52 protein-coding genes and 1 pseudogene (1 of these 53 running past the window's edge) are annotated in these 48,927 nt (G+C 69.2%); 51 read left to right on the plus strand and 2 right to left on the minus strand.

All coding sequences use genetic code 11. From position 1 onward, the window contains the following. From nusG to truA, 48 genes and pseudogenes are all read left to right on the plus strand, one after another. On the plus strand, positions 1–517 hold the 3' portion of the coding sequence (nusG, locus tag V5O40_RS09990; protein ID WP_332905208.1) for a transcription termination/antitermination protein NusG. It extends 206 nt beyond the left edge of the window; the window shows 517 of its 723 coding nt (coding positions 207–723); the start codon falls outside the window, past its left edge; it ends in the stop codon at positions 515–517. A 197-nt stretch (positions 518–714) separates the two neighbouring features. After that, positions 715–1,146, plus strand: coding sequence for a 50S ribosomal protein L11 (gene rplK, locus V5O40_RS09995; protein ID WP_093403591.1), 432 nt, complete (start codon positions 715–717; stop codon positions 1,144–1,146). A gap of 83 nt (positions 1,147–1,229) precedes the next feature. After that, positions 1,230–1,946, plus strand: coding sequence for a 50S ribosomal protein L1 (rplA, locus tag V5O40_RS10000; RefSeq protein WP_164448403.1), 717 nt, complete (start codon positions 1,230–1,232; stop codon positions 1,944–1,946). Between the two features lie 74 nt (positions 1,947–2,020). Next, a complete protein-coding gene (locus tag V5O40_RS10005) occupies positions 2,021–2,809 on the plus strand; it encodes an ABC transporter ATP-binding protein (protein WP_332905209.1) in 789 nt (262 codons plus the stop codon). After that, a complete protein-coding gene (locus V5O40_RS10010) occupies positions 2,806–3,495 on the plus strand; it encodes a hypothetical protein (RefSeq protein ID WP_332905210.1) in 690 nt (229 codons plus the stop codon). Before V5O40_RS10005 ends, V5O40_RS10010 begins: the two co-directional genes overlap by 4 nt. A gap of 420 nt (positions 3,496–3,915) precedes the next feature. Then, positions 3,916–4,461 (plus strand): 50S ribosomal protein L10, encoded by a 546-nt coding sequence (rplJ, locus tag V5O40_RS10015; RefSeq protein WP_013735964.1) that lies wholly within the window; start codon positions 3,916–3,918, stop codon positions 4,459–4,461. Between the two features lie 55 nt (positions 4,462–4,516). Further along, positions 4,517–4,906, plus strand: coding sequence for a 50S ribosomal protein L7/L12 (gene rplL, locus V5O40_RS10020; RefSeq protein WP_210829560.1), 390 nt, complete (start codon positions 4,517–4,519; stop codon positions 4,904–4,906). Between the two features lie 569 nt (positions 4,907–5,475). Then, entirely contained in the window at positions 5,476–8,907 is a 3,432-nt protein-coding gene (gene rpoB, locus V5O40_RS10025; RefSeq protein ID WP_204000258.1) for a DNA-directed RNA polymerase subunit beta, read from the plus strand. A gap of 130 nt (positions 8,908–9,037) precedes the next feature. Continuing rightward, a complete protein-coding gene (locus V5O40_RS10030; protein WP_332905211.1) occupies positions 9,038–12,925 on the plus strand; it encodes a DNA-directed RNA polymerase subunit beta' in 3,888 nt (1,295 codons plus the stop codon). 159 nt (positions 12,926–13,084) lie between these two features. After that, positions 13,085–13,450, plus strand: a complete 366-nt coding sequence (locus tag V5O40_RS10035; protein ID WP_332905212.1) for a hypothetical protein — start codon at positions 13,085–13,087, stop codon at positions 13,448–13,450. Positions 13,451–13,915: 465 nt separating this feature from the next. Next, a complete protein-coding gene (locus V5O40_RS10040) occupies positions 13,916–14,287 on the plus strand; it encodes a hypothetical protein (protein WP_332905213.1) in 372 nt (123 codons plus the stop codon). 475 nt (positions 14,288–14,762) lie between these two features. Further along, positions 14,763–15,137 (plus strand): 30S ribosomal protein S12, encoded by a 375-nt coding sequence (gene rpsL, locus V5O40_RS10045; protein ID WP_013735958.1) that lies wholly within the window; start codon positions 14,763–14,765, stop codon positions 15,135–15,137. Between the two features lies 1 nt (position 15,138). Next, positions 15,139–15,609, plus strand: a complete 471-nt coding sequence (gene rpsG, locus V5O40_RS10050) for a 30S ribosomal protein S7 (protein WP_093403604.1) — start codon at positions 15,139–15,141, stop codon at positions 15,607–15,609. A gap of 74 nt (positions 15,610–15,683) precedes the next feature. Further along, complete coding sequence (gene fusA / locus V5O40_RS10055; RefSeq protein WP_332905214.1) at positions 15,684–17,780, plus strand: elongation factor G; 2,097 nt, start codon at positions 15,684–15,686, stop codon at positions 17,778–17,780. Between the two features lie 223 nt (positions 17,781–18,003). Next, positions 18,004–19,197 (plus strand): elongation factor Tu, encoded by a 1,194-nt coding sequence (gene tuf, locus V5O40_RS10060; RefSeq protein WP_169595907.1) that lies wholly within the window; start codon positions 18,004–18,006, stop codon positions 19,195–19,197. A 349-nt stretch (positions 19,198–19,546) separates the two neighbouring features. Then, on the plus strand, positions 19,547–19,855 hold the full coding sequence (rpsJ, locus tag V5O40_RS10065) for a 30S ribosomal protein S10 (protein WP_007073037.1): 309 nt from the start codon (positions 19,547–19,549) through the stop codon (positions 19,853–19,855). A gap of 11 nt (positions 19,856–19,866) precedes the next feature. Then, entirely contained in the window at positions 19,867–20,532 is a 666-nt protein-coding gene (rplC, locus tag V5O40_RS10070) for a 50S ribosomal protein L3 (protein ID WP_093403607.1), read from the plus strand. Next, positions 20,529–21,179 carry a 50S ribosomal protein L4 gene (rplD, locus tag V5O40_RS10075; RefSeq protein WP_269738310.1) on the plus strand — a complete coding sequence of 217 codons (651 nt, stop codon included), beginning with the start codon at positions 20,529–20,531 and terminating at the stop codon, positions 21,177–21,179. The genes rplC and rplD overlap by 4 nt, the downstream gene beginning before the upstream one ends. Beyond that, the gene (rplW, locus tag V5O40_RS10080; protein ID WP_093403611.1) at positions 21,176–21,478 is read left to right on the plus strand and encodes a 50S ribosomal protein L23; all 303 of its coding nucleotides are present in this window, start codon (positions 21,176–21,178) and stop codon (positions 21,476–21,478) included. The genes rplD and rplW overlap by 4 nt, the downstream gene beginning before the upstream one ends. Positions 21,479–21,490: 12 nt before the next feature. Continuing rightward, entirely contained in the window at positions 21,491–22,330 is an 840-nt protein-coding gene (rplB, locus tag V5O40_RS10085) for a 50S ribosomal protein L2 (RefSeq protein WP_093403613.1), read from the plus strand. Between the two features lie 12 nt (positions 22,331–22,342). Then, entirely contained in the window at positions 22,343–22,624 is a 282-nt protein-coding gene (gene rpsS / locus V5O40_RS10090; RefSeq protein ID WP_013735950.1) for a 30S ribosomal protein S19, read from the plus strand. 40 nt (positions 22,625–22,664) lie between these two features. Further along, positions 22,665–23,120, plus strand: coding sequence for a 50S ribosomal protein L22 (gene rplV / locus V5O40_RS10095; protein WP_164447883.1), 456 nt, complete (start codon positions 22,665–22,667; stop codon positions 23,118–23,120). Continuing rightward, positions 23,120–23,986: a 30S ribosomal protein S3 gene (gene rpsC, locus V5O40_RS10100; protein WP_164447882.1), complete on the plus strand. Its 867-nt coding sequence runs from the start codon at positions 23,120–23,122 to the stop codon at positions 23,984–23,986. The genes rplV and rpsC overlap by 1 nt, the downstream gene beginning before the upstream one ends. A 3-nt stretch (positions 23,987–23,989) precedes the next feature. Next, positions 23,990–24,415 (plus strand): 50S ribosomal protein L16, encoded by a 426-nt coding sequence (gene rplP / locus V5O40_RS10105; RefSeq protein WP_007465292.1) that lies wholly within the window; start codon positions 23,990–23,992, stop codon positions 24,413–24,415. Then, positions 24,415–24,651, plus strand: a complete 237-nt coding sequence (gene rpmC / locus V5O40_RS10110; RefSeq protein ID WP_007073028.1) for a 50S ribosomal protein L29 — start codon at positions 24,415–24,417, stop codon at positions 24,649–24,651. The genes rplP and rpmC overlap by 1 nt, the downstream gene beginning before the upstream one ends. Beyond that, a complete protein-coding gene (gene rpsQ, locus V5O40_RS10115; protein ID WP_093403616.1) occupies positions 24,648–24,926 on the plus strand; it encodes a 30S ribosomal protein S17 in 279 nt (92 codons plus the stop codon). Before rpmC ends, rpsQ begins: the two co-directional genes overlap by 4 nt. Positions 24,927–25,021: 95 nt before the next feature. Continuing rightward, positions 25,022–25,390 (plus strand): 50S ribosomal protein L14, encoded by a 369-nt coding sequence (gene rplN, locus V5O40_RS10120; protein ID WP_007073026.1) that lies wholly within the window; start codon positions 25,022–25,024, stop codon positions 25,388–25,390. Next, positions 25,387–25,707 (plus strand): 50S ribosomal protein L24, encoded by a 321-nt coding sequence (gene rplX / locus V5O40_RS10125; RefSeq protein WP_170863408.1) that lies wholly within the window; start codon positions 25,387–25,389, stop codon positions 25,705–25,707. Before rplN ends, rplX begins: the two co-directional genes overlap by 4 nt. Next, positions 25,707–26,276 (plus strand): 50S ribosomal protein L5, encoded by a 570-nt coding sequence (rplE, locus tag V5O40_RS10130; RefSeq protein WP_093403618.1) that lies wholly within the window; start codon positions 25,707–25,709, stop codon positions 26,274–26,276. The genes rplX and rplE overlap by 1 nt, the downstream gene beginning before the upstream one ends. Position 26,277: 1 nt before the next feature. Beyond that, positions 26,278–26,463 carry a type Z 30S ribosomal protein S14 gene (locus V5O40_RS10135; RefSeq protein ID WP_007073023.1) on the plus strand — a complete coding sequence of 62 codons (186 nt, stop codon included), beginning with the start codon at positions 26,278–26,280 and terminating at the stop codon, positions 26,461–26,463. A 97-nt stretch (positions 26,464–26,560) separates the two neighbouring features. Continuing rightward, positions 26,561–26,968 carry a 30S ribosomal protein S8 gene (gene rpsH / locus V5O40_RS10140; protein WP_093403619.1) on the plus strand — a complete coding sequence of 136 codons (408 nt, stop codon included), beginning with the start codon at positions 26,561–26,563 and terminating at the stop codon, positions 26,966–26,968. A gap of 16 nt (positions 26,969–26,984) precedes the next feature. Continuing rightward, a complete protein-coding gene (gene rplF, locus V5O40_RS10145; RefSeq protein ID WP_093403620.1) occupies positions 26,985–27,527 on the plus strand; it encodes a 50S ribosomal protein L6 in 543 nt (180 codons plus the stop codon). Then, the gene (gene rplR / locus V5O40_RS10150) at positions 27,524–27,913 is read left to right on the plus strand and encodes a 50S ribosomal protein L18 (protein ID WP_093403621.1); all 390 of its coding nucleotides are present in this window, start codon (positions 27,524–27,526) and stop codon (positions 27,911–27,913) included. The genes rplF and rplR overlap by 4 nt, the downstream gene beginning before the upstream one ends. A 34-nt stretch (positions 27,914–27,947) precedes the next feature. Further along, the gene (rpsE, locus tag V5O40_RS10155; RefSeq protein WP_137776512.1) at positions 27,948–28,562 is read left to right on the plus strand and encodes a 30S ribosomal protein S5; all 615 of its coding nucleotides are present in this window, start codon (positions 27,948–27,950) and stop codon (positions 28,560–28,562) included. Then, on the plus strand, positions 28,562–28,744 hold the full coding sequence (rpmD, locus tag V5O40_RS10160) for a 50S ribosomal protein L30 (protein ID WP_018784560.1): 183 nt from the start codon (positions 28,562–28,564) through the stop codon (positions 28,742–28,744). Before rpsE ends, rpmD begins: the two co-directional genes overlap by 1 nt. Further along, positions 28,744–29,187 (plus strand): 50S ribosomal protein L15, encoded by a 444-nt coding sequence (gene rplO / locus V5O40_RS10165; protein ID WP_164447881.1) that lies wholly within the window; start codon positions 28,744–28,746, stop codon positions 29,185–29,187. The genes rpmD and rplO overlap by 1 nt, the downstream gene beginning before the upstream one ends. 233 nt (positions 29,188–29,420) lie before the next feature. Then, positions 29,421–30,743: a preprotein translocase subunit SecY gene (gene secY, locus V5O40_RS10170; protein WP_269738308.1), complete on the plus strand. Its 1,323-nt coding sequence runs from the start codon at positions 29,421–29,423 to the stop codon at positions 30,741–30,743. After that, positions 30,744–31,397, plus strand: a complete 654-nt coding sequence (locus tag V5O40_RS10175) for an adenylate kinase (protein WP_164447879.1) — start codon at positions 30,744–30,746, stop codon at positions 31,395–31,397. It begins immediately after the preceding gene. Between the two features lie 88 nt (positions 31,398–31,485). Continuing rightward, positions 31,486–32,337, plus strand: a complete 852-nt coding sequence (map, locus tag V5O40_RS10180) for a type I methionyl aminopeptidase (RefSeq protein ID WP_332905215.1) — start codon at positions 31,486–31,488, stop codon at positions 32,335–32,337. A gap of 102 nt (positions 32,338–32,439) precedes the next feature. Then, a pseudogene (locus tag V5O40_RS10185) lies at positions 32,440–32,958 on the plus strand (DUF1707 SHOCT-like domain-containing protein); the annotation flags it as partial. Between the two features lie 325 nt (positions 32,959–33,283). Continuing rightward, positions 33,284–33,505 carry a translation initiation factor IF-1 gene (gene infA / locus V5O40_RS10190; RefSeq protein WP_007073013.1) on the plus strand — a complete coding sequence of 74 codons (222 nt, stop codon included), beginning with the start codon at positions 33,284–33,286 and terminating at the stop codon, positions 33,503–33,505. Positions 33,506–33,596: 91 nt separating this feature from the next. Further along, positions 33,597–33,710: a 50S ribosomal protein L36 gene (rpmJ, locus tag V5O40_RS10195; protein ID WP_012184307.1), complete on the plus strand. Its 114-nt coding sequence runs from the start codon at positions 33,597–33,599 to the stop codon at positions 33,708–33,710. Positions 33,711–33,924: 214 nt separating this feature from the next. Then, on the plus strand, positions 33,925–34,305 hold the full coding sequence (gene rpsM, locus V5O40_RS10200) for a 30S ribosomal protein S13 (RefSeq protein ID WP_093403631.1): 381 nt from the start codon (positions 33,925–33,927) through the stop codon (positions 34,303–34,305). 132 nt (positions 34,306–34,437) lie between these two features. After that, positions 34,438–34,845, plus strand: coding sequence for a 30S ribosomal protein S11 (rpsK, locus tag V5O40_RS10205; RefSeq protein ID WP_013288613.1), 408 nt, complete (start codon positions 34,438–34,440; stop codon positions 34,843–34,845). A 13-nt stretch (positions 34,846–34,858) separates the two neighbouring features. Continuing rightward, the gene (gene rpsD / locus V5O40_RS10210) at positions 34,859–35,485 is read left to right on the plus strand and encodes a 30S ribosomal protein S4 (protein WP_093403633.1); all 627 of its coding nucleotides are present in this window, start codon (positions 34,859–34,861) and stop codon (positions 35,483–35,485) included. A gap of 96 nt (positions 35,486–35,581) precedes the next feature. Then, positions 35,582–36,604 carry a DNA-directed RNA polymerase subunit alpha gene (locus V5O40_RS10215; protein WP_013735931.1) on the plus strand — a complete coding sequence of 341 codons (1,023 nt, stop codon included), beginning with the start codon at positions 35,582–35,584 and terminating at the stop codon, positions 36,602–36,604. A gap of 34 nt (positions 36,605–36,638) precedes the next feature. Next, on the plus strand, positions 36,639–37,199 hold the full coding sequence (rplQ, locus tag V5O40_RS10220; protein WP_332905217.1) for a 50S ribosomal protein L17: 561 nt from the start codon (positions 36,639–36,641) through the stop codon (positions 37,197–37,199). 88 nt (positions 37,200–37,287) lie between these two features. Further along, positions 37,288–38,118: a tRNA pseudouridine(38-40) synthase TruA gene (truA, locus tag V5O40_RS10225; RefSeq protein WP_332905218.1), complete on the plus strand. Its 831-nt coding sequence runs from the start codon at positions 37,288–37,290 to the stop codon at positions 38,116–38,118. 35 nt (positions 38,119–38,153) lie between these two features. Here truA and V5O40_RS10230 read toward each other — a convergent pair whose 3' ends face one another. Then, positions 38,154–39,251 carry a hypothetical protein gene (locus tag V5O40_RS10230; protein WP_332905219.1) on the minus strand — a complete coding sequence of 366 codons (1,098 nt, stop codon included), beginning with the start codon at positions 39,249–39,251 and terminating at the stop codon, positions 38,154–38,156. A gap of 122 nt (positions 39,252–39,373) precedes the next feature. Between V5O40_RS10230 and V5O40_RS10235 the strand changes: the two genes are divergently transcribed. From V5O40_RS10235 to V5O40_RS10245, 3 genes are all read left to right on the plus strand, one after another. After that, a complete protein-coding gene (locus tag V5O40_RS10235) occupies positions 39,374–39,979 on the plus strand; it encodes a class I SAM-dependent methyltransferase (RefSeq protein ID WP_332905220.1) in 606 nt (201 codons plus the stop codon). 47 nt (positions 39,980–40,026) lie between these two features. Next, entirely contained in the window at positions 40,027–41,706 is a 1,680-nt protein-coding gene (locus V5O40_RS10240; protein WP_332905221.1) for an ABC-F family ATP-binding cassette domain-containing protein, read from the plus strand. Positions 41,707–41,773: 67 nt separating this feature from the next. After that, complete coding sequence (locus V5O40_RS10245; RefSeq protein ID WP_332905225.1) at positions 41,774–42,724, plus strand: aldo/keto reductase; 951 nt, start codon at positions 41,774–41,776, stop codon at positions 42,722–42,724. A 69-nt stretch (positions 42,725–42,793) separates the two neighbouring features. On the opposite strand, the gene V5O40_RS10250 is transcribed toward V5O40_RS10245, so the two are convergent. Next, complete coding sequence (locus V5O40_RS10250; protein ID WP_332905222.1) at positions 42,794–48,598, minus strand: ThuA domain-containing protein; 5,805 nt, start codon at positions 48,596–48,598, stop codon at positions 42,794–42,796. Between the last annotated feature and the right edge of the window lie 329 nt (positions 48,599–48,927).

Genomic DNA, 48,927 nt, shown 5'->3' on the forward strand with positions numbered 1-48,927 from the left:
CGGTTACGAGAACAAGGTCAAGACCAACCTCGAGACCCGGATCACGTCCCTCGACATGGAGGACTACATCTACCAGGTCGAGGTGCCGACCCGGGAAGAGGTCGAGGTCAAGAACGGCAAGCGCTCCCAGGTGCAGGCCAAGGTCTTCCCCGGCTACATCCTCGTGCGGATGGAGTTGACCGCCGAGTCGTACTCCTGCGTGCGGAACACCCCCGGCGTCACCGGTTTCGTCGGCGCCACGGACCGGGCCGACCGGCCGGCACCGCTCAGCCTCGACGAGGTGCTCAAGTGGCTGGCACCGGCCGTCGAGACCGAGCAGAAGAAGGCCAAGCCGGAGGTCAAGGTCCTCGACTTCGAGGTCGGTGACTCGGTCACGGTCACCGACGGCGCCTTCGCCTCCCTACCGGCCACGATCAGCGAGATCAACGCCGACCAGCAGAAGCTCAAGGTGCTGGTGTCGATCTTCGGCCGGGAGACGCCGGTGGAGCTGAACTTCAACCAGGTCGCCAAGATCTGATTCGTCGACCGCCGGCGGCGGGCGACCGCCGCCGGCAGTCGTTCGTCCGGTTCACCCGGCTGGCGCACCTCCGTGGCTGCCGGGATCCAGGTCTGCGCTACCCTAGAACGTCGCCGCCGTCGCATGCGCGCTGACCGTGCGCGCACCGACGGCGGTGTCGTGTGAACCTTTCCCAGTTCCAAGCCCCAGGAAGAGACATGCCTCCGAAGAAGAAGCTCGTCAAGACGTTCACGCTTCAGCTGCCGGCGGGCCAGGCCACTCCGGCGCCGCCGGTCGGTCCCGCGCTCGGCCAGCACGGTGTGAACATCATGGAGTTCTGCAAGTCGTACAACGCGCAGACCGAGTCGCAGCGGGGCGACATCGTCCCCGCCGAGATCAGCGTGTACGAGGACCGGTCCTTCACCTTCGTGCTGAAGACCCCGCCCGCCGCCCGGCTGCTGATCAAGGCCGCCGGTGTGCAGAAGGGCTCGGGCGTCCCGCACACGCAGAAGGTCGGTTCGGTGACCCGTGCCCAGCTGCGGGAGATCGCCGAGAAGAAGATGGCCGACCTCAACGCCAACGACCTCGACCAGGCTGAGAAGATCATCGCCGGCACCGCCCGGTCGATGGGCCTGAACGTCACCGACTGACGTCGGCCACCACCGAACCGTACGGATCGTGGGAGGGCACGCGAGCATCGCGGCCCGCCAGAGACCACAGGAGTAGACAGCAGATGCAGCGCAGCAAGAGCTACCGCAAGGCCGCCGAGGTCATCGACCGGTCCAAGCTCTACACCCCCGTCGAGGCCGTCAAGCTGGCCAAGGAAACCACCGCCGTCAAGTTCGACGCCACGGTCGAGGTCGCGATGCGCCTCGGCGTCGATCCCCGCAAGGCGGACCAGATGGTCCGGGGCACGGTCAACCTGCCGCACGGCACCGGTAAGACCGCCCGCGTGATCGTCTTCGCGGCCGGCGCGAAGGCCGAGGAGGCCGTCGCCGCCGGAGCCGACGAGGTGGGCACCGACGAGCTGGTCGCCCGGATCCAGGGCGGCTGGCTGGACTTCGACGCGGCGATCGCCACGCCCGACCAGATGGCCAAGATCGGCCGGATCGCGCGGATCCTGGGCCCGCGCGGTCTGATGCCGAACCCGAAGACCGGCACGGTGACCATGGACGTCACCAAGGCCGTCTCGGACATCAAGGGCGGGAAGATCACCTTCCGGGTGGACAAGCACTCGAACCTGCACCTGATCATCGGTAAGGCCTCGTTCTCCGAGGCCCAGCTGGTCGACAACTACGCGGCCGTCCTCGACGAGGTGCTGCGGGCCAAGCCGTCGGCCGCGAAGGGCAAGTACCTCAAGAAGGTCACCCTCACCACCACCATGGGACCGGGCGTACCGGTCGACCCGAACGTGGTGAAGAACCTGCAGGAGGGCTCGGCCGACAGCTGAGCACGACGCATCGACACGGCCCCGCCACTCCTGGCGGGGCCGCGTTCGTCTGTCCGGTGTGGCAGGCTCGCGGCATGTGGCTGGAGGACGTCGGGCTGCGGTATCACCGGCGCGGTCCGTGGGTGCTGCGGCAGGTGACGGTGCGCGTGGCGGCGGGCGAGGCGGTGGTGGTGGGGGGCCGCAACGGGGCTGGCAAGTCGACGCTGCTCCAGCTCGCCGCCGGAGTCCTGCGGCCGTCCCGGGGGCGGGTGCTCGACCGGCCGGCGGTCGTGGGCTGGGTACCGGAGCGCTTCCCGGCCGAGCAGCCGTTCACGGTCGACGGCTATCTCGCCGCGATGGCCCGGATCGCCGGCCTGTCCCCGGCCGCGACGGAGCGTACGGTGCGACGCTGGGTCGACCGACTCGGCCTCGGCCCGTTCCGCACGGTCCGGCTGGCTCAGCTGTCGAAGGGCACCGCCCAGAAGGTCGGCCTGGCCCAGGCCGTGCTGCGTCCGCCCGGCCTGCTCGTCCTCGACGAGCCCTGGGAGGGCCTGGACGCCGCAGCGCGTGAGCTGGTTCCGCAACTGGTCGACGAGGTGCTGGCCGACGGCGGGTCGGTGCTGGTCAGCGATCACCGAGGGGAGACGGTTCGGCTGCCCGGCGCCCGGGAGTGGTTGGTGGTCGACGGTGCGGTGGTCGAGCGGCCACCGTCGGGCGAGGCGGCGGTCGCGGTGGTCGAGCTGGAGGTTCCGGTGGGACAGCTACCGGCCACCGTCGCCCGCCTGCGCGCCGAGGGCCACCACGTCCTGCGGGTACGCGGCCAGAGCGCACCGCCCGAGGCCACCGGACCGGCAACGGGACCATCGTCCGAGGTGGCCCGGTGACCGCGTTGGTGCGCTTCCGGCTCGCCGGCTTCCTGCGTACCGGACGGGCGTTGGCGCCGGTCCTCGCCGGCCTGCTCACCCTCGGCATCCTGTACGGCGGCGGTCGGGCCCAGCCGGCGGAGGCGTACGGCGTGTCGGCCGTGGTGCTCTTCCCGGTGCTGGCCTGGCAGACCAAGATCCTGCTGGACGTGGAGCCGGACGTGCAGCGTCGGCTGGCTCTGGTGGCGGTCGGTCCGGCCCGGGAGCAGGTGGCCGGGCTAGTCGCCGCGGTGGTGGCTGGCCTTGGTCTGGTGGCGGTCGCCCTGGTCTTTCCCTGGCTGGTCGGCGGGGTCGCCGCGCCCAGCCTGCCCGGTGACCGGTCGGTTTCCACAGGCGTGACGCTCGGTCTCTGGGCACACCTGCTCGCCCTGCCGGCGGCTGTGGCGCTCGGCGCGCTGGCCAGTCGGGTGGTCACCCGAAGCGCCGGCTACGGTGTGACGGTGCTCACTGTCGGTACGGTCGGCGTACTGGTGCTCGGTCTCTCGGGGTCGGTCGCGCCGTGGCTGGCGCCACCGCTGCTACCCACCGCCAGGGCGTTGGTCGGCCCGTTGCCCGGGTCGACGGCGTTGCTGCTGACCGTGTGGGCGCTGGCCTGGGCGGCGGTGGCGTTGACCGGCTACGCCCGGGCCCGCACCCGGCGCGCCTAGCACGTGCTCGTGCTCGCCGCTCGAGAGGGACGAGGGTGGCGCGACCGCAGCCAGCCAGCGACCTGGACCCACGGGCCGATCGGACCGTCGGCCGGGTGACGGCCGTTGCCGCCGCCGGGCCGGTCCTGGGGGCGATTTGGTGGTCAGCGCGGGTGTCGCGTAGCCTTGGTCGCGAAGTTCCACCCAGAGACCGCTGGTCACCGTGCCCCGGGCACGGTCGAAGGTCCCGCGACGACGGGCGACCCGCGTAGGGCGGCAAGCGACATCGGCAGCGTCATGTGGTCCGCCGACCAGGTGATTCCGGCCGTCTTCGCCCCGTGCGCCCTGCGCCGGGGCTTTTCTGTTGCCGCGACACCTCCGCTCCGTCACAGGCGCTCGCCTGCGACGGTGACCAGCCTCGAGCAACGAGAGAGGAGGGACATGGCGGACAAGCCGATCCGGGCCGACAAGGCCACGGCCGTCGCAGAGCTGACCGAGAGCTTCCGCAGCGCGGGTGCCACCGTGCTGACCGAGTACCGCGGTCTGACGGTTTCCCAGCTCACCCAGCTGCGGCGCTCACTCGGCAAGGAGACCAGCTACACGGTCGCCAAGAACACGCTGGCGAAGCGTGCCGCGGCGGACGCGGGCATCTCCGGCCTTGACGAGCTGTTCACCGGTCCTACCGCGCTGACTTTCGTTTCGGGCGACGTCGTCGAGGCGGCGAAGGGCCTTCGCGACTTCGCGAAGGCCAACCCGAAGCTCGTCATCAAGGGCGGTGTCTTCGAGGGCAAGGCCATTTCCGCGGCCGAGGTCACGAAGCTCGCCGACCTGGAGTCCCGCGAGGTGCTGCTGGCCAAGCTGGCCGGCGCGATGAAGGGCAACCTGAGCAAGGCCGCGGCCCTGTTCCAGGCCCCGCTGTCGAAGACCGCCCGCCTGGCGGCCGCCCTGCAGGACAAGCGCGAGAAGGAAGGCGCCGAGGCGGCCTGAGGCCGCGCCGACGCACCACGTTCTTAGTTTGAACCATTAGGAAAGGACGCCAGACATGGCGAAGCTCAGCACCGACGAGCTGCTCGACGCGTTCAAGGAGATGACGCTGATCGAGCTCTCCGAGTTCGTGAAGCAGTTCGAGGAGACCTTCGAGGTCACCGCCGCCGCCCCGGCCGCGATGATGATGGCGGGTCCGGCCACCGGTGGCGCCGCTGCCGAGGCCGAGCCGGAGAAGGACGAGTTCGACGTCATCCTCGACGCCGACGGCGGCAAGAAGATCCAGGTCATCAAGGTCGTGCGTGAGCTGACCGGCCTGGGCCTCAAGGAGGCCAAGGACCTGGTCGAGGCCGCTCCGAAGCCGGTCCTGGAGAAGGTCAACAAGGAGACCGCGGACAAGGCCAAGGCCAAGCTCGAGGGTGAGGGCGCCAAGGTCACCCTCAAGTGACCTGAGTCCCAACCTGGCCGTCCCGGCTCGCGTGAACCGGGCACCGCACGTCGCGGCGGGCGGCGATCCGACAGTGGATCGCCGCCCGCCGTGTTCGTGGGCCGGCGCACCCGGCATGAGCAGGGTCTCGAGCCAGGTTCGCGGCGCGTCGACCGGAGCCGGCGGGCTCTCCCGTGGGTGGGAAAGAGGGCCGATGCCGACCGGGGCCCTTGACGCGGCCCTGGACTGCCAGGCACGCTGACATCTGCAAGACCTTCCGCGCTTGCGACGGCCACCGCGCGGGTAATGCAGCGGCAGCTCCACTCGCCACGCACATCCGAGCGGCCCGGCAGGGACGTTGCGTTCCGAGCGGCCCGGTTCGACCCGTTCGAGGGGTCCCGAGGCACGTTCCGCGACAACCTGCGGGGTGGGCTGGACAGCGGTTAGCCTCTCGGCTACACTGCTAGTTTGCGCTGCCTTCCGACTTGACCCCTGCTCGGAAATGTCCGTTTGTGGATATTTTCTGGTGGGGTCATTGGAGTGCACGCGTACCAGCCGTTCTGCAGCACCGGTCCTCGGAAGGACGCATCTTGGCAGCTTCCCGCCCTGCGAAGACCAGTCGTACGTCGAGCGCATTCGCTCCCCGCCGAGTTTCCTTCGGTCGGATCACCGAACACCTCGAGGTCCCCAACCTCCTCGCCATTCAGAACGAGTCCTTCGACTGGCTCGTCGGCAACGAGGCTTGGCAGGGCCGGTCGGCGGACGACCCGCACGCACGCTCGGGTCTCGCGGAGATCCTCGACGAGATCAGTCCCATTGAGGACTTTTCCGGCACTATGTCGCTTTCCTTCTCGGCGCCGCGCTTCGACGAGGTCAAGGCCTCGATCGAGGAGTGCAAGGAGAAGGACCTGACCTACTGCGCGCCACTGTTCGTGACCGCGGAGTTCACCAACAACACCACCGGCGAGATCAAGAGCCAGACGGTGTTCATGGGTGACTTCCCGATGATGACGCCGAAGGGCACCTTCATCATCAACGGCACCGAGCGTGTGGTGGTCAGCCAGCTCGTCCGCTCGCCGGGCGTGTACTTCGACAAGCAGCCGGACAAGACCTCCGACCGCGACCTCTCCAGCGTCAAGGTCATCCCGAGCCGGGGTGCCTGGCTGGAGTTCGACATCGACAAGCGCGACACGGTCGGCGTTCGCATCGACCGTAAGCGTCGGCAGGCCGTCACGGTGCTGCTCAAGGCCATCGGATGGTCGGCCGAGCAGATCCGTGAGAAGTTCGGCTGGTCCGAGCTGATGATGACCACGCTCGAGAAGGACCACATCGCCGGCCAGGACGAGGCGCTACTCGACATCTACCGCAAGCTGCGCCCTGGCGAGCCGCCGACCCGCGAGAACGCCCAGACCCTGCTCGACAACCTCTTCTTCAACCCGAAGCGGTACGACGTAGCCAAGGTCGGTCGGTACAAGTTCAACAAGAAGCTCGAGCTGGATGTGCCGATCACCACCGGCACGCTGACCGAGGACGACATCGTCGCCACCGTGGAGTACCTCTGCCGGCTGCACGCCGGTGAGGAGGGCTACGAGGCCGACGACATCGACCACTTCGGCAACCGGCGGCTGCGTACCGTGGGCGAGCTGATCCAGAACCAGGTTCGGGTCGGCCTGTCCCGGATGGAGCGGGTCGTCCGGGAGCGGATGACCACCCAGGACGTCGAGGCGATCACGCCGCAGACCCTGATCAACATCCGGCCGGTCGTCGCCGCGATCCGGGAGTTCTTCGGCACCTCGCAGCTGTCCCAGTTCATGGACCAGACCAACCCGCTGGCGGGCCTGACCCACCGGCGACGGCTGAGCGCGCTCGGCCCCGGTGGTCTGTCCCGGGAGCGGGCCGGCTTCGAGGTCCGCGACGTGCACCCGTCCCACTACGGCCGGATGTGCCCGATCGAGACGCCGGAAGGCCCGAACATCGGCCTGATCGGCGCGCTGTCCACCTTCGCCCGGGTCAACCCGTTCGGCTTCATCGAGACGCCGTACCGGAAGGTCATCGACGGTCGGGTCACCGACCAGATCGACTACCTGACCGCGGACGAGGAGGACCGGTTCGTCAAGGCGCAGGCCAACGCCCCGCTGCGGGCCGACGGCTCGTTCGCCGAGGACCGCGTCCTGGTCCGGCGTAAGGGCGGCGAGACCGAGGACGTCCCGCCGGCCGCCGTGGACTACATGGACGTGTCGCCGCGGCAGATGACCTCGGTCGCGACCGCGATGATTCCGTTCCTGGAGCACGACGACGCGAACCGGGCCCTGATGGGCGCGAACATGCAGCGTCAGGCGGTGCCGCTGGTCAAGGCCGAGTCCCCGCTGGTCGGCACCGGCATGGAGTACCGTGCCGCCGTCGACGCCGGTGACGTGGTCGTGGCCGAGGTCGGTGGCGTGGTCGAGGACCTCTGCGCCGACTACATCACCGTCCACCAGGACGACGGTCACCGCCGGACGTACCTGCTGCACAAGTTCCGCCGCTCCAACGCCGGCTCCTGCGTCAACCAGAAGCCCGTCGTCTTCGAGGGCGACCGGGTCGAGGCCGGCCAGGTCATCGCCGACGGTCCGTGCACCGACGAGGGCGAGATGGCGCTCGGGCGAAACCTGCTCGTGGCGTTCATGACCTGGGAGGGGCACAACTACGAGGACGCGATCATCCTGTCGCAGCGCCTCGTCCAGCAGGACGTGCTCACCTCGATCCACATCGAGGAGCACGAGGTCGACGCGCGGGACACCAAGCTCGGCCCGGAGGAGATCACCCGCGACATTCCGAACGTCAGCGAGGAGATGCTCGCCGACCTGGACGAGCGCGGGATCATCCGGATCGGCGCCGAGGTCGTCCCCGGCGACATCCTGGTCGGCAAGGTCACGCCCAAGGGCGAGACCGAGCTGACCCCGGAGGAGCGGCTGCTTCGGGCGATCTTCGGCGAGAAGGCCCGTGAGGTCCGGGACACCTCCCTGAAGGTGCCGCACGGCGAGACCGGCACGGTCATCGGCGTGCGTACCTTCTCCCGGGAGGACGGCGACGAGTTGCCGCCGGGCGTCAACGAGCTGGTCCGGGTCTACGTCGCCCAGAAGCGGAAGATCCAGGACGGTGACAAGCTCGCCGGCCGGCACGGCAACAAGGGCGTCATCTCCAAGATCCTTCCGGTCGAGGACATGCCGTTCCTGGAGGACGGCACCCCGGTCGACATCGTGCTCAACCCGCTGGGTGTGCCGAGCCGGATGAACATCGGCCAGGTGCTGGAGACTCACCTGGGCTGGGTGGCCAAGACGGGCTGGCAGGTCGAGGGGGACGATGCCGAGTGGAAGCGACAGCTCCAGGGCATCGGCGCCGACTCCTCGGAGCCGGACACCAACGTGGCCACCCCGGTCTTCGACGGTGCCCGCGAGGAGGAGATCTCCGGTCTGCTCGCCTCGACCCTGCCCAACCGGGACGGTCGGCAGCTGATCGGTTCCTCCGGCAAGGCGCAGCTGTTCGACGGTCGCTCCGGTGAGCCGCTGCCCGACCCGATCGCCGTCGGCTACATCTACATCCTGAAGCTCAACCACCTGGTCGACGACAAGATTCACGCTCGGTCGACCGGCCCGTACTCGATGATCACGCAGCAGCCGCTGGGTGGTAAGGCGCAGTTCGGTGGTCAGCGCTTCGGTGAGATGGAGTGCTGGGCGATGCAGGCCTACGGTGCCGCGTACGCCCTGCAGGAGCTGTTGACGATCAAGTCCGACGATGTCCTCGGCCGGGTGAAGGTCTACGAGGCCATCGTCAAGGGCGAGAACATCCCGGAGCCGGGCATCCCGGAGTCGTTCAAGGTGCTGCTCAAGGAGCTGCAGTCGCTGTGCCTCAACGTCGAGGTGCTGTCCAGCGACGGTGTGGCCCTGGAGATGCGCGAGACCGACGACGAGGTGTTCCGGGCCGCGGAGGAACTGGGTATCGACCTGTCCCGGCGCGAGCCGAGCTCGGTCGAGGAAGTGTGAGGTAGGTGGTGGGTCTGGGGCGGCGCAACCCGCTCCGGGCGGTCAGGCTTGATCCCTCCGCGGGTTACGCCGCCCCAGACCCACGCCACGAGAGCTAGCTAGAACCAAGACACGACACGAGGGATATAACGTGCTCGACGTCAACTTCTTCGACGAGCTGCGCATCGGCCTCGCGACCGCGGACGACATTCGTCAGTGGTCGCACGGCGAGGTCAAGAAGCCCGAGACGATCAACTACCGCACCCTCAAGCCGGAGAAGGACGGGCTCTTCTGCGAGAAGATCTTCGGTCCGCAGCGGGACTGGGAGTGCTACTGCGGTAAGTACAAGCGGGTCCGGTTCAAGGGCATCATCTGCGAGCGCTGCGGCGTCGAGGTGACCCGCTCGAAGGTCCGCCGTGAGCGGATGGGCCACATCGAGCTGGCCGCCCCGGTGACCCACATCTGGTACTTCAAGGGCGTGCCGAGCCGGCTGGGCTACCTGCTGGACCTCGCCCCGAAGGACCTCGAAAAGATCATCTACTTCGCCTCGTACGTCGTGACGAGCGTTGACGCCGAAGCGCGTCACCGTGACCTCTCGACCATCGAGAACGAGATCCTGGCCGAGAAGCGGCAGTCGGAGAACAGCCGCGACTCGGAGATCGAGAAGCGGGCGGCCAAGCTCGAGGCCGACCTGGCCGAGTTGGAGGCCGAGGGCGCGAAGGCGGACGTCCGGCGCAAGGTCAAGGAGGGCGGAGAGCGCGAGATGCGCCAGATCCGCGACCGGGCCCAGCGCGAGATCGACCGCCTGGACGAGGTGCTGGACACCTTCCGCAAGCTGGAGCCGAAGCAGCTGGTCACCGACGAGCTGCTCTACCGTGAGCTGCGCGACCGGTTCGGTGAGTACTTCACCGGTGGCATGGGTGCCGAGGCGATCAAGGCCCTGGTGCAGAACATGGACCTGGAGGCCGAGGCCGAGAACCTGCGGGAAACCATCCGCACCGGTAAGGGGCAGCGGAAGATCCGGGCGCTCAAGCGGCTCAAGGTCGTCGCGGCGTTCCAGAACACCCGCAACTCGCCGCTCGGCATGGTGCTGGACTGCGTACCGGTCATCCCGCCGGACCTGCGCCCGATGGTGCAGCTCGACGGTGGCCGGTTCGCCACCAGCGACCTGAACGACCTCTACCGTCGGGTCATCAACCGGAACAACCGGCTCAAGCGGCTGATCGACCTCGGCGCGCCCGAGATCATCGTCAACAACGAGAAGCGGATGCTGCAGGAGGCCGTCGACGCGCTGTTCGACAACGGCCGCCGCGGCCGGCCGGTCACCGGCCCGGGTAACCGTCCGCTCAAGTCGCTGTCCGACATGCTCAAGGGCAAGCAGGGCCGGTTCCGCCAGAACCTGCTGGGCAAGCGCGTCGACTACTCCGGCCGTTCGGTCATCGTGGTCGGCCCGAAGCTCAAGCTGCACCAGTGCGGCCTGCCCAAGCAGATGGCGCTGGAGCTGTTCAAGCCGTTCGTGATGAAGCGGCTGGTCGACCTCAACCACGCGCAGAACATCAAGTCCGCCAAGCGGATGGTCGAGCGGCAGCGGCCGGTCGTGTGGGACGTGCTGGAAGAGGTCATCGGCGAGCACCCGGTGCTGCTCAACCGGGCACCGACCCTGCACCGACTCGGCATCCAGGCCTTCGAGCCGCAGCTGGTCGAGGGCAAGGCCATCCAGATCCACCCGCTGGTCTGCACCGCGTTCAACGCCGACTTCGACGGTGACCAGATGGCGGTGCACGTGCCGCTGTCCGCCGAGGCCCAGGCCGAGGCGCGGATCCTGATGCTGTCGTCGAACAACATCCTCAAGCCGGCCGACGGCAAGCCGGTCACCATGCCCACCCAGGACATGGTCATCGGGCTCTACCACCTGACCCACCTCACCGCCGGTGAGCGGGGCGAGGGCCGGGCGTTCAGCTCGGACGCCGAGGCGCGGATGGCGTACGACAACGGCGAGCTGCACCTGCAGGCGCCGGTGAAGATCCGGCTGCGGGATGTCGTCGAGGTGGACAACGGCGCCGGTGGTCAGCCGTGGACCGCGCCCGAGGGCTGGGTGCCGGGCGAGCCGCTGACCGTGGAGACCACCCTCGGTCGGGTGCTGTTCAACGAGACCCTGCCGCAGGGCTACCGGTTCGTGAACTACGAGATCCGCAAGGGTCAGCTCTCCGCGATCGTCAACGACCTCGCCGAGCGGTTCCCGAAGGTGGCCCTGGCGGCCACCCTCGACGGGCTCAAGGAGGCCGGTTTCCACTGGGCCACCTGGTCCGGCGTGACCATCGGCATGGAGGACGTCATCGCTCCGCCGCGCAAGCGGGAGATCCTGGAGCGGTACGAGAAGGAAGCCGACCGGATCGACAAGCAGTACCAGCGTGGTCTGATGACCGCCGAGGAGCGTCGCGGCGAGCTCATCGAGATCTGGACCAAGGCGACGAACGAGGTCGCCAAGGAGATGGACACCGCACTGCCGCAGGAGAACCCGCTGTGGAAGATGATCAACTCGGGTGCTCGCGGTAACCTGCTCCAGCTCCGGCAGATCGCGGCGATCCGTGGTCTGGTGGCCAACCCGAAGGGCGAGATCATCCCCCGGCCGATCAAGGCCAGCTACCGGGAGGGTCTGTCCGTGCTGGAGTACTTCATCTCCACGCACGGTGCCCGTAAGGGTCTCGCGGACACCGCTCTGCGTACCGCCGACTCGGGTTACCTGACCCGGCGTCTGGTGGACGTCTCGCAGGACGTCATCATCCGCGAGGAGGACTGCGGCACCGATCGGGCCATCCCGATGCAGGTCGGTCAGCACCTCGACGGCCGACTGGTCGTGCACGAGCACGCCGAGACGAGCGTGCACGCCCGTACTCTCGCCGACGACATCAAGGGGCCGGACGGCACCGTCGTCGCCGAGCGGGGCGCGGACATCAACTCGATCCTGGTCGACCGGATCGTCGCCGCCGGAGTCGAGACCGTCCGGGTGCGCAGCGTGCTCACCTGCGAGTCGAAGCTGGGCGTCTGCGGTGCGTGCTACGGCCGCTCGCTGCCGACCGGCAAGATCGTCGATGTCGGTGAGGCGGTCGGCATCATCGCCGCCCAGTCCATCGGTGAGCCGGGTACGCAGCTGACGATGCGTACCTTCCACACCGGTGGTGTCGCGGGTGAGGACATCACCCAGGGTCTGCCGCGTGTCCAGGAGATCTTCGAGGCCCGGATCCCGAAGGGTAAGGCGCCCATCGCCGACACCCCCGGCCGGATCCGGATCGAGGACGGCGAGCGGTCGCGCAAGATCGTGGTCATCCCGGACGACGGCAGCGACGAGATCGTCTACGACAAGATCTCGAAGCGGGTCCGGCTGCGGGCCCACGACGGCGATCACGTCGAGGTCGGCGAGAAGCTCACCGAGGGCACCATCGACCCGCACGAGCTGCTGCGCATCCTCGGCCCCCGGGCGGTCCAGGTCCACCTGACCCAGGAGGTCCAGGAGGTCTACCGCTCGCAGGGTGTGCTCATCCACGACAAGCACATCGAGATCATCATCCGCCAGATGCTCAAGCGGGTGACGGTCATCGACTCCGGCTCGACCGAGTTCCTGCCGGGTGTGCTTGTCGACCGGGCGCTGTTCGAGTCGGAGAACCGCCGGCTCGTCGGCGAGGGTGGCGAGCCCGCCGCCGGTCGTCCGGTGCTGATGGGTATCACGAAGGCCTCGCTGGCCACCGACTCCTGGCTCTCGGCGGCCTCCTTCCAGGAGACCACCCGGGTGCTGACCGACGCGGCGATCCACGCCCGCAGCGACTCGCTCATCGGTCTCAAGGAGAACGTGATCATCGGTAAGCTCATCCCGGCCGGTACCGGCATCAGCAAGTACCGCAACGTCCGGGTCGAGCCGACCGAGGAGGCGAAGGCCAAGGTCTACTCGATGACCGGCTACCCGGAGACCGACTACGGTTTCGGGCCGGCCAGTGGCCAGGCGGTCCCGCTGGACGACTTCGACTTCGGGTCGTACCGCTAGACCGTGCGGTGACATGGGAGGCCCCGGCGCAGGCGCGCCGGGGCCTCCTCGCGTTTCCGGAGTGTCCGTGGGCGCGGTGGGGGACCTTTCCCGCGCCGCGGGTCCGGTTCGTGCCGCGGGTACGGCGCGGACACCCGTCGGCGGAGGCATCATGTGGTCATGACGATCGCACCCGGATCGGCGCCCCTCGCGTCGGCACCGCGTCACCCGCTGGACCCGGATCCGGTCCGGGCGACCAAGGCCCGGGCGGTCTTCGCCCTCGGTCTGATGGCGGCTCTGACGGGGCTGCTGATCGGTGGCGTGGTGCCGGCCACGGTAGCCCTGTACCTGGCTCGACAGGCGCGCCGCGAGGCGTACGCCTCGGCGGGTTTCCTGACCGGTGCGGCCTGGCTGCGTCGCGGCGAGCGGCTGGCCTGGACGGGCCTGGTGCTGGTCGCGGTCAGCCTGGTGGTGGCGCTGGTGATCGGGATCATCCGGCTCGCCGAGGCGCCGTACGGGCAGGACTTCGCGCCCAACGTCGACTGACCCGGCGCGACCGCGGGTCGTCGCGCCCCGCACCGACGGGCTGACGGCCGACGGTAGCCTGACCGGTGTCCGTCGCGCGGTGCGGGGACGCTGCCCGACAAGGAGGATCCCGTGACGGAACCGGCGCGTCCCGAGGGCGGCGAAGCCGCTCAGCCCGCTGCCGGGCGCCCGGAGGCCGAACAGGCGGGATGGGCCCGGCCCGAACCGGAGCAGACCGTCCCGCCGACCTCCCCATCAGCCATCGGTTCGCCTTTCGGGCCGCCGCCTGGCTCGCCGCCTTTCGGGCCGCCGCGTGGTTCGGCACCGCCGGCCTCCGCGTCCTTCGGGCCCCCGGCCACCGGCCCGTCAGCCTTCGGACCGACGCCCGGACCGTCGGCGCCGGCCTGGCCCGCCGGCGGTCCGGGCTGGATGCCGCCACCACCACCCGCCCAGGAGCGTCCCCGACCGCCGAAGCGGGTCGAACCGGTGCCGGGGACCCCGTTCGCGGTGGTGCATCTCGACGTGCCCCCGGTCGCCTCGGGCCTGGCGGTCGGCTCGTTGGTGGCGGGCATCACCTCGATCCTGGTCTCGGTCCTGGTCATCTGCTTCGGCGCGATCGGGGGAGGGGCGAACGGGGCCTGGGCGGCGGGTGCCTTCGCCGCGCTGGGCGGCCTCACGGGTACGGGCGCCGTGGTGGCGGGGCTGCTCGGCATGCGGCAGATCCGACGCCCGGCACCGCCGCCGGCGGTCCGCTTCACCGGCCGTGGCCTGGCCATCGCGGGGATCAGTTGTGGCGGGACCGGACTGCTGCTCTGCCTGGTGGGGGTGGGACTGGCGCTGGTGTTGGCGCTGGCTTGAGCAGGGGCAGCGAGGGGCCGGCTCGGGGGCTCGCGGGCCGGTTTCCGGCGGAGCCGGTACACTTGTGTCCGTAGGTGCCCATCACGGGCGGGTGGTCGACAGAAGCCAGCCGGCAAGCGGTGTGACGTCCGGCAGGTCTTCCGTTTTGACCTGCGCGGCTGTGGTAGGTACTCTTTCCCCTTGTGCCCGGGCCCGCCCGGGCAACTCGTGCGTGCGCTGGAGCTGGCGTATCCGGCATCCGGATCGCACCACGACTGAGCCAAAGATCCGGCCTGCGGCGATCCGTGTGCCGGTGACAAACCCCGGTCTGCGCGTGAGCGCCGGGCGGGAACCGTGAGTTTGGCGACACGCCCGACCGCGGGTGCCGGGACCTCCGCGAGGTGGCCCTGGTCGGAATGTAGGAGAGTCGGTCACGAGATCGGCTACGGCAGACGGCGCGGCCGCGAGCAGCGGCCGAAGGGAGCGGAGAAACCCGGTGCCCACCATTCAGCAGTTGGTCCGAAAGGGCCGCCAGGCGAAGACCACCAAGACCAAGACCCCCGCGCTCAAGGGATCTCCCCAGCGTCGGGGCGTGTGCACCCGGGTGTACACCACCACCCCCAAGAAGCCGAACTCGGCGCTGCGCAAGGTCGCTCGGGTCAAGCTCAGCAGCCAGGTCGAGGTGACCGCCTACATCCCCGGTGTCGGGCACAACCTGCAGGAGCACTCGATCGTGCTCGTGCGTGGTGGCCGGGTGAAGGACCTCCCCGGTGTGCGTTACAAGATCGTTCGCGGTTCGCTGGACACCCAGGGCGTCCGTAACCGCAAGCAGGCGCGCAGCCGTTACGGCGCGAAGAAGGAGAAGAGCTGACATGCCGCGTAAGGGACCTGCTCCGCGGCGACCGCTGGTCGCTGACCCGGTGTACAACTCGCCGCTGGTCACGCAGCTGGTGAACAAGATCCTGCTGCGCGGCAAGCGTCAGCTCGCCGAGCGCGTCGTCTACGCCGCCCTGGAGGGCTGCCGGGAGAAGTCCGGTACCGACCCGGTCGTCACCCTCAAGCGCGCCATGGACAACGTCAAGCCGACCCTCGAGGTGCGCAGCCGCCGTGTCGGTGGCGCGACCTACCAGGTTCCGGTCGAGGTGCGCCCGGCTCGGGCGACCACGCTGGGCCTGCGCTGGCTGGTGACCTACGCCCGCGCCCGGCGGGAGAAGACGATGATCGAGCGGCTGATGAACGAGCTGCTGGACGCGAGCAACGGCCTCGGTGCCGCCGTCAAGCGGCGCGAGGACACGCACAAGATGGCCGAGTCCAACAAGGCCTTCGCGCACTACCGCTGGTAACACCCTGGTCCCGGCGCCATCCGGTGCCGGGACCGCCACCAGTTGTGTCGAGACGACGATAAGTAGGGATTGAAGTGGCCGCCGCAGACGCGCTCGCCAACGTACGCAACATCGGCATCATGGCGCACATCGATGCCGGTAAGACCACTACCACCGAGCGAATCCTGTTCTACACCGGTATCACGTACAAGATCGGTGAGGTCCACGAGGGCGCCGCCGTCATGGACTGGATGGAGCAGGAGCAGGAGCGCGGTATCACCATCACTTCCGCCGCCACGAAGTGCGAGTGGAAGGGCCACACGATCCAGATCATCGACACGCCCGGCCACGTCGACTTCACGGTCGAGGTGGAGCGGTCGTTGCGGGTCCTGGACGGTGCGGTCGCGGTCTACGACGGCGTGGCCGGCGTGGAGCCGCAGACGGAGAACGTCTGGCGGCAGGCGGACAAGTACAACGTCCCGCGGATGTGCTTCGTCAACAAGCTCGACCGGACCGGTGCCGACTTCTTCCGCTGCGTGCAGATGATGATCGACCGGCTGAACGCCACCCCGCTGGTGCTCCAGATCCCGATCGGGCTCGAGGGCGACCACATCGGCGTCGTCGACCTGGTCGAGATGCGCGCCCTCACCTGGCGCGGGGAGACCCAGAAGGGTGAGGACTACGCGATCGAGGAGGTCCCGGCGGACCTGGCCGACGCCGCGGCCGAGTGGCGCGAGAAGCTGATGGAGACCCTGGCCGACGTCGACGACTCGGTGATGGAGAAGTACCTGGAGGGCGAGGAGATCTCCGTTGCGGAGATCAAGGCCGCCATCCGGCGGGCCACCATCGCCAGCAAGGCGAACCCGGTGCTCTGCGGCTCGGCGTTCAAGAACAAGGGCGTGCAGCCCATGCTCGACGCCGTCATCGACTACCTGCCGTCGCCGCTGGACATCCCGGCGATCGAGGGTACGGCGACCGACGGTGAGACGCCGATGCAGCGTAAGCCGTCCACCTCGGAGCCCTTCTCCGGCCTGGCCTTCAAGATTCAGACCGACAAGCACCTCGGCAAGCTCACCTACGTCCGGGTCTACTCCGGCGTGGTCGAGTCCGGGTCCCAGGTGGTCAACTCCACCAAGGACCGCAAGGAGCGGGTCGGCAAGATCTACCAGATGCACGCCAACAAGCGGGAGGAGCGCAGCTCCGCCAAGGCTGGCGACATCATCGCCGTGCAGGGTCTGAAGCAGACCACCACCGGTGACACCCTGTGCGACCCGGCGAACCCGGTCATCCTGGAGTCGATGACCTTCCCGGAGCCGGTCATCGAGGTGGCCATCGAGCCGAAGACCAAGGCTGACCAGGAGAAGCTGAGCACCGCCATCCAGCGGCTGGCCGAGGAGGACCCGACCTTCCGCGTCAAGCTGGACGACCAGACCGGCCAGACGGTCATCTCCGGCATGGGCGAGCTGCACCTGGACATCCTGGTCGACCGGATGCGCCGCGAGTTCAACGTCGAGGCGAACATCGGTAAGCCGCAGGTGGCGTACCGTGAGACCATCCGCCGCGCGGTGGAGAAGGTCGAGTACACCCACAAGAAGCAGACCGGTGGTTCCGGCCAGTACGCCCGGGTGATCGTCAGCCTGGAGCCGCTGCCGCTGGGCAACGACTCGCCGACCTACGAGTTCGCCAACGCCGTCACCGGTGGCCGCATCCCCCGGGAGTTCATCCCTTCGGTGGACGCGGGCGCGCAGGACGCGATGCAGTACGGCGTTCTCGCCGGCTTCCCGCTGGTCGGTGTCAAGCTGACGCTGCTGGACGGCCAGTACCACGAGGTCGACTCGTCGGAAATGGCATTCAAGATCGCCGGCTCGATGGTGATGAAGGACGCGGCCCGCAAGGCCGATCCCGCACTGCTCGAGCCGATGATGGCTGTTGAGGTCACCACTCCGGAGGAGAACATGGGTGACGTCATCGGCGACCTCAACTCCCGACGCGGCATCATCCAGGCGATGGAGGAGCGCAGCGGCGCCCGTGTCGTCCGTGCGCTGGTGCCGTTGTCGGAGATGTTCGGCTACGTCGGCGACCTGCGGTCGAAGACCCAGGGCCGGGCTAGCTACAGCATGCAGTTCGACTCCTACGCCGAAGTGCCGCAGAGCGTGGCGAAGGAGATCATCGCCAAGGCGACTGGTGAGTGACGCTCACCTGACGTGATCGGATGATCCGACGGTGGTCGCGGGAGGAATTCCCCGACCGCGACCACCTCGGTCGGATTGTGTGAATTCCGGGCCTGTAGGCTTCATCGCCGCAGAACCCACAAAGCTCTCCGGCCGTCAGGCCGGAAAGGCTGTCGACAGAGTCCTAAGCGCCACTCCTGGCGCACCGGGGCGAACGAACCAAGAAGTCCACAGGAGGACACCAGTGGCGAAGGCGAAGTTCGAGCGGACTAAGCCGCACGTCAACATCGGCACCATTGGTCACATCGACCACGGTAAGACGACGCTGACGGCGGCCATCACCAAGGTCCTGCACGACCAGTTCCCGGACCTGAACCCGTACACGCCGTTCGACGAGATCGACAAGGCGCCGGAGGAGAAGGCCCGCGGCATCACGATCTCGATCGCACACGTCGAGTACCAGACCGAGGCGCGGCACTACGCGCACGTCGACTGCCCCGGTCACGCCGACTACATCAAGAACATGATCACCGGTGCCGCGCAGATGGACGGCGCGATCCTGGTGGTCGCGGCGACCGACGGCCCGATGCCGCAGACCCGCGAGCACGTGCTGCTGGCCCGTCAGGTCGGCGTGCCGTACATCGTCGTGGCGCTGAACAAGAGCGACATGGTCGACGACGAGGAGCTGCTGGAGCTCGTCGAGCTCGAGGTCCGCGAGCTGCTCTCGTCGCAGGAGTACCCGGGTGACGACCTGCCGGTCGTCCGGGTCTCGGCGCTGAAGGCCCTGGAGGGCGACCCGGAGTGGACCGGTCGCCTGATGGAGCTGATGAACGCCGTCGACACCGCGATCCCGCAGCCGGAGCGCGAGACCGAGAAGCCGTTCCTGATGCCGATCGAGGACGTCTTCACGATCACCGGTCGTGGCACGGTCGTCACCGGCCGGGCCGAGCGCGGCATCCTCAAGCCGAACGAGGAGGTGGAGATCGTCGGTATCCGCGAGAAGTCGCAGAAGACGGTCTGCACCGGCATCGAGATGTTCCGCAAGCTGCTCGACGAGGCCCGCGCGGGTGAGAACGTCGGTCTGCTGCTGCGTGGCATCAAGCGCGAGGACGTCGAGCGCGGCATGGTGGTCGTCAAGCCGGGCACCACGACCCCGCACACGGAGTTCGAGGCGACGGTCTACATCCTCTCCAAGGAGGAGGGCGGCCGGCACACCCCGTTCTTCCAGAACTACCGTCCGCAGTTCTACTTCCGGACCACGGACGTCACCGGTGTCGTCACCCTCCCCGAGGGCACCGAGATGGTCATGCCGGGCGACAACACCACGATGACCGTGAAGCTGATCCAGCCCATCGCGATGGAGGAAAACCTCAAGTTCGCGATCCGGGAGGGTGGCCGTACGGTCGGCGCTGGTCGCGTCACCAAGATCATCAAGTGAGCTGGGTAACCCCGATTAGACCCGCCGCCGGTCGTGCGGCATACTAGTCAGGTTGCGTAACGACAGTTCGCCGCCCGTGTTCGGCTTCCGCTGAACCTCCGGGTAGGCAGAGCAGTCGGGCGTGGGGTGGTTGGCGGCCCGTCCGTCAACCACCCTCGCGCGGCGTTCAGGTCGCCTCAGTGCGATCGGCGCCCGGACCCACCGCGGTCAGGATCGCTCCGGTATCCCGGGGCGGAGCCTGGCCCCAGGGCGCGACACGCCCGACCGCGGGGGTGGGCGAAGAGGGTCTGTGCCAGCCGGTACAGGCACCCGCAACACAGCGGCATCGAGAGAAGGAACAGAAGCCACCATGGCGGGACAGAAGATCCGCATCCGGCTCAAGGCCTATGACCACGAGGTCGTCGACTCCTCGGCTCGGAAGATCGTCGAGACGGTGACGCGTACCGGGGCGCAGGTCGCGGGCCCGGTGCCGCTGCCCACGGAGATCAACCGTTTCTGCGTCATCCGCTCGCCGCACAAGTACAAGGACTCGCGCGAGCACTTCGAGATGCGTACGCACAAGCGACTGATCGACATCATCGACCCGACCCCGAAGACGGTCGACTCGCTCATGCGCCTCGACCTGCCGGCTGGCGTCGACATCGAGATCAAGCTGTAGGGACCGGACACATGGACAGGCAAGTTAAGGGGATCCTGGGCGCGAAGCTCGGCATGACCCAGGTCTGGGACAACAACCGCGTTGTCCCGGTGACCGTGGTTCAGGCCGGCCCCTGCGTCATCACCCAGGTTCGTGACGCCGACAAGGACGGTTACTCCGCGGTCCAGCTGGCGTACGGGACGATCGACCCGCGTAAGGCCAAGAAGCCGCTGCGTGGTCACTACGCCAAGGCCGACGTGGCGCCGCGCCGGCACATCGTCGAGCTGCGCACCAGCGACGCCGCGGACTACTCGCTCGGCCAGGAGGTCACGGTCGAGGAGTTCCCGGCCGGTGTCTCGATCGACGTGACCGGCAAGACCAAGGGCAAGGGCTACGCCGGCCCGATGAAGCGGCACGGCTTCCACGGTCTGCGCGCCAGCCACGGTGTCGAGCGCAAGCACCGCTCGCCGGGCTCGATCGGCGCCTGCGCCACCCCGGGTCGCGTCTTCAAGGGCACCCGGATGGCCGGCCGCATGGGCGGCGTGCGCTACACCGTGCAGAACCTGACCGTCCAGGCGGTCGACACCGAGAACAATCTCCTGCTCGTCCGTGGCGCCATCCCCGGCCCCAAGGGCGCGCTGGTCCTGGTCCGTACCGCGGCCAAGGCCAAGGCGAAGAAGGGCGGTGTGGGCAAGTGACCACCGTTGACGTCCTCAACTCAGAGGGCACCAAGACCGGCTCGGTCGAGCTGCCCGCCGACATCTTCGACGCGCAGGCCAACATCGCGCTGATGCACCAGGTCGTTGTGGCGCAGTTGGCCGCCGCCCGGCAGGGCACCCACAAGACCAAGACCCGGGGCGAGGTCGCCGGTGGCGGCAAGAAGCCCTACAAGCAGAAGGGCACCGGTCGCGCCCGCCAGGGCTCGATCCGCGCGCCGCAGTTCGCCGGCGGTGGCGTGGTCCACGGCCCGGTGCCGCGCGACTACAGCCAGCGCACCCCGAAGAAGATGAAGGCCGCCGCGCTGCGTGGTGCCCTGTCGGACCGGGCGCGCGCCGGGCAGGTGCACGTCGTCGAGGCGTTCGTCTCGGGCGAGAAGCCGTCGACCAAGGCCGCGCTGGCCGCGCTCGCCAAGCTGACCACCGCCCGGCGGGTGCTGGTCGTGCTGAGCAGCACCGACGAGCTCAACTGGGTGTCGCTGCGCAACGAGCCGCGGGTGCACCTGATCGAGGCCGGCCAGCTCAACACGTACGACGTGCTGGTGGCCGACGACGTGGTCTTCACCAAGGAGGCCCTGGACGAGTTCCTGGGTGTGCCGGCCGAGACCACCGAGGAGGGTGGCAAGTGAGCACGATCGCCGATCCGCGCGACATCATCGTCGCGCCGGTCGTCTCGGAGAAGAGCTACAGCGAGCTGAACCGCAACTGGTACACCTTCCTGGTGCACCCGGACGCGAACAAGACCGCGATCAAGATCGCTATCGAGCAGATCTTCAACGTCCGTGTCCTGACGGTCAACACGCTCAACCGCGAGGGCAAGCGCAAGCGGACCCGTACCGGGTTCGGCAAGCGCAAGGACACCAAGCGGGCGATGGTGAAGCTGGCTGAGGGCGACCGCATCGAGGCCTTCGGCGGCCCGGTCAGCTGAGGGGTGTAGACAATGGCTATCCGTAAGTACAAGCCGACGACGCCGGGCCGGCGTGGCTCCAGCGTCGCCGACTTCGCCGAGATCACCCGGTCGACTCCCGAGAAGTCGCTGCTGGTCCCGCTGCCCAAGAAGGGCGGCCGGAACGTGCACGGCCGGATCACCGCCCGTCACCAGGGTGGTGGCCACAAGCGGCAGTACCGGTTGATCGACTTCAAGCGGGTCGACAAGGACGGCGTGCCGGCCAAGGTCGCGCACATCGAGTACGACCCGAACCGCACCGCGCGGATCGCGCTGCTGCACTACGCCGACGGCGAGAAGCGTTACATCATCGCGCCGAAGGACCTGAAGCAGGGCGACACGGTCGAGTCGGGTCCGAGTGCCGACATCAAGCCGGGCAACAACCTGCCGCTGCGCAACATCCCGGTCGGTACCACGATCCACAACGTGGAACTGCGTCCGGGCGGTGGCGCCAAGCTGGCCCGCTCGGCCGGCGTCGGCATCCAGCTGCTCGGCCGGGAGGGCGCGTACGCCACGCTGCGTATGCCGTCCGGTGAGATCCGGCGGGTGGACGTGCGCTGCCGCGCCAGCGTCGGTGAGATCGGCAACGCCGACCAGTCGAACATCAACTGGGGCAAGGCCGGCCGGATGCGCTGGAAGGGCAAGCGCCCGACCGTCCGTGGTGTCGCCATGAACCCGGTCGACCACCCGCACGGTGGTGGTGAGGGCAAGACCTCCGGTGGTCGCCACCCGGTCAACCCGCAGGGTAAGCCCGAGGGCCGCACCCGTCGTAAGGGCCAGCCGAGTGACCGGCTGATCGTCCGCCGTCGCTACGCCACGCGTAAGCGCGGCTGAGGGAGATAAGACATGCCTCGCAGCCTGAAGAAGGGCCCGTTCATCGACGACCACCTGCTCAAGAAGGTGGAGACGCAGAACGAGAAGGGCTCGAAGAACGTCATCAAGACCTGGTCGCGCCGCTCGACGATCATCCCGGAGATGCTCGGGCACACGATCGCCGTGCACGACGGACGCAAGCACGTCCCGGTGTTCGTGACCGAGGCGATGGTCGGGCACAAGCTCGGCGAGTTCGCGCTGACCCGCACGTTCAAGGGTCACGAAAAGGACGACCGGAAGAGCCGCCGGCGCTGACGCCGCGGGCATACGGATAGAGGATCAAGGGGTTACAGCGATGCCAGGAAAGGGCGACGCTCCGGTGCTTCCGGGCGCGCGGGCGGTTGCGCGGTACGTGCGCATCTCGCCGATGAAGGCGCGCCGGGTGGTCAACCTCGTCCGCGGCCTGCCCGCGAAGGAGGCGCTCACGGTGCTGCAGTTCGCGCCGCAGGCTGCGAGCGAGCAGGTGTACAAGGTGCTCGCGAGCGCGATCGCCAACGCGGAGAACAACGAGCGGCTGGACCCCGACGCGCTGCTCGTCAGCGAGGCGTTCGTGGACGAGGGCCCGACGATGAAGCGGTTCCAGCCACGGGCGCAGGGCCGGGCGTACCGGATCCGTAAGCGCACCTGCCACATCACCGTGGCGGTCGAGGCGGTCGCGCCGGCCGCGCCGAGGAAGTCGGCGAACAAGGCGGCTCCGGCGAAGCAGACCGCGCCGGCCGAGACGCAGAGCAACACGGAGGGCGCCGAGTAATGGGTCAGAAGGTTCACCCGCACGGGTTCCGGCTCGGCATCTCGACCGACTGGAAGTCCCGCTGGTTCGCGGACAAGCTCTACAAGGACTACATCGGCGAGGATGTCAAGATCCGCCGGATGATGTCCAAGGGGCTGGAGCGCGCCGGCATTTCCAAGGTCGACATCGAGCGCACCCGCGACCGGGTCCGGGTCGACATCCACACCGCGCGGCCGGGCATCGTCATCGGCCGTAAGGGTGCCGAGGCCGACCGGATCCGCGGCGAGCTGGAGAAGCTCACCGGCAAGCAGGTGCAGCTGAACATCATCGAGGTGAAGAACCCCGAGTCGGACGCGCAGCTGGTCGCCCAGGGCGTCGCCGAGCAGCTCTCCAGCCGGGTCAGCTTCCGTCGCGCGATGCGTAAGGCGATGCAGTCGGCGATGAAGAACCCGATGTGCAAGGGCATCCGGGTGCAGGTCTCGGGTCGCCTCGGCGGCGCCGAGATGAGCCGGACGGAGTTCTACCGCGAGGGTCGGGTTCCGCTGCACACGCTGCGGGCCAACATCGAGTACGGCTTCTTCGAGGCCCGCACCACCTTCGGCCGCATCGGCGTGAAGGTCTGGATCTACAAGGGCGACGCGGTGCCGGGTCGGGAGGCTCCGGCCGAGGCTCCGTCGCGCCCGCGCCGGGAGCGCGGTGACCGGCCCGAGCGGCCGCGCCGTGGTCGGTCGGGTTCGTCCGGCACGACCTCCGGTGGCACCGAGGCCGGCCGGGCTGCCGCGACGACCGTCGCGCAGCAGGCTGAGACGCCGAGTGGCGAGCCGGTCGACAGCGCTGCTGTCGCGGCCGCGGCTTCGGCTCCGGCAGAAACGCAGCAGGAGGGCTGACAGATGCTGATGCCGCGCAAGCCCCCGAAGGGCTTCCGCAAGCCGCACCACCCGGACCGCAGCGGCGCGTCCAAGGGCGGCAACCGGGTGGTGTTCGGCGAGTTCGGGATCCAGGCTCTGGAGCCGGCGTACGTGACCAACCGGCAGATCGAGTCGGCGCGTATCGCGATGACCCGCCACATCAAGCGTGGCGGCAAGGTCTGGATCACCATCTTCCCGGACCAGGCCCTCACCAAGAAGCCGGCGGAAACCCGGATGGGTTCCGGTAAGGGCTCGCCCGAGTGGTGGGTCGCGAACGTCAAGCCCGGGCGGGTCCTCTTCGAGATGTCCTTCCCGAACGAGCAGATCGCGCGAGAGGCGATGCGTCGCGCGATCCACAAGCTCCCGATGAAGTGCCGCATTGTTACGCGCGAAGTGGGTGAATCCTGATGGCAGCGGGCGTTAAGGCCTCCGAGCTGCGTGAGCTCTCCGAGGAGGAGCTGGTCACGAAGCTGCGTGAGGCCAAGGCGGAGCTGTTCAACCTCCGCGTGCAGGCCGCAACCGGGCAGCTGGACAACAACCGGCGGCTGCAGGTCATCCGTCGGGAGATCGCCCGGATCTACACGATCATGCGTGAGCGTGAGCTGGGGCTCTCGGCCGCGCCGACTGAGGTGACTGCTTCATGAGCGAGAACACGACCCCCACCAAGCCGCGGGGCCGCCGTAAGGTCCGCGAGGGCCTCGTGGTCAGCGACAAGATGGAAAAGACCGTCGTGGTCGAGGTCGAGGACCGGGTCAAGCACGCGCTGTACGGCAAGATCATGCGCCGGACCAGCAAGCTCAAGGTCCACGACGAGCAGAACTCCGCCGGCATCGGCGACCGCGTCCTGATCATGGAGACCCGGCCGCTCTCCGCCACCAAGCGGTGGCGGCTCGTGGAGATCCTCGAGAAGGCCAAGTAGCGAAGGCTCGAGCTCGGCCGGGACGGTCGGGCGCAGGTTCCGCCAGGCTCCGGCCGCCCCGGCGGCCGGAGAACCGGCAGACATAGGAGATAGACGTGATTCAGCAGGAGTCGCGACTGCGCGTCGCCGACAACACGGGTGCCCGGGAGATCCTGTGCATCCGGGTTCTCGGTGGCTCCGGTCGGCGCTACGCGAGCATCGGCGACGTCATCGTGGCCACCGTCAAGGACGCGATCCCGGGTGCCGGTGTGAAGAAGGGCGACGTGGTCAAGGCTGTCGTCGTCCGCACCGCCAAGGAGAAGCGGCGGCCGGACGGTTCGTACATCCGCTTCGACGAGAACGCCGCCGTCATCATCAAGGACGGTGGGGACCCGCGCGGTACCCGCATCTTCGGCCCGGTCGGCCGCGAGCTGCGGGACAAGCGGTTCATGAAGATCATTTCTCTCGCGCCGGAGGTGTTGTGACCGTGAAGGTCAAGAAGGGCGACACGGTCGTCGTCATCGCCGGCAAGGACAAGGGCGCCAAGGGCAAGGTCATCGCGGCCTACCCGCGGCAGGACAAGGTCCTGGTCGAGGGCGTGAACCGGATCAAGAAGCACACTCGCATCAGCACCACCCAGCGTGGCGCCAAGACCGGTGGCATCGTCACCCAGGAGGCCCCGATCCACGTCTCGAACGTGATGGTCGTGGACTCCGACGGCAAGCCGACCCGCGTCGGTTACCGGATCGACGAGAACGGCCAGAAGGTCCGCATCGCGCGTAGCACCGGTAAGGACCTGTGATGACCACGGCTACCGAAACCAAGACGATGCCGCGCCTCAAGGAGCGGTACCGCAACGAGATCATCGCCCAGCTGCGCGAGCAGTACGAGTACGGCAACCCGATGCAGGTGCCGCGGCTGGTCAAGATCGTCGTGAACATGGGTGTGGGCGAGGCCGCCCGGGACGCCAAGCTCATCGACGGTGCGGTCCGCGACCTGGCCACCATCACCGGCCAGAAGCCGCAGGTCCGGCGGGCGACGAAGTCCATCGCGCAGTTCAAGCTGCGGGAAGGCATGCCGATCGGCGCGAAGGTGACCCTGCGCGGCGACCGGATGTGGGAGTTCCTGGACCGGCTGCTGTCCATCGCGCTGCCGCGTATCCGTGACTTCCGCGGCCTGGACGGGCGCAAGCTCGACGGGCACGGCAACTACACGTTCGGTCTTACCGAGCAGTCGGTGTTCCACGAGATCGACCAGGACAAGATCGATCGCCAGCGGGGCATGGACATCACGGTGGTCACGACCGCCACGACCGACGACGAGGGCCGGGCGCTGCTGAAGCTCCTGGGCTTCCCGTTCAAGGAGAACTGAGATGGCCAAGAAGGCGCTGATCCTCAAGGCGGCCGCGAAGCCGAAGTTCTCGGTTCGCGCGTACACCCGCTGCCAGCGGTGCGGGCGTCCCAAGGCGGTCTACCGCAAGTTCGGGCTCTGCCGGGTGTGCATCCGGGAGATGGCCCACCGCGGTGAGCTGCCCGGCGTGTCCAAGGCTTCCTGGTAATAGTCCGGCGCGCTGCGGCGCGTCAGCTGGACTGTCTCTTCGCCGTAGGCCTGCGAGGTATCGCGGGAACCCCGGCGAGAAAGGTTGACGAGTTTTCATGACGATGACCGACCCGATCGCAGACATGCTCACGCGTCTGCGTAACGCCAACCAGGCGTACCACGACCGGGTGACGATGCCGTACTCGAAGATCAAGGCGAACATCGCCGAGGTCCTCAAGTCCGAGGGTTACATCGCCACCTGGGCAGTCGAGGAGCCCGAGGAGGGTGCCGTCGGCAAGCGACTGGTCGTCGAGCTGAAGTACGGCCAGAACCGGGAGCGGAGCCTGGCCGGCATCAAGCGCGTCTCCAAGCCCGGTCTGCGGGTGTACGCCAAGTCGGACGGGCTCCCCCGGGTGCTCGGTGGGCTGGGCGTGGCGATCATTTCGACGTCCCAGGGACTGCTCACCGACCGGCAGGCCCGCAAGCGGAGCGTTGGCGGGGAAGTCCTCGCCTTCGTCTGGTAACGGGAGACAGGTAGAAATGTCGCGTATTGGACGTAAGTCGATCCCGGTGCCATCCGGAGTCGACGTGACGATCGACGGCCGGACCGTCAAGGTCAAGGGCCCCAAGGGCGAGCTGTCGCACACCCTGGCCGAGCCGATCACCATCGAGCGGGCCGAGGACGGGCAGCTGAGCGTCAACCGCCCGAACGACGAGCGCAAGGCCAAGGAACTGCACGGCCTGAGCCGTACCCTGGTCGCCAACATGATCGTCGGGGTCACCGAGGGCTACCGTAAGAGCCTGGAGATCGCCGGCACCGGTTACCGGGTCACCGCCAAGGGCAAGGACCTGGAGTTCGCGCTCGGGTTCTCGCACCCGGTGCAGGTGCAGGCGCCCGAGGGCATCACCTTCACGGTGGAGCGGCCGACGCTGTTCCACGTGGCCGGCATCGACAAGCAGCTCGTCGGTGAGGTCGCCGCCAACATCCGGAAGATCCGCCCGCCGGAGCCCTACAAGGGCAAGGGCGTGAAGTACCAGGGCGAAGTCATCCGACGCAAGGCCGGAAAGGCAGGTAAGAAGTGAGCGCCACGCTGCTCAAGCGCCGCCGCGGCGTCGCCGCCAAGCGTGCCGTCGGGCGGGCGCGGCGGCACTTCCGAGTGCGCAAGAACGTCAGCGGCACCGCCGCGCGTCCCCGCCTGGTGGTCACCCGTTCGCTGCGGCACATCGTCGCCCAGATCGTGGACGACACCAAGGGTCACACCTTGGCGTCGGCCTCGACCCTGGACGCCTCGGTGCGCGGCACGGAGGGCGACAAGAGCGCCCTGGCTGGCAAGGTCGGCACGCTGCTGGCCGAGCGGGCCAAGGCCGCGGGCATCTCCAAGGTCGTCTTCGACCGCGGCGGCAACCGGTACGCGGGGCGGGTAGCCGCGCTCGCCGACGCCGCCCGCGAAGCCGGGCTCGAGTTCTGACAATCCCCGTCACGAGAGAGAAGGAAGGCTGCTGATGCCAGGTCAACAGCGCCGTGGCGGCGGGTCCGGTGGCAACGAGGGTGGTCGCCGCGACAACCGCCGTGAGGGCGGCCGCGGAAACGCGCCCGCCGAGAAGACCCCGCACCTCGAGCGGGTCGTCGCGATCAACCGCGTCGCCAAGGTCGTGAAGGGTGGTCGTCGCTTCAGCTTCACCGCCCTGGTGATCGTGGGCGACGGCGACGGCACCGTCGGCGTGGGTTACGGAAAGGCCAAGGAGGTGCCCGCGGCCATCGCCAAGGGCGTCGAGGAGGCCAAGAAGCACTTCTTCAAGGTGCCGCGGATCGGCTCCTCGATCCCGCACCCGGTGCAGGGCGAGGACGCCGCCGGGGTGGTGCTGCTCAAGCCGGCCTCCGCCGGTACGGGTGTCATCGCCGGTGGCCCGGTCCGTGCCGTGCTGGAGTGCGCGGGCATCCACGACGTGCTCTCCAAGAGCCTGGGCTCGTCGAACCCGATCAACATCGTGCACGCCACCGTGGCCGCGCTGAAGGGGCTGGAGTCCCCGGAGGCCGTTGCCGCGCGGCGGGGCCTGCCGGTGGAGGACGTCGCGCCGGCGGCCATGCTGGCCTCGCGGGCGGAGGTGGCGTCCTGATGGCACGTCTCAAGGTCACCCAGGTCCGTTCCGAGATCGGGACCAAGCGCAACCAGCGGGAGTCGCTGCGTTCGCTCGGTCTCAAGCGGATCAATGACGTGGTGGTCAAGGAGGACCGGCCCGAGATTCGCGGCATGATCTTCACGGTCAACCACCTCGTGAAGGTCGAGGAGGTCGAGTAATGACGATCAAGGTCCATCACCTGCGTCCGGCGCCGGGTGCCAAGACCGCGAAGACCCGTGTGGGTCGCGGTGAGGGCTCCAAGGGCAAGACCGCCGGTCGCGGTACCAAGGGTTCGAAGGCCCGGAAGAACATCTCGGCGGCGTTCGAGGGTGGGCAGATGCCCATTCACATGCGCCTGCCGAAGCTGAAGGGCTTCAAGAACAAGTTCAAGGTGGTCTTCCAGGTCGTCAACCTGGACCGCCTGGCCGAGCTGTTCCCCAACGGTGGCCAGGTCGGCCCGACCGAACTGGTCGAGGCCGGCGCGGTCCGCAAGGGACAGCCGGTGAAGGTTCTCGGCACCGGGGACCTCGGCGGGGTGGCACTTCAGGTGTCGGCGCACGCGTTCAGCGCGTCGGCCAAGGAGAAGATCACCGCCGCCGGTGGTTCGGTCACCGAGCTGTAGGGCTGTTTCACCCATGGCGCCCGCCAGTTGATCCCAGCTGGCGGGCGCCATGGTCTACAACGGGCCTGTCCGCCCGGTAACATCGGATTCGGTTTATGTAGCCGGGCACATCTGCCCGGACCGGGATCGGGCTGTTAGAGTCCCTTCCCAGCCATGGATATCGGGCACTTGCCCGGAACCCACCCCGACCCGCCAGGGACGACCGGCGGCCCGCCTCGCGCAGGAGGAAGAAGTTGCTGTCCGCCTTTCTCAGTGCGTTCCGTACGCCTGACCTGCGCAAGAAGCTGCTGTTCACAGTCGGCATCATCGCGATCTACCGGCTCGGCGCCACGGTGCCCAGCCCGGGCGTCTCGTACGGCAACGTGCAGAAGTGCCTGGAGTCCATCGAGGGCTCGACCGGCGTTCTGAACCTGCTCGACCTCTTCTCCGGCGGCGCGCTGCTGCAGCTGTCGATCTTCGCGCTGGGCATCATGCCCTACATCACCGCGTCGATCATCCTGCAGCTGCTGACGGTGGTCATTCCCCGGCTGGAGCAGCTCCGCAAGGAGGGCCAGGCCGGCCAGGCGAAGATCACCCAGTACACCCGCTACCTGACGCTGGGGCTGGGTGTCCTCCAGGCCTCGGCGTTCGTGGCGCTGGCCCGCTCCGGGCAGCTGTTCAACAACCAGTGCAACGAGGAGATCATCCCGACCGGCACCGGCATCCCGGACTGGCTGACCCTGTCCATCCTGGTGATGACGATGACCGCCGGCACCGGCATGGTCATGTGGCTCGGTGAGCTGATCACCGACCGCGGCGTCGGCAACGGCATGTCCGTCCTGATCTTCACCTCGATCGCGGCCCGGCTTCCCAGTGAGGGCTGGCGGATCAAGGAGAGCCAGGGCTGGTGGAAGTTCATGCTCGTCATCGCCCTGGTGCTGGTGGTCATCACCGCGGTCACCTTCATCGAGCAGGCGCAGCGCCGCATCCCGGTGCAGTACGCCAAGCGCATGATCGGCCGGCGGATGTACGGCGGTACCTCGACCTACATCCCGCTCAAGGTCAACCAGGCGGGTGTGATCCCGGTCATCTTCGGTTCCTCGCTGCTCTACCTGCCGCAGCTGGCGTTGCAGTTCTTCGACCAGAACGACCCGGGCAAGACCCAGGCGTGGATCCAGAACAACCTGGTCGACCCGACCAGCCCGATCTACATCGCGGTCTACTTCCTGCTGATCATCTTCTTCACGTACTTCTACGTCTCGATCACGTTCAACCCGACCGAGGTCGCGGACAACATGAAGAAGTACGGTGGCTTCGTGCCGGGCATCCGCCCTGGCAAGCCGACCGCCGACTACCTGGACTTCATCCTCAGCCGCATCACCCTGCCGGGTGCGCTGTACCTCGCGATCATCTCGATCCTGCCGAACTTCTTCTTCATCTGGCTCGACCGGCAGCAGTACCTCAACTTCCCGTTCGGTGGTACCGCTGTGCTGATCATGGTCGGCGTGGCTCTGGAGACGAGCAAGCAGATCGAGAGTCAACTGATGCAGCGGAACTACGAAGGGTTCCTGCGGTAGATGAGACTGGTTCTGGTGGGCCCGCCGGGTGCGGGCAAGGGCACACAGGCGGAGTTCATCGCCGCGCACCTGTCCGTGCCGAAGATCTCGACCGGCGACATCTTCCGGGCCAACGTGTCCCAGGGCACCCCGCTCGGCGTCGAGGCCAAGCGGTACATGGACGCCGGCAAGCTCGTGCCGGACGAGGTCACCATCAACATGGTGCGCGACCGACTCGCTGAGCCCGATGCCGCCGAGGGTTTCCTGCTCGACGGGTTTCCCCGGACCACCCCGCAGGCCGCCGCGCTGGACAAGCTCCTCGCCGATCTCGGTACCGCGCTGGACATCGTGCTCGAACTGGTCGTCGACGACGACGAGGTGATCCGGCGGCTCTCCGGCCGGCGCACCTGCCGGGGCTGCGGCAAGATCTGGCACGTCGAGTTCGATCCGACCAGCCGGGAGGGCATCTGCGACCGGTGCGGTGCAGAGCTGTTCCAGCGGGACGACGACAAGCCGGAGACCATCGCGGCGCGGCTGCGGGAGTACGCCGAGAAGACCGCGCCGCTCGTGGACTACTACGGTGCGCAGGGCAAGCTGGTCGGCATCGACGCCACCGGCCCGGTGGAGGACGTCACGGTACGCGCCATCGACGCTCTTCGCTCGTACGGGGGCTGAGGTCGGCCGGCAGCCGGCCGGATAGAGTGCGGACAGCGGGGTACGCGGGTCGTACCCCGCTGTTTCGGCAAGGAAAGGTAGCGCCTCCATGCGTCGTCCCCAGCTGGACATCCAGCTGAAGACCCCTGAGCAGATCGAGAAGATGCGTGCCGCCGGCCTCGTGGTCGCCGAGGCGCTGCGCCGGATGCGGGAGGCGGTCGCTCCCGGCGTGAGCACCGCCGACCTGGACGCGATCGCCGAGACGACGATCCGTGGGGCGGGAGCTGTTCCGTCGTTCAAGGGTTACCACGGCTTCCCGGCGTCGATCTGCTCCTCCGTGAACGAGCAGATCGTGCACGCGATCCCGTCGCCGGAGCAGGTCCTCGCCGACGGTGACCTGATCTCGATCGACTGCGGCGCGGTGCTCGACGGTTGGCACGGCGACGCGGCGATCACGGTCGGCGTGGGCGAGGTCGACCCGGCGCTGCTGCGGATGGCCGAGGTCGCCGAGGACGCGATGTGGGCGGGCATCGCCGCGGCCGCGCGCGGTGCCGCCAGCGGCAAGGGTCGGCTGACCGACATCTCGCACGCGGTGGAGCGCGCGGTACGCAAGGCGGGCCGTTACGGCATCGTCGACGGCTACGGCGGCCACGGCATCGGCACCGAGATGCACCAGGATCCGCACGTGCTCAACCACGGCCGGCCGGGCAAGGGTCCCCGGCTGGTGCCGGGGCTGGCGCTGGCCATCGAGCCGATGATCACGATGGGTTCGCCGCGTACCGCGGAGCTCGCCGACGGCTGGACCGTCGTCACCCGCGACGGCTCCCGGGCCGCGCACGTCGAGCACAGCATGGCCCTGCTGCCCGACGGGGTGTGGGTGCTCACCGCGTTCGACGGCGGTCGAGCCCGCCTGGGCGACCTGGTCACCGCTCGCCAGCCGAGCACCACGCCGACCACCTGACCGGGGGCAGCGGCGGCGACGACGGCTGCCGCGGCGCGACGGCCGACAGGGCGGCGCTGGCCGGGCGGTGGCATGCTTGCCGGCATGGACGAGCGGGACGCGATGCGGGCAGCGGACTCCGACCGGCAGGCCGTCGCCGACCGCCTCCGGGTCGCCCTCGACGAGGGCCGACTCGACCTGCACGAGTACGACGACCGGTTGCAGCGGGCCTATGCCGCGCGCACGTACGCCGAACTGGATGCCCTCGTCGGTGATCTGCCGGCGCCCCCCGGTGCCGAGCTGCCGGAGCCTCGGGGCGCGAGCGTCCCGGTGCCGGCCGAGGCCGGGCGCGGGCTGACCGCGCGCTGGCTGGTCGAGGTCTGGGAACCCTGGCTGAAGGTGGTCGGGATCGTGGTGGCCGTCTGGGCCGTGACGTCGCTGGCGGCCGGGGACGCGCTCTACTTCTGGCCGGGCTGGGTCGCGGGCCCGTGGGGCGCGGTCGTGTTGGTGCGTACCGTCACCGGGCTGGCCAGCGGTGAGCCCGCGCGGTGGGCGGCGGAGCGGGAGCGCCGCCGGCGGCGGAAGGCGGAGAAGCGGGCGCTCAAGCGGGAACGTACGGGCCTGGGCCGGCAGCAGCCGGATGCCATCGGCCCGGCGGCGAGCACCGAGCCCGACGCAGCCACCGGGGCCCCGGTGCGCGAGCCCGACCAGGGCCCTGACCGGGGCGATGTGGGCTGAACGTCCGATTTCCTGGACCCGGTCGAGCTCAGGTGGCCGGTCGGTTTGGCGACGGCGTGGAGGCGGGCGTACACTTTCTGATCGGCGCGCAGCGTCCACTCTGCCATGCCCACCAGCGCTTCGGTGGGACGCGGAGCCGCGGCTGGCGCGGGAAGCCTGATCTTGGTCAAGCCCCCGTGTAAGACGTTGTGAGCCGTCCGGAGCAACCGACGTCAGGACAGCGGAGGACATGCCGAAAAAAGACGGAGCCATCGAGATCGAAGGTCGGGTCATCGAGCCCCTGCCGAACGCCATGTTCCGGGTGGAGCTCGCCAACGGCCACAAGGTGCTGGCTCACATCAGCGGCAAGATGCGGCAGCACTACATCCGCATCCTGCCGGAGGATCGGGTCGTCGTCGAGCTCTCGCCGTACGACCTGACCCGCGGGCGCATCGTCTACCGCTACAAGTAAGCCTGACGACGGCCGGGAAACGTCCCGTGTCCGTCTTCGACGTCCGGTCTCGCGCCTCGCGATGCCGGGCCAGATGGGAAGTAAGGCAACCGTGAAGGTCAAGCCGAGCGTCAAGAGGATCTGCAACAAGTGCCGGGTGATCCGCCGGCACGGCCGGGTCATGGTCATCTGCACCGACCCGCGCCACAAGCAGCGCCAGGGCTGAACCAGCCCACACATCACACATGCTCGTCCCAGCCGCGAGCGGTGCGCAGCGCGTACTCCGTCGTGGTTGACCCCCGGTCGAAGGCCGGGGCCCGCTCGGGCAGCGACCGATCCCGGTCGCCGGCGCCATCGGTGCCGGAAGGACAGGGACGGCCGGTAGCGGGGTGGGACGGGTCCACACCTTCGCCAGCACACCACGAGGAGTACGCCCGCACATGGCACGTCTAGTCGGCGTCGACCTTCCCCGCGAGAAGCGGATGGAGATCGCGCTCACCTACATCTTCGGCGTGGGCCGCACCCGCGCCCTGGAGACGCTCAGCGCCACCGGCATCTCGCCGGACAAGCGCGTTCGGGACCTCACGGACGAGGAGCTGGTCCAGCTCCGGAACCACATCGAGGCCAACTACAAGGTTGAAGGCGACCTGCGCCGCGAGGTCGCCGCTGACATCCGCCGCAAGGTCGAGATCGGCTGCTACGCCGGCATCCGGCACCGCCGGGGCCTGCCCGTGCGTGGCCAGCGGACCAAGACCAACGCGCGGACCCGCAAGGGCCCGAAGCGGACCGTCGCCGGCAAGAAGAAGCCCGGCAAGAAGTAATAGTTCTTAAACCGGAATGCTGGTCGTTCTCCGTCGAGGTAGGGCGGGCTCCAACTGGAACCGGTGTCTACCTGATCAACGGGGCTAACAGCCAGATCCGATCGAGAACCTTATTCAGGAGCGCACAGACTTATGCCACCGAAGGCTCGTGCCGGAGCCGCCGTCAAGAAGGTCCGGCGCAAGGAACGCAAGAACGTCGCCCACGGGCAGGCGCACATCAAGAGCACCTTCAACAACACCATCGTCTCGATCACCGATCCGACTGGTGCCGTCATCTCCTGGGCCTCGTCCGGCCAGGTGGGCTTCAAGGGCTCCCGCAAGTCGACTCCGTTCGCCGCGCAGCTGGCCGCCGAGGCCGCCGCGCGTCGGGCCATGGAGCACGGCATGCGCAAGGTCGACGTGTTCGTCAAGGGTCCCGGCTCCGGCCGGGAGACCGCCATCCGTTCGCTGCAGGCCGTGGGCCTCGAGGTCGGGCAGATCTCCGACGTCACCCCGCAGCCGCACAACGGGTGCCGTCCGCCGAAGCGTCGTCGGGTCTGAGAGGTAGAGAGAGATGGCTCGTTACACCGGTGCTGACTGCCGCCGTTGCCGGCGGGAGAAGATGAAGCTGTTCCTCAAGGGCAGCAAGTGCGATGGTCCGAAGTGCCCGTTCGAGTCCCGGCCGTTCCCGCCCGGGCAGCACGGCCGCGGCCGCACGAAGGAGACGGAGTACCTGCTCCAGCTCCGTGAGAAGCAGAAGGCCCGTCGTGTGTACGGCGTGCTGGAGAAGCAGTTCCGCGGCTACTACGAGGAAGCCGTGAGCAAGAAGGCCAAGACCGGCGAGGTGCTGCTGCAGATCCTCGAGTCGCGGCTGGACAACGTGGTCTACCGGGCCGGCTACGCCAAGTCCCGGGACATGGCCCGTCAGCTGGTCAAGCACGGTCACTTCACGGTGAACGGCAAGAAGGTCGACATCCCGTCGTACCGCGTCAAGGAGCACGACATCATCGAGGTCCGGGGCAAGAGCAAGGAGCTCACCCCGTTCATCGTGGCCCAGGCCGAGGCCGGCTCCAAGACCGTTCCGGCGTGGCTGGAGGCGATCCCCAGCCAGATGAAGGTCCTGGTGCACTCGCTCCCGGCCCGACAGGTGATCGACACCCAGGTCCAGGAGCAGCTGATCGTCGAGCTCTACTCCAAGTAGGAGCTCGTTGCGGTGGCCCGCCCGGCCGGGCGGGCCACCGGAACAGTTTGTGTCGTGGGCGTCATATGGCGGGCGCCCCGGAAGAGAAGAGAAGACATGCTCATCAGCCAGCGACCGACCCTCTCCGAGGAGTCGATCAACGAGACCCGGTCCCGGTTCACCATCGAGCCGCTGGAGCCGGGCTTCGGCTACACCCTGGGCAACTCGCTGCGGCGTACGCTGCTGTCGTCCATCCCGGGTGCGGCCGTCACCTCGATCAAGATCGACGGTGTGCTGCACGAGTTCACCACCATCCCCGGGGTCAAGGAGGACGTGGTCGAGCTCGTCATGAACATCAAGGAGCTGTGCGTCAGCTCCGAGCACGACGAGCCGGTCAGCATGTACCTGCGCAAGCAGGGACCGGGCGACGTGACCGCGGGTGACATCCAGCCGCCGGCCGGCGTCTCGGTGCACAACCCGGACCTGAAGCTGGCCACCCTCAACGGCAAGGGCCGGCTCGACATGGAGCTGACCGTCGAGCGGGGGCGTGGCTACGTCACGGCGGCGCAGAACAAGCAGGCGGGCGCGGAGATCGGCCGGATCCCGGTCGACTCGATCTACTCGCCGGTGCTCAAGGTGACCTACCGGGTCGAGGCGACCCGGGTCGAGCAGCGGACGGACTTCGACCGGCTGATCATCGATGTCGAGACCAAGCCGTCCATGGGCCCCCGCACCGCACTGGCCTCGGCAGGTTCGACGCTGGTGGAGCTGTTCGGGCTGGCCCGTGAGCTGGACGAGACCGCCGAGGGCATCGACATCGGCCCGTCACCGCAGGACGCGCAGCTGGCGGCGGACCTGGCCCTGCCGATCGAGGAGCTGGACCTGACCGTCCGCTCCTACAACTGCCTCAAGCGCGAGGGCATCAACTCCGTTGGTGAGCTCATCGGGCGTACCGAGGCCGACCTCCTCGACATCCGCAACTTCGGCCAGAAGTCGATCGACGAGGTCAAGATGAAGCTCGCCGGGATGGGTCTCGGGCTGAAGGACTCGGCCCCGAACTTCGACCCGGCGCACGTCGTGGACGCCTTCGGCGAGGCCGATTACGACACCGACGACTACCGCGAGACCGAGCAGCTCTAGTCCGCGCTGCCGCCACACCTGAGGAGCACCAAGCATGCCCACGCCCACCAAGGGCCCCCGCCTCGGCGGCAGCCCCGCGCACGAGCGGCTGATGCTGGCCAACCTGGCCACCGCGCTGTTCCAGCACGGCAAGATCCAGACCACCGAGACCAAGGCCCGGCGGCTGCGTCCGCTCGCCGAGCAGCTGATCACCAAGGCCAAGCGGGGCGACCTCGCGTCGCGCCGCCGGGTGCTGACCGTGGTCAAGGACAAGGACGTGGTCTACGCCCTGTTCGACCAGATCGCGCCGCGGTACGCCAACCGCAACGGCGGCTACACCCGGATCGTGAAGACCGGTCCGCGCAAGGGCGACGCCGCGCCGATGGCGATCATCGAGCTGGTCGAGGAGCTTCAGGTCGCCGAGCCGAAGGCGAACAAGAAGACCGCCGGTCGTAAGGCCGCTCAGCAGGACAAGGTCGAGGCGCTGGCGCCGGCCGACGAGGCTCCCGCGACCCGGTCGGGCGACCAGGACGCCGAGCCGCCGCAGTCGGCCTCCGGTGACACCGCCGCTGCCCGCGAGGACAGCGACCTGGCCACCGAGGAAGGCAAGGCCTGACCAAGGCCGGTTGAACAGGCCCTGAGGCCGTTGTCGGGCCCGGCATCCCCACGGGGGTGCCGGGCCCGATTCGTCGAGGAGGTACCACGTGGACGAGCGCACCCGGGTGCGACTGGACGTCGCGTACGACGGCACGGCCTTCTCCGGCTGGGCCGCCCAGCCGGGGCGGCGTACGGTCGCGGGAGTGCTCGCCGAGGCGCTGGATCTGGTGCTCGGCGCCGGTGTCGCGGCCGGCCTGACCGTCGCCGGCCGCACCGACGCGGGGGTGCACGCCAGCGGGCAGGTCTGTCACCTGGACCTGCCCGTCGACGTCTGGCGGGCGCACGAGGGGCGGCTGCTGCGCCGGCTGGCCCGGCTGCTCCCGACCGACGTGCGGGTGCGGGCGATGGGTGCGGTGCCGGCCAGCTTCGACGCCCGTTTCTCGGCGACCTTCCGCCGCTACGAGTACCGGGTGACCGACGCGCCGTGGGGTGCTGACCCGCTGCGCCGGCACGAGACGCTGGCCTGGCCCCGGGCGCTCGACCTCGACCGGCTCGCCGCCGCGGCGGCCGGGCTGGTGGGGGAGCACGACTTCGCCGCGTACTGCCGGCGCAAGGAGAACGCCACCACCCTGCGGGAGGTGACCAGGCTGGACTGGCGGCGGGACGCCGACGGGATCCTGGTCGCCACCGTGCAGGCCGACGCGTTCTGTCAGGCGATGGTCCGTAGCCTGGTCGGTGCCATGCTGGTCGCCGGCGACGGTCGCCGACCGGTCCGGTGGCCGGCCGACCTGCTGACCCGTCGGGAGCGGGCCAGCGAGGTGACTGTGGCGCCGGCGCACGGGCTGACCCTGGTGGCGGTCGGCTACCCGGACGATCCCGCCGAGTACGCGCGCCGGGCCGAGGCGACCCGACGGCTACGGGTACCCGCCGACAGTTGAGCCGTCGGCCGCGCCTCCCGTCGTCGGCGGGCCGGTCAGTCCTCGGTGGACTCGTCCTGGCTGCCGGTGTCGTCGGCGGGTTCCCCGGTCGGCTGGCTGGCCGTGCCGCCTTCGGCCCGCCGCTCCAGTACGCCCTGGTTGAGGTGCTGTTCGAGCATGTCGAAGAGGATCTCGCGGACACCGGTGTCACCGGATCGGATGGTGGCGCCGTCGGTGCGGGCGACCACCGCGTAGGCGATGTAGTGGCCGCGTACCTGCCAGCCGACCCGGGCCGGTGCGGTGGCGACGACCTCGGTGCCGTCCCCCGCCGCCATGCCGCGGAAGCGGCCCTGTCGCTCGTCGAGCAGCTGGCGGATCCGGTCCCGGGCCCGCTCGGCGCTGGACCGGTCGGTGAGGTTGAACAGTCCCGCGGTGACCAGGTGGTCGCCGTCGGGTGCGCGGAGGGTGGCCCGGACGACCTGGTTGCAGCCGAGCCGGACCAGCAGTTCCGAGACCTCGCCGGTGGCGGCCACCGCGCAACTGGCGCTGGACTGGGTGCGGAGCACCTCGTAGCCGTTCTCGCCGTCGCCGACGGTCAGCGTGCTGGCGGGGAAGACCTCGCGGGCGGTGAGCGGCGCCTGGTCGGTGTCCCGGGAGTCGAGGTCACTGGCCTCGGCGGGCACCGTGTCACGGGTGGTGTCCGGTGCGGCGCTCGGCGCGGCCTGCTGACCGATCAGGGTCCGACCGTCCAACAGGGTCGCGGCGGTGAGCCCGCAGAGGGCGAGCAGCACCAGCGCCGCGGCACCGCCGACCAGCACCTGCCACGCGCGACCGCCACTTCGGCGGGGCGGCGGCGCGACGGTCGTCGTGCCGGGGTCCGGCGGTGCCGCCGCCACGCCGACCGGCGCCGGCTCGCCGAACCCGGGCGGCACCGCGTCGTACCGTGGTGCCGGCTCCTGCTGCGTGGCGGGGAACGCCTCCCGTGGTGGCGCCGACGACGGCAGAATGAGCTGGTTCGGACGGGCCAGCGACGGGGTGGGGAAGCGCGACGGGGACGGCCCGGCCGGAGGCGGCGGGCCGGGCGAAGCGGCCTCGGGCTCGTCGTCCCGGTACGGGACGTGTGCGTCCTCATCGGAGTCGTACCGATACACCATGTCGTCCAGAGTAGGGATGTTTATCCCTTTAGTAGGTATTTTGCGGAAACGTGGTTGATGAACGTGTCGGAGTGACCGCCGCACCGTCGGCCCGATCCCCACTCGGTGCGAGAATGTCCCGCGTGACCGGGGACCACTACTTCACCGCCGAGCCGAACGCGCCCGCCCAGGCGCGCGAGGTGCAGTTCACCGTCGCCGGCCGCGACTACACGCTGGCCTCGGCGGCCGGAGTCTTCTCGGCCACCCGCCTCGACCCGGGCACCGCGGTGCTGCTGCGCAAGGCCGAACTGCCGGACGCCGCGGCAGCCGGCGATCTGCTCGATCTCGGCTGCGGGTTCGGCCCGATCACCTGCGTACTCGCCACCGTCGCGGTGACGGCGACGACCTGGGCGGTGGACGTGAACGAGCGGGCCCGGCAGCTGACGACCGAGAACGCCACCCGGCTCGGCCTGTCCGACCGGGTACGGGTGAGCGCACCCGAGGAGGTGCCCGCCGACCTCCGTTTCGCGCAGATCTGGTCCAACCCGCCGATCCGGATCGGCAAGGACGAGCTGCACCAGCTGCTGTCGCGCTGGCTGCCCCGGCTCGCTCCGGACGGGGTGGCCTGGCTCGTGGTGGCCCGCCACCTCGGCGGTGACTCGTTGCAGCGTTGGCTGGTCGAGCAGGGCTGGCAGGTGGCTCGACAGGCCAGTCAGAAGGGTTTCCGGGTGTTGCGCGTCACCCGTTGACCGGGTAATCGGTTGGCCCGGCGGGCCGGCTCGGGCAGGATGCCCGCGTGGGATACGTGGACGTGGCGGCGGTCGGGCATGTGCTGCCCGACGGGCGGGAACTCTTCGCCGACGTGTCGTTCCGGGTCGGCGAGGGCGCCAAGGTGGCGCTCGTCGGGCCGAACGGTGCGGGCAAGACGACGTTGCTGCGGATGGTCGCCGGTGACCTGCCGGTGCGGACCGGCGCGATCGCGCGCACCGGTGGACTGGGCGTCATGCGCCAGTTCATCGGCATGATCGGCGACGAGTCGACGCTTGCCGACCTGGCCCTGTCCCTCGCGCCACCGCCGCTGCGCGACGCCGGTCGGCGGCTGGCCGAGACCGAGGCGGCCATGCGCGAGGCCGAGCTGCGCGGCAAGTACAGCACCGCCGCCGGCAAGGCCCAGCTGGCGTACGCAGACGCGTTGGCGGCCTGGGGCGAGACCGGCGGGTACGACGCCGAGGTGCTCTTCGACACCGTCGCCACCATCGTCCTCGACCTGCCCTGGGACACCGCCCGGCAGCGCCCGGTCCGGACCCTCTCCGGCGGGCAGCAGAAGCGCTTCGCCCTGGAACTGCTGCTGCGCGGCCCCGACGAGGTGCTGCTTCTCGACGAGCCGGACAACTTCCTCGACGTGCCGGGCAAACGCTGGTTGGAGGCACGGCTGCGGGAGTCGGCCAAGTCGGTGCTCTACGTGTCGCACGACCGGGAGCTGCTGGCGCACACCGCCGACCGGGTGGTCGCGGTGGAGGGCGGCAGCGCCTGGGTGCACCCGGGCGGCTTCGCCAGCTGGCACGCGGCGCGGGTGGCCCGCCACGCCCGCCTCGACGAGCAGCGCAAACGGTGGGACGAGGAGCACCAGAAACTGCGCGAGCTGATGCTGATGTACAAGCAGAAGGCCGCGTACAACGACGGGATGGCCTCGCGTTACCAGGCGGCACAGACCCGGTTGCGCAAGTTCGAGGAGGCCGGGCCGCCGCCCGTACCGCCGAAGGAGCAGGACATCCGGATGCGGCTGGCCGGCGGACGGACCGGCAAGCGCGCGTTGGTGTGCGAGCAGCTGGAGCTGGACGGCCTGACCTATCCGTTCGACCTGGAGCTGTGGTACGGCGACCGGCTCGCGGTGCTCGGCGCCAACGGCACCGGCAAGTCGCATTTCCTGCGGCTGCTGGCCCGGGGCGGCACGGACCCGGACCCGGCGAACGGCCCGGTCGACGGCGCGGCGGCGCTGGCCCCGGTGGCGCACGACGGGGTGGCCCGGCTCGGCGCGCGGGTCCGACCCGGCCACTTCTCCCAGACGCACGACCGGCCGGAGCTGATGACGCGGACGCTCGTGGAGATTCTCTGGCGGGGCGACGAGCACCGGGCCGGCATGGATCGGCACGCGGCCATGGCGGCGCTGTCCCGGTACGAGCTGGCGGGGCAGGGCGACCAGCGCTTCGGCACCCTCTCCGGCGGGCAGCAGGCCCGTTTTCTGGTGCTGCTGCTGGAGCTGTCCGGCGCGACCATGCTGCTGCTGGACGAGCCCACCGACAACCTCGACCTGGCCTCGGCCGAGGCGCTGGAGGCCGGGCTCACCGCGTTCTCCGGCACGGTGGTGGCGGTCACCCACGACCGCTGGTTCACCCGTACCTTCGACCGGTTTCTGCTTTTCCGGGGCGACGGTGAGGTGGTCGAGACCGACGAGCCGGTCTGGGACGTGGCCTGACCACGGCCGGCCGCGGTCGGCCCTGCGGCCGCCTGACCGGGCGACATATGGTGATCTGGTGAGTGAGATGACCTATCGCCGGTTGGGCGACTCCGGGCTCGTGGTGTCCGTCGTGGGGATCGGCTGCAACAACTTCGGCCGCAAACTCGACCCGGACGGCACGCGCGCGGTGGTCGACGCGGCCCTCGACGCCGGGATCAACTTCTTCGACACCGCCGACATCTACGGCGAGCCGCACGGCGCCTCGGAGGCGCAGCTCGGCGCGGCGCTCAAGGGCCGCCGGGACGAGGTGGTGCTGGCGACCAAGTTCGGCATGTCGATGGCCGGCAGCAACGGGCGGGACTTCGGGGTACGGGGCTCGCGGCGGTACGTGATCCGGGCGGTCGAGGCGTCGCTGCGACGGCTGGACACCGACCACATCGACCTGTACCAGTTCCACGAGCCGGACCCGGGCACCCCGATCGACGAGACGCTTTCCGCGCTGGACGACCTGGTCCGCGCCGGCAAGGTGCGGTACCTCGGCAACTCCAACTTCGCCGGCTGGCAGATCGCCGACGCCGACTGGACGGCGAGGAGCCGGGGACTGACCCGCTTCGTCAGCGCCCAGAACCATTACAGCCTGCTCAACCGGGACGCCGAGATCGAGGTGCTGCCGGCCTGTGACCGGTTCGGGTTGGGCATGCTGCCGTTCTTCCCGCTGGCCAACGGGCTGCTCACCGGCAAGTACAAGCGGGATGAGGCGCCGCCGGCCGGCAGTCGCCTGGCCGGCGGCGGCCGGTACGCCCAGCGGCTCGCCGCCGCCGACTGGGACACCATCGAGGGCATCGAGGCGTACGCCGCGCAGCGGGGCGTGCCGATGCTGCACGTGGCGATCGGTGGGCTGGCCGCCCAACCGGCGGTCACCTCGGTCATCGCCGGAGCCACCACGCCGGAGCAGGTGCGCGCCAACGCCGAGGCCGGCGCCTGGCAACCCACCGAGGACGACCTGAAGGCACTCCGCACGGTGCTCGACAGCTGACCGGAACGTGGCGGGGCCCCGCCCGGCGGCTGCCGGACGGGGCCCTGTGTGCACACCTGGAACTGTCGGTCAGAGGCGACGCCCCGGGGCCAGGCGGGTGGGGTCGTCGCCGAGGCGGCCGGCACCCTTGACGGACTCGCCGTCGTTGGCGCGTACGCCCATCTTGCTGGCCGCGCCACCGAGCCGGACGATCATGGCGTCGGCGTCCCGGATCAGCACGTCCCGGATCTCCGCCTCGCCAACCAGTTCGGCGTCGCCGGCCAACGTCCGGAACGCGGTGAGCTGGTTGATCGCCCGTCGGTCGTTGCCTTCCGCCTCCGCCGTACGGGCGTTGGAGAGCCGCTTCGACAACTGGTTGTACGCCTTGTTGGAGAGCCGGCCCGTCGCCTTGAACCGGTCCAGCAGGTTCTGCATGTCCCGGAACGAGGTGGTGACGAAGAAGCGGACCGACGTGGTGGTGGCGTTGCCCGCCTTGTCGGTCGCCGTGACGGTCAGCTCGTGCAGGCCCAGCGGCAGCTCGTACATCGCCTGGAGGGTGCCGCTGACGTAGGGACGGTCGTCGAGCTGACCGACCACGGTCGCGATGCCCGAGGTCGGGTCGACCGCCTGCCAGGACACCCGGACGTCCTGGCTGTCACCGTAGAGCTGGCCGTCGGCGATGCCGGAGACCAGCAGCGTCGGCTTGGTGCCGTCGATGCGTACCACCGCCGCCTTCAGCGACTCGGCGTTGCCGGCGGTGTCGGTGGCCCGGTAGAGCAGCTCGTGGTCCCCGTCGCCGCTGATCTCGACCGGCTCGGTGTACGGCGTCCAGTCGCCACCGTCCAGCGACCACTCCAGCAGCGCCACCCCGGAACCGGCGTCGGTCGAGGTGAGCACCACCGGGACGGTCCCGTCGTGCCAGCCCTCGTCGTTCGCTGGGGCGAACGTCGCGGTGCTGACCGGCGCGGTGGCGTCGATGCGGACGGTGACCGCCTTCGTCTCCTCCACGTTGCCGGCCTCGTCGACGGAACGGAACCGCAACTCGTGCTCGCCGTCCCCGGCCACCGGCACCGGTGCGGTGTAGGCGGTCCAGTCGGTGGCGTCGTCGAGCTGGTACTCGGTGCGCGCCACCCCGCTGCCACCGTCCTCGTCGACGGCGGTCAGGGTGACCGTCGCCGGACCGGTGAGCCAACCCTCGACCGGGGTGCCGGACACCTCGGCCGTGGTGATCGGCGCGGTGTCGTCGTCCGGTCCGGCCTCGGTGGAGAACCGGAAGTAGTCGAACGACGCCGACTTCGAGGCGGTCTGGTTGCCACTGAGGGTGAACACGCCCACCTTCGGGGTGGCCCCCACGGCCGCGTTGGTCAGCTCGGTCAGGGCCGTCCAGGTGGTGCCGTCGGCCGAGTACGATCCGGTGAAGGTGTCACCGGCGCGGGCCAGCCGCAGATACCACTCGGCCGAGGTCAGGTTCTCCGCACCCGGCTGTGGATCCTGGATCGTCCCGTCGATCTCGCTGCGCAGCTCGATCCGCCGGGACACCGGCTGGCCGGCCTGGTTGTCCACCACGAAGTCGAACTTCAGGTAGTTGTCGTCGTCGCCGTACACGATCAGGCCGGCCTGCTGGTACTGCTCGTCCAGCAGACTGCCGTCGATCTTCGTCTCCATCGTCCAGTCGCCGCTCGGCGCGTTCTGGAGGATGAAGTTCGTCGGCCCGGTGTTGTTGGTGCCGTAGATGTCACCGTTGGGCACGTCGATGTGCAACGAACCACCGCTGACCCGGTAGGCGCTCAGGTCCTCCCGGAGGATCGCGTTCCACCGGCACTTGTCCAGCGAGATGCCGGTGAACTCGTCGGACGGGTCGACCGGGCCGGCCGGCTCGTCCGGTATCACCTGGAACCAGTCGAACGCGGCGTCCACCACGGGCGCGTCGGTGCCGCCGTTGAGGGCGAACAGGCCGATCCGCGGGTTCTCGATGCCCTCCAACGCGGCGGAGCGACCGACCGGGGTGAAGGTCTGGCCGTCGGCCGAGAGCGCGGCGGTCAGGCTGGTGCCGTCGCTGCTCACCCGCAGGTAGACGGTGTCACCGGCCGGTGCGTCGGTGCTGTCGGCACCCTCGTTGCGTGGGGTGCCGGCGGTCTCCCGGATGAACTCCACCCGGCGGCTGCCGTTGTAGAGCAGGTCCACCTTGGCGTAGTTCTCGTCGTCGCCGTAGACCAGCAGGCCGGCCTGCTGGTAGTTGGCCGTCACCGGCAGGGTGACCTTGGTGGTCGCCTGCCAGGCTCCCGACGGTGCCGGCTGGAGCACCAGGTTGGTGGCGTCGTTACGGCTGCCGTAGAGGTCACCGACCCCGGTGGGAAGTCGCAGCGCGCCGTCGGAGACGGACAGGAGCTGGTTCTCCCGCACCACACTGGTCCACCGGTCGCGGTCGAGCGTGTCGCCGTCGAAGTTGTCCGAACGTGCCCCGAGGCACGACGTGTTCGGCGAGTCGACCCGGACCGGCACGGTCGCGTACGACCGGGCACCACGGCTGTCGGTCACCGTCAGGGTGGCGGTGAAGTTGCCTGGTGCGTTGTACGTGTGCTCGGCCTGGAGCGTGTCCGCCGTGCCGCCGTCACCGAAGTCCCACTCGTACGTCAGCGGGGTGTCACCCTCGGGGTCGGTGGCGGTGCCGCCGAACGCGATGGTGAGCGGTGCGGTGCCGGTGGCCGGCGTGGCGGTCGCGGTGACCGCCGGCGGCGCGTTGTCGGTGACGCCCCTACCGACGAAGTCCGCCCAGTTGACGTTGAACAGCGACCCCGCGCCGCCCGCCGGATCCTGGGCGACGAAGTACAGCGAGCCGCTCGCCGCACCGGTCACCGGTGCGGTGACGTCGGTGTAGGTCTGCCAGTCGCCGGTGCCCGGCACGGTCGCCGAGGCGACCACCGGACCGTCGACCGCGCCGGCGCGTACCTCGATCACGCCGCCGCTGGTCGCCGACGCGACCCGGAACCGGATCTCGTCGATCTCGGTCAGGTCGGCAGGTACGACCGACCACCAGTCGCCGTCCTCGATGGCGCCGATGTTCTGGCCGCCGCCGGCGGAGTCGCCGCCGGTCTCGCGCACCACGCCGGGGTCGCCGCCGCCGGTGCCGTCCTCGGTCCGGCCGGTAGCGGTGAAGTACTCGGCCTGCTTGCGCTTGGGCTGGAGGATCTCGATGTCCCGGCCGGTCAGCGGGTCGGCGTCACCGGAGCCGCCCTGGTCGGTGTAGGTGGCCTCCAGGACGGTGAAGACGTTCGCCTCGGCGCCGTGCCCGGCGGCGAGCTGCGTCTGCACCGTGCCGGTGCAGCCGGTGTGCTGCTCCAGCGGGTGAGCGTGCTCGTCGTGGCCGAGCAGGACCTGGAGCTGGACGTCGGCACAGTCGATCTCGCCGTCCTCCGGGTCGGTGACCGTGATCGTGTACTTGACCTGGTCGCCCCAGTTGAAGAAGCCACCGTCCGGCGGGAACTCGATCTCCACGGTCGGCGCGGTGTTGCCGACGGTGATCGGCACGTTCGCCACCGCCGTACGGCCCTTGGGGTTGGTGACGGTGAGTTGGGCGGTGTAGTTGCCCGGCTCGGCGTACGTGTGGGTGGGGTTGGCCTCGGTGGAGGTGCCACCGTCGCCGAACGTCCAGGCGTAGGTGAGCGCGCCCCCGTCGGGGTCGCGCGAGCCGGCGCTGGAGAAGGTCACCTCCAGCGGTGCCTGCCCGGAGGTGGGCTCGGCGTTGGCCACCGCGATCGGCGCCCGGTCACCGGCGATGTAGTCGATCCGGTAGACGCCGGAGTTGTCGTTGTTGCCGCCGAAGCCGCTGCCCCACTCGATCAGGTACAGCGCGCCGTCCGGACCGAACTCGAAGTCCATCGGGCGGATGAAGGACATCCCGGTGAGCAACTGGTTGATGTCGACCAGCTCGGTGCCGTCGGCGGAGACCTGCATCGTGTACATCTTCGACTGGTTCCACTCGCCGAGCAGCGCCTTGCCGTCGTAGTACGCCGGCCACTTGCGGTCCGAGTCGAGGTCGGCGTCGTACCGGTAGACCGGGCCGCCCATCGGCGCGCCACCGCCACCGATCTCGGGGTAACGCGGGTCACCGCCGTAGCCGTAGTCGACCGTGGCCGGGATGGCCGGCGGCAGGTTGGTCAGGCCGGTGTTGTTCGGCGAGTTGTTCACCACGGCGGCGCAGTCGAACTTCGGACCGCTCGGTCCGGACGGGAACTGGTAGTCGTTGTACGCCTCGTTGGTGCCCGTGCAGTACGGCCAGCCGTAGTTGCCCGGTTCGGCGACGATGTTCCACTCGACCAGGCCTTCGGGGCCCCGGTTCGGGTTGTCCGACGAGGCGTCCGGGCCGTAGTCGGCGACGTAGAGGGTGTCGGTGGCCGGGTCGATGCCGATCCGGAACGGGTTGCGGAAGCCCATCGCGTAGATCTCGGGCCTGGTCTGCGCCGTACCCGGCGGGAAGAGGTTGCCCTCCGGGATGGTGTACGTCCCGTCGTCCTCCGGGTGGATCCGGATCACCTTGCCGCGCAGGTCGTTGGTGTTGCCGGAGGTGCGCTGCGCGTCGTAGTCGGCGCGTCCGGGCCGCTCGTCGATCGGGGTGTACGCGTCCGACGAGAACGGGTTCGTGTTGTCCCCGGTGGCCAGGTAGAGGTTGCCGGCGGAGTCGAACGTCATGGTGCCGCCGGCGTGGCAGCAGGTGTTGCGCTGGGTGTCGACCTGGAGCACGACCTCCTCGGTGGCCGCGTCGATCGAGTCACCGCTCACCGTGAACCGGGAGAGCAGGTTGCGCGCCACGCCGTCGTTCGGGGCGTAGTAGAGGTACACCCAGTTGTTGGTGGCGAAGTCCGGGTCGAGCCGGATGCCGATCAGGCCGTCCTCGTTACCGGTGAAGACGTCGAGGTCGATCGCGGTGACCGTGTTGCCGGTGTCCGGCTTGACGATCTGCACCCGGCCGTCGCGTTCGATGTAGAAGACCCGGCCGTCGGGCGCGATGTCCAGCTCCATCGGGTTGCTGGTGTTGCTGTCCAGCGTCACCTTCTCGAAGCTGGCGGTCAGCGACGCCCCGCAGTCGGCGCCCTGGATCCCGGCGGCGGTGCGGATGCCGCCGAGCAGGTGGGTGCGGAACTCCGGTTCGGCGTACGACTCGTCGGTGTGGCCGCCGCCGGTGTACCAGGCCCGGCCGCCGTCGTAGTCCTGGCACCAGGCGATCGGGTGGTCGTGCCCCATCGCGCCGGAGCCGGGGTTGTAGCTGGTCTCGTCGAGGGTGGCCAGCACGTGCACCGAACCGCGCGGGTTGGTGCGGTAGTTGTACCACTCGTCGAACCGGGACCAGCGTCCCGGCAGGTGGGCGGTGGAGGGGTGAGCCGGGTCCTCCACCTTGACCGTGGCCTGCTGGTTGGCCGGGTGGCTGTTGAAGTACGCCCCCACCAGTTCCCCGTACCAGGTCCAGTTGTACTCGGTGTCGGCGGCGGCGTGGATGCCGGCGTAGCCGCCACCGGCCTGGATGTAGCGCTCGAACGCCGCCTGCTGGTCGGCGGTCAGCACGTCTCCGGTGGTGGAGAGCCAGATGACGGCCCGGTACTGAGCGAGGTTCGCGTCGGTGAACGCGGCACCGTCCTCGGTGGTGTCGACGGTGAAGCCGTGCTCGACGCCGAGTTCCTGGATGGCGGCGATGCCGGTGGGGATGGAGGCGTGGCGGAAGCCGGCGGTCTTGGAGAAGACCAGCACCGAGAACGTCTCGGCGGCGGCCTCCGGAGCCGCCTGGGCGACGGGGGCGGGCGCGGCCTGGGCGGCTGGGGCCGCGAAAAGCATGGTCGCGGCGAGGCCGAGGGAGAGAACGGCGGCGGTCAGGGGTGCGCGGGCACGAGGTGTTCGGGGCACTCCGGTCTCCTTTGTCCTTGCTGGACAGGGGTCACGGGGTCGGCCCGCCGAAGACCGTCCCTGATGGAGCCGGTCCGACCACCTTGCCGAAGGGTGCCGGGCCAGCATTTATGTCGAGTCGCTGAACAAATTAGTTCCGCTGGAACGATTAATGGCAAGACTTCAATGGATAACGTTTCGGTAAACGCAAGCGACATTCCCGTACAGCCTGCCCAAAGCGCTACGAGCGCCGGCCCCCCCCACGGACAGAGGTGCGGGCCGGGGGATGGGGGGCGGCGAGGCGGGGCCCCAACCCCGGCGGGAGGCGGGAGGAGTCGGACGGGGCCGGC

Origin of the sequence: Micromonospora palythoicola, from assembly GCF_036689795.1 — a bacterium.
Lineage (GTDB): Bacteria > Actinomycetota > Actinomycetes > Mycobacteriales > Micromonosporaceae > Micromonospora > Micromonospora palythoicola.

What these genes read in the sequence shown, in the direction of transcription:
- rplK (WP_093403591.1), top strand. Translation starts at nt 715, where the DNA reads ATGCCTCCGAAGAAGAAGCTCGTCAAGACGTTCACGCTTCAGCTGCCG.
- rplA (WP_164448403.1), top strand. Translation starts at nt 1,230, where the DNA reads ATGCAGCGCAGCAAGAGCTACCGCAAGGCCGCCGAGGTCATCGACCGG.
- V5O40_RS10005 (WP_332905209.1), top strand. Translation starts at nt 2,021, where the DNA reads ATGTGGCTGGAGGACGTCGGGCTGCGGTATCACCGGCGCGGTCCGTGG.
- rplJ (WP_013735964.1), top strand. Translation starts at nt 3,916, where the DNA reads ATGGCGGACAAGCCGATCCGGGCCGACAAGGCCACGGCCGTCGCAGAG.
- rplL (WP_210829560.1), top strand. Translation starts at nt 4,517, where the DNA reads ATGGCGAAGCTCAGCACCGACGAGCTGCTCGACGCGTTCAAGGAGATG.
- V5O40_RS10035 (WP_332905212.1), top strand. Translation starts at nt 13,085, where the DNA reads ATGACGATCGCACCCGGATCGGCGCCCCTCGCGTCGGCACCGCGTCAC.
- rpsG (WP_093403604.1), top strand. Translation starts at nt 15,139, where the DNA reads ATGCCGCGTAAGGGACCTGCTCCGCGGCGACCGCTGGTCGCTGACCCG.
- rpsJ (WP_007073037.1), top strand. Translation starts at nt 19,547, where the DNA reads ATGGCGGGACAGAAGATCCGCATCCGGCTCAAGGCCTATGACCACGAG.
- rplC (WP_093403607.1), top strand. Translation starts at nt 19,867, where the DNA reads ATGGACAGGCAAGTTAAGGGGATCCTGGGCGCGAAGCTCGGCATGACC.
- rplB (WP_093403613.1), top strand. Translation starts at nt 21,491, where the DNA reads ATGGCTATCCGTAAGTACAAGCCGACGACGCCGGGCCGGCGTGGCTCC.
- rpsS (WP_013735950.1), top strand. Translation starts at nt 22,343, where the DNA reads ATGCCTCGCAGCCTGAAGAAGGGCCCGTTCATCGACGACCACCTGCTC.
- rplV (WP_164447883.1), top strand. Translation starts at nt 22,665, where the DNA reads ATGCCAGGAAAGGGCGACGCTCCGGTGCTTCCGGGCGCGCGGGCGGTT.
- rpsC (WP_164447882.1), top strand. Translation starts at nt 23,120, where the DNA reads ATGGGTCAGAAGGTTCACCCGCACGGGTTCCGGCTCGGCATCTCGACC.
- rplP (WP_007465292.1), top strand. Translation starts at nt 23,990, where the DNA reads ATGCTGATGCCGCGCAAGCCCCCGAAGGGCTTCCGCAAGCCGCACCAC.
- rpmC (WP_007073028.1), top strand. Translation starts at nt 24,415, where the DNA reads ATGGCAGCGGGCGTTAAGGCCTCCGAGCTGCGTGAGCTCTCCGAGGAG.
- rpsQ (WP_093403616.1), top strand. Translation starts at nt 24,648, where the DNA reads ATGAGCGAGAACACGACCCCCACCAAGCCGCGGGGCCGCCGTAAGGTC.
- rplE (WP_093403618.1), top strand. Translation starts at nt 25,707, where the DNA reads ATGACCACGGCTACCGAAACCAAGACGATGCCGCGCCTCAAGGAGCGG.
- V5O40_RS10135 (WP_007073023.1), top strand. Translation starts at nt 26,278, where the DNA reads ATGGCCAAGAAGGCGCTGATCCTCAAGGCGGCCGCGAAGCCGAAGTTC.
- rpsH (WP_093403619.1), top strand. Translation starts at nt 26,561, where the DNA reads ATGACGATGACCGACCCGATCGCAGACATGCTCACGCGTCTGCGTAAC.
- rplF (WP_093403620.1), top strand. Translation starts at nt 26,985, where the DNA reads ATGTCGCGTATTGGACGTAAGTCGATCCCGGTGCCATCCGGAGTCGAC.
- rpsE (WP_137776512.1), top strand. Translation starts at nt 27,948, where the DNA reads ATGCCAGGTCAACAGCGCCGTGGCGGCGGGTCCGGTGGCAACGAGGGT.
- rpmD (WP_018784560.1), top strand. Translation starts at nt 28,562, where the DNA reads ATGGCACGTCTCAAGGTCACCCAGGTCCGTTCCGAGATCGGGACCAAG.
- rplO (WP_164447881.1), top strand. Translation starts at nt 28,744, where the DNA reads ATGACGATCAAGGTCCATCACCTGCGTCCGGCGCCGGGTGCCAAGACC.
- V5O40_RS10175 (WP_164447879.1), top strand. Translation starts at nt 30,744, where the DNA reads ATGAGACTGGTTCTGGTGGGCCCGCCGGGTGCGGGCAAGGGCACACAG.
- map (WP_332905215.1), top strand. Translation starts at nt 31,486, where the DNA reads ATGCGTCGTCCCCAGCTGGACATCCAGCTGAAGACCCCTGAGCAGATC.
- infA (WP_007073013.1), top strand. Translation starts at nt 33,284, where the DNA reads ATGCCGAAAAAAGACGGAGCCATCGAGATCGAAGGTCGGGTCATCGAG.
- rpsM (WP_093403631.1), top strand. Translation starts at nt 33,925, where the DNA reads ATGGCACGTCTAGTCGGCGTCGACCTTCCCCGCGAGAAGCGGATGGAG.
- rpsK (WP_013288613.1), top strand. Translation starts at nt 34,438, where the DNA reads ATGCCACCGAAGGCTCGTGCCGGAGCCGCCGTCAAGAAGGTCCGGCGC.
- rpsD (WP_093403633.1), top strand. Translation starts at nt 34,859, where the DNA reads ATGGCTCGTTACACCGGTGCTGACTGCCGCCGTTGCCGGCGGGAGAAG.
- V5O40_RS10215 (WP_013735931.1), top strand. Translation starts at nt 35,582, where the DNA reads ATGCTCATCAGCCAGCGACCGACCCTCTCCGAGGAGTCGATCAACGAG.
- rplQ (WP_332905217.1), top strand. Translation starts at nt 36,639, where the DNA reads ATGCCCACGCCCACCAAGGGCCCCCGCCTCGGCGGCAGCCCCGCGCAC.
- V5O40_RS10230 (WP_332905219.1), bottom strand. Translation starts at nt 39,251, where the DNA reads ATGGTGTATCGGTACGACTCCGATGAGGACGCACACGTCCCGTACCGG.
- V5O40_RS10245 (WP_332905225.1), top strand. Translation starts at nt 41,774, where the DNA reads ATGACCTATCGCCGGTTGGGCGACTCCGGGCTCGTGGTGTCCGTCGTG.